Annotated in this window: 53 protein-coding genes and 2 pseudogenes (2 of these 55 cut by a window edge); 34 read left to right on the top strand and 21 right to left on the bottom strand. The window is 64.8% G+C overall.

What is annotated here, in order from left to right; all coding sequences use genetic code 11:
* Positions 1-556: the 5' end (the start) of an aldehyde dehydrogenase family protein gene (locus tag J2X01_RS13350; RefSeq protein ID WP_310058048.1), read on the bottom strand. The gene continues 824 nt to the left of window position 1, outside the view; only the first 556 of its 1,380 coding nucleotides appear in the window; it begins with the start codon at positions 554-556; its stop codon lies beyond the left edge, outside the window.
* Positions 557-714: 158 nt separating this feature from the next.
* Here J2X01_RS13350 and J2X01_RS13345 point away from each other — a divergent pair, with 158 nt between their 5' ends.
* The 4 genes from J2X01_RS13345 (at position 715) to J2X01_RS13330 (ending at position 4,887) form a co-directional block, all read left to right on the top strand.
* Positions 715-1,515 (top strand): SDR family oxidoreductase, encoded by an 801-nt coding sequence (locus J2X01_RS13345; RefSeq protein WP_310058045.1) that lies wholly within the window; start codon positions 715-717, stop codon positions 1,513-1,515.
* A gap of 151 nt (positions 1,516-1,666) precedes the next feature.
* Positions 1,667-2,509 (top strand): IclR family transcriptional regulator, encoded by an 843-nt coding sequence (locus J2X01_RS13340; protein ID WP_310058043.1) that lies wholly within the window; start codon positions 1,667-1,669, stop codon positions 2,507-2,509.
* Positions 2,510-2,674: 165 nt separating this feature from the next.
* The gene (locus J2X01_RS13335; protein WP_310058041.1) at positions 2,675-3,640 is read left to right on the top strand and encodes a PDR/VanB family oxidoreductase; all 966 of its coding nucleotides are present in this window, start codon (positions 2,675-2,677) and stop codon (positions 3,638-3,640) included.
* Between the two features lie 47 nt (positions 3,641-3,687).
* Positions 3,688-4,887, top strand: coding sequence for a cytochrome P450 (locus J2X01_RS13330; RefSeq protein WP_310058038.1), 1,200 nt, complete (start codon positions 3,688-3,690; stop codon positions 4,885-4,887).
* A 1,321-nt stretch (positions 4,888-6,208) separates the two neighbouring features.
* Here the strand turns inward: J2X01_RS13330 and J2X01_RS13325 are convergent.
* The 8 genes from J2X01_RS13325 to J2X01_RS13290 all read right to left on the bottom strand — a co-directional run bounded on the left by J2X01_RS13325 (position 6,209) and on the right by J2X01_RS13290 (position 14,171).
* Positions 6,209-7,353 (bottom strand): IS3 family transposase gene (locus tag J2X01_RS13325; protein WP_310058035.1). Its coding sequence is split into 2 segments (ribosomal slippage): positions 6,209-7,080 and positions 7,080-7,353, totalling 1,146 coding nucleotides; the frame shifts between segments, so codons are not numbered across the junction.
* A 415-nt stretch (positions 7,354-7,768) separates the two neighbouring features.
* The gene (locus tag J2X01_RS13320) at positions 7,769-7,984 is read right to left on the bottom strand and encodes a hypothetical protein (protein ID WP_310058032.1); all 216 of its coding nucleotides are present in this window, start codon (positions 7,982-7,984) and stop codon (positions 7,769-7,771) included.
* A 351-nt stretch (positions 7,985-8,335) separates the two neighbouring features.
* Positions 8,336-9,154: an HpcH/HpaI aldolase family protein gene (locus J2X01_RS13315; protein WP_310058030.1), complete on the bottom strand. Its 819-nt coding sequence runs from the start codon at positions 9,152-9,154 to the stop codon at positions 8,336-8,338.
* 19 nt (positions 9,155-9,173) lie between these two features.
* Positions 9,174-10,544 (bottom strand): MmgE/PrpD family protein, encoded by a 1,371-nt coding sequence (locus J2X01_RS13310; protein WP_310058027.1) that lies wholly within the window; start codon positions 10,542-10,544, stop codon positions 9,174-9,176.
* Positions 10,545-10,584: 40 nt separating this feature from the next.
* The gene (locus tag J2X01_RS13305) at positions 10,585-11,361 is read right to left on the bottom strand and encodes an amino acid ABC transporter ATP-binding protein (protein WP_310058025.1); all 777 of its coding nucleotides are present in this window, start codon (positions 11,359-11,361) and stop codon (positions 10,585-10,587) included.
* On the bottom strand, positions 11,358-12,296 hold the full coding sequence (locus tag J2X01_RS13300) for an amino acid ABC transporter permease (protein WP_310058022.1): 939 nt from the start codon (positions 12,294-12,296) through the stop codon (positions 11,358-11,360). Before J2X01_RS13300 ends, J2X01_RS13305 begins: the two co-directional genes overlap by 4 nt.
* Before the next feature lie 28 nt (positions 12,297-12,324).
* Positions 12,325-13,215 carry an isocitrate lyase/PEP mutase family protein gene (locus J2X01_RS13295; protein ID WP_310058018.1) on the bottom strand — a complete coding sequence of 297 codons (891 nt, stop codon included), beginning with the start codon at positions 13,213-13,215 and terminating at the stop codon, positions 12,325-12,327.
* A gap of 14 nt (positions 13,216-13,229) precedes the next feature.
* Complete coding sequence (locus J2X01_RS13290; protein WP_310058015.1) at positions 13,230-14,171, bottom strand: transporter substrate-binding domain-containing protein; 942 nt, start codon at positions 14,169-14,171, stop codon at positions 13,230-13,232.
* Positions 14,172-14,336: 165 nt separating this feature from the next.
* On the opposite strand from J2X01_RS13290, the gene J2X01_RS13285 reads away from it, so the two are divergent.
* The 20 genes and pseudogenes from J2X01_RS13285 to J2X01_RS22035 form a co-directional block, all read left to right on the top strand.
* Complete coding sequence (locus J2X01_RS13285) at positions 14,337-15,008, top strand: GntR family transcriptional regulator (protein ID WP_310058013.1); 672 nt, start codon at positions 14,337-14,339, stop codon at positions 15,006-15,008.
* A 98-nt stretch (positions 15,009-15,106) separates the two neighbouring features.
* The gene (locus J2X01_RS13280; RefSeq protein ID WP_310058010.1) at positions 15,107-15,715 is read left to right on the top strand and encodes a GntR family transcriptional regulator; all 609 of its coding nucleotides are present in this window, start codon (positions 15,107-15,109) and stop codon (positions 15,713-15,715) included.
* Between the two features lie 168 nt (positions 15,716-15,883).
* Positions 15,884-16,225: a PDDEXK nuclease domain-containing protein gene (locus J2X01_RS13275; RefSeq protein ID WP_310058007.1), complete on the top strand. Its 342-nt coding sequence runs from the start codon at positions 15,884-15,886 to the stop codon at positions 16,223-16,225.
* Between the two features lie 5 nt (positions 16,226-16,230).
* Positions 16,231-16,614 (top strand): PDDEXK nuclease domain-containing protein, encoded by a 384-nt coding sequence (locus J2X01_RS13270; RefSeq protein WP_310058004.1) that lies wholly within the window; start codon positions 16,231-16,233, stop codon positions 16,612-16,614.
* Between the two features lie 196 nt (positions 16,615-16,810).
* A complete protein-coding gene (locus J2X01_RS13265) occupies positions 16,811-17,113 on the top strand; it encodes a DUF4193 domain-containing protein (protein WP_310058000.1) in 303 nt (100 codons plus the stop codon).
* Between the two features lie 12 nt (positions 17,114-17,125).
* Complete coding sequence (locus J2X01_RS13260) at positions 17,126-17,791, top strand: plasmid pRiA4b ORF-3 family protein (protein WP_310057996.1); 666 nt, start codon at positions 17,126-17,128, stop codon at positions 17,789-17,791.
* Positions 17,792-17,993: 202 nt separating this feature from the next.
* A complete protein-coding gene (locus J2X01_RS13255) occupies positions 17,994-18,278 on the top strand; it encodes an aldehyde dehydrogenase family protein (protein ID WP_310057994.1) in 285 nt (94 codons plus the stop codon).
* Positions 18,279-18,580: 302 nt separating this feature from the next.
* Positions 18,581-20,422 carry an ABC transporter permease gene (locus tag J2X01_RS13250; RefSeq protein ID WP_310057991.1) on the top strand — a complete coding sequence of 614 codons (1,842 nt, stop codon included), beginning with the start codon at positions 18,581-18,583 and terminating at the stop codon, positions 20,420-20,422.
* A complete protein-coding gene (locus tag J2X01_RS13245) occupies positions 20,419-21,573 on the top strand; it encodes an ABC transporter ATP-binding protein (RefSeq protein WP_310057989.1) in 1,155 nt (384 codons plus the stop codon). Before J2X01_RS13250 ends, J2X01_RS13245 begins: the two co-directional genes overlap by 4 nt.
* Before the next feature lie 23 nt (positions 21,574-21,596).
* On the top strand, positions 21,597-22,646 hold the full coding sequence (locus J2X01_RS13240) for an ABC transporter substrate-binding protein (RefSeq protein ID WP_310057987.1): 1,050 nt from the start codon (positions 21,597-21,599) through the stop codon (positions 22,644-22,646).
* A 68-nt stretch (positions 22,647-22,714) separates the two neighbouring features.
* Positions 22,715-24,325, top strand: coding sequence for a bifunctional 3-(3-hydroxy-phenyl)propionate/3-hydroxycinnamic acid hydroxylase (locus J2X01_RS13235; RefSeq protein ID WP_310057984.1), 1,611 nt, complete (start codon positions 22,715-22,717; stop codon positions 24,323-24,325).
* Positions 24,326-24,335: 10 nt separating this feature from the next.
* Positions 24,336-25,325 carry a DODA-type extradiol aromatic ring-opening family dioxygenase gene (locus J2X01_RS13230; protein ID WP_310057980.1) on the top strand — a complete coding sequence of 330 codons (990 nt, stop codon included), beginning with the start codon at positions 24,336-24,338 and terminating at the stop codon, positions 25,323-25,325.
* A complete protein-coding gene (locus tag J2X01_RS13225) occupies positions 25,318-26,190 on the top strand; it encodes an alpha/beta fold hydrolase (RefSeq protein WP_310057977.1) in 873 nt (290 codons plus the stop codon). The genes J2X01_RS13230 and J2X01_RS13225 overlap by 8 nt, the downstream gene beginning before the upstream one ends.
* A 68-nt stretch (positions 26,191-26,258) precedes the next feature.
* The gene (locus J2X01_RS13220) at positions 26,259-27,068 is read left to right on the top strand and encodes an IclR family transcriptional regulator domain-containing protein (protein ID WP_310057974.1); all 810 of its coding nucleotides are present in this window, start codon (positions 26,259-26,261) and stop codon (positions 27,066-27,068) included.
* Between the two features lie 217 nt (positions 27,069-27,285).
* Positions 27,286-28,071, top strand: a complete 786-nt coding sequence (hpaH, locus tag J2X01_RS13215; RefSeq protein WP_310057971.1) for a 2-oxo-hept-4-ene-1,7-dioate hydratase — start codon at positions 27,286-27,288, stop codon at positions 28,069-28,071.
* The gene (locus J2X01_RS13210) at positions 28,056-28,877 is read left to right on the top strand and encodes an HpcH/HpaI aldolase family protein (protein ID WP_310057968.1); all 822 of its coding nucleotides are present in this window, start codon (positions 28,056-28,058) and stop codon (positions 28,875-28,877) included. The genes hpaH and J2X01_RS13210 overlap by 16 nt, the downstream gene beginning before the upstream one ends.
* A 25-nt stretch (positions 28,878-28,902) precedes the next feature.
* On the top strand, positions 28,903-30,411 hold the full coding sequence (locus tag J2X01_RS13205) for an NAD-dependent succinate-semialdehyde dehydrogenase (protein WP_310057965.1): 1,509 nt from the start codon (positions 28,903-28,905) through the stop codon (positions 30,409-30,411).
* Between the two features lie 61 nt (positions 30,412-30,472).
* Positions 30,473-30,685: a hypothetical protein gene (locus tag J2X01_RS13200; RefSeq protein ID WP_310057962.1), complete on the top strand. Its 213-nt coding sequence runs from the start codon at positions 30,473-30,475 to the stop codon at positions 30,683-30,685.
* Between the two features lie 1,115 nt (positions 30,686-31,800).
* On the top strand, positions 31,801-31,947 hold the full coding sequence (locus J2X01_RS13195; protein WP_310057959.1) for a hypothetical protein: 147 nt from the start codon (positions 31,801-31,803) through the stop codon (positions 31,945-31,947).
* Between the two features lie 135 nt (positions 31,948-32,082).
* Positions 32,083-32,493, top strand: a pseudogene (locus J2X01_RS22035) (Gfo/Idh/MocA family protein); the annotation flags it as partial.
* Between the two features lie 204 nt (positions 32,494-32,697).
* Here J2X01_RS22035 and J2X01_RS13190 read toward each other — a convergent pair.
* The 3 genes and pseudogenes from J2X01_RS13190 to J2X01_RS13180 all read right to left on the bottom strand — a co-directional run.
* A pseudogene (locus J2X01_RS13190) lies at positions 32,698-32,799 on the bottom strand (5-deoxy-glucuronate isomerase); the annotation flags it as partial.
* Positions 32,774-33,352, bottom strand: coding sequence for a HutD/Ves family protein (locus J2X01_RS13185; RefSeq protein ID WP_310057956.1), 579 nt, complete (start codon positions 33,350-33,352; stop codon positions 32,774-32,776). The gene J2X01_RS13185 and the pseudogene J2X01_RS13190, both read right to left, overlap by 26 nt.
* A gap of 22 nt (positions 33,353-33,374) precedes the next feature.
* Positions 33,375-34,664, bottom strand: a complete 1,290-nt coding sequence (locus J2X01_RS13180) for an ammonium transporter (protein ID WP_310057953.1) — start codon at positions 34,662-34,664, stop codon at positions 33,375-33,377.
* A gap of 362 nt (positions 34,665-35,026) precedes the next feature.
* Between J2X01_RS13180 and glnT the strand changes: the two genes are divergently transcribed.
* The 7 genes from glnT to J2X01_RS13145 all read left to right on the top strand — a co-directional run bounded on the left by glnT (position 35,027) and on the right by J2X01_RS13145 (position 42,575).
* Positions 35,027-36,400, top strand: a complete 1,374-nt coding sequence (gene glnT, locus J2X01_RS13175; RefSeq protein WP_310057950.1) for a type III glutamate--ammonia ligase — start codon at positions 35,027-35,029, stop codon at positions 36,398-36,400.
* A gap of 45 nt (positions 36,401-36,445) precedes the next feature.
* Positions 36,446-37,354: a class II glutamine amidotransferase domain-containing protein gene (locus J2X01_RS13170; protein WP_310057947.1), complete on the top strand. Its 909-nt coding sequence runs from the start codon at positions 36,446-36,448 to the stop codon at positions 37,352-37,354.
* Positions 37,342-38,070, top strand: a complete 729-nt coding sequence (locus J2X01_RS13165) for a GltB/FmdC/FwdC-like GXGXG domain-containing protein (RefSeq protein ID WP_310057944.1) — start codon at positions 37,342-37,344, stop codon at positions 38,068-38,070. Before J2X01_RS13170 ends, J2X01_RS13165 begins: the two co-directional genes overlap by 13 nt.
* A gap of 13 nt (positions 38,071-38,083) precedes the next feature.
* Positions 38,084-39,448: an FMN-binding glutamate synthase family protein gene (locus J2X01_RS13160; RefSeq protein ID WP_310057940.1), complete on the top strand. Its 1,365-nt coding sequence runs from the start codon at positions 38,084-38,086 to the stop codon at positions 39,446-39,448.
* The gene (locus tag J2X01_RS13155) at positions 39,448-40,584 is read left to right on the top strand and encodes an FAD-dependent oxidoreductase (protein ID WP_310057937.1); all 1,137 of its coding nucleotides are present in this window, start codon (positions 39,448-39,450) and stop codon (positions 40,582-40,584) included. The genes J2X01_RS13160 and J2X01_RS13155 overlap by 1 nt, the downstream gene beginning before the upstream one ends.
* 100 nt (positions 40,585-40,684) lie before the next feature.
* A complete protein-coding gene (locus tag J2X01_RS13150; RefSeq protein WP_310058085.1) occupies positions 40,685-41,893 on the top strand; it encodes an allantoate amidohydrolase in 1,209 nt (402 codons plus the stop codon).
* 28 nt (positions 41,894-41,921) lie between these two features.
* Positions 41,922-42,575, top strand: coding sequence for a helix-turn-helix domain-containing protein (locus J2X01_RS13145; RefSeq protein ID WP_310057934.1), 654 nt, complete (start codon positions 41,922-41,924; stop codon positions 42,573-42,575).
* A 750-nt stretch (positions 42,576-43,325) separates the two neighbouring features.
* Here J2X01_RS13145 and J2X01_RS13140 read toward each other — a convergent pair.
* The 9 genes from J2X01_RS13140 to J2X01_RS13100 form a co-directional block, all read right to left on the bottom strand.
* Entirely contained in the window at positions 43,326-44,513 is a 1,188-nt protein-coding gene (locus tag J2X01_RS13140; protein WP_310057931.1) for an acetyl-CoA C-acetyltransferase, read from the bottom strand.
* A gap of 76 nt (positions 44,514-44,589) precedes the next feature.
* Positions 44,590-46,689, bottom strand: a complete 2,100-nt coding sequence (locus J2X01_RS13135; RefSeq protein ID WP_310057928.1) for a 3-hydroxyacyl-CoA dehydrogenase NAD-binding domain-containing protein — start codon at positions 46,687-46,689, stop codon at positions 44,590-44,592.
* Positions 46,690-46,750: 61 nt separating this feature from the next.
* Positions 46,751-47,773, bottom strand: coding sequence for a cytochrome b/b6 domain-containing protein (locus J2X01_RS13130; protein ID WP_374724973.1), 1,023 nt, complete (start codon positions 47,771-47,773; stop codon positions 46,751-46,753).
* 314 nt (positions 47,774-48,087) lie between these two features.
* Complete coding sequence (locus J2X01_RS13125; protein WP_310057925.1) at positions 48,088-49,068, bottom strand: electron transfer flavoprotein subunit alpha/FixB family protein; 981 nt, start codon at positions 49,066-49,068, stop codon at positions 48,088-48,090.
* A gap of 50 nt (positions 49,069-49,118) precedes the next feature.
* Positions 49,119-49,898, bottom strand: coding sequence for an electron transfer flavoprotein subunit beta/FixA family protein (locus J2X01_RS13120; protein ID WP_310057923.1), 780 nt, complete (start codon positions 49,896-49,898; stop codon positions 49,119-49,121).
* A gap of 65 nt (positions 49,899-49,963) precedes the next feature.
* On the bottom strand, positions 49,964-51,106 hold the full coding sequence (locus J2X01_RS13115; RefSeq protein WP_310057921.1) for an acyl-CoA dehydrogenase family protein: 1,143 nt from the start codon (positions 51,104-51,106) through the stop codon (positions 49,964-49,966).
* 42 nt (positions 51,107-51,148) lie between these two features.
* A complete protein-coding gene (locus tag J2X01_RS13110; RefSeq protein ID WP_310057918.1) occupies positions 51,149-52,510 on the bottom strand; it encodes an MFS transporter in 1,362 nt (453 codons plus the stop codon).
* Between the two features lie 96 nt (positions 52,511-52,606).
* Entirely contained in the window at positions 52,607-54,208 is a 1,602-nt protein-coding gene (locus J2X01_RS13105) for an AMP-binding protein (protein WP_310057916.1), read from the bottom strand.
* A gap of 347 nt (positions 54,209-54,555) precedes the next feature.
* Positions 54,556-55,176, bottom strand: a complete 621-nt coding sequence (locus tag J2X01_RS13100) for a TetR/AcrR family transcriptional regulator (RefSeq protein WP_310057914.1) — start codon at positions 55,174-55,176, stop codon at positions 54,556-54,558.
* Positions 55,177-55,399: 223 nt separating this feature from the next.
* Here J2X01_RS13100 and J2X01_RS13095 point away from each other — a divergent pair, with 223 nt between their 5' ends.
* The 3 genes in view from J2X01_RS13095 to J2X01_RS13085 are tightly spaced (each overlapping or abutting the next) and all read left to right on the top strand, a layout consistent with a single transcriptional unit that may run on beyond the window.
* Positions 55,400-56,263 carry an alpha/beta fold hydrolase gene (locus tag J2X01_RS13095; RefSeq protein ID WP_310057911.1) on the top strand — a complete coding sequence of 288 codons (864 nt, stop codon included), beginning with the start codon at positions 55,400-55,402 and terminating at the stop codon, positions 56,261-56,263.
* Entirely contained in the window at positions 56,260-57,021 is a 762-nt protein-coding gene (locus tag J2X01_RS13090) for an SDR family NAD(P)-dependent oxidoreductase (protein ID WP_310057908.1), read from the top strand. Before J2X01_RS13095 ends, J2X01_RS13090 begins: the two co-directional genes overlap by 4 nt.
* A protein-coding gene (locus tag J2X01_RS13085) for an amidase (RefSeq protein ID WP_310057905.1) crosses the window boundary here: on the top strand, positions 57,014-57,060 show its beginning. The gene runs 1,336 nt beyond the window's last position; the window shows 47 of its 1,383 coding nt (coding positions 1-47); it begins with the start codon at positions 57,014-57,016; the stop codon falls past the right edge of the window. The genes J2X01_RS13090 and J2X01_RS13085 overlap by 8 nt, the downstream gene beginning before the upstream one ends.

The following is a 57,060-nucleotide window of genomic DNA, read 5'->3' as shown; positions in this document are numbered from 1 at the left end:
AACTGGTCCGGGCTTGCAGCACGCCGGCCGGGAGCACCTCATTGAGCAGATTAACCAGCGCAATGGTGGACAGGGGAGTGGACGGCGAGGGCTTGGCGATCACGGTGCAGCCGGCCACCAGGGCGGGAGCGAGCTTCACGCAGAGCAGGGAAATGGGGAAGTTCCACGGCGTGATGGTGCCGACGATCCCCACGGGCCGGTACTGGACTTCCAGGCTGCGGTCGGCGCGCGGGGTGAGCTGCTGGGCTTCCTCCCAGTCGAGGTCCGCGTAGTATTCGAAAAGGTTGGCGGCCACGGAGAACTCACCGGCGGCGTCGGCCTTGGGCTTGCCCTGTTCCCGGGACAGCAGGGTGGACAGCGCATCCAGGTCGCGGCGGATCAGTGCGGCACCTGCGCGCAGGGCGCTGCGGCGCGCTTCCCGGTCCGCCGCCCAGCCGGCGGAGGCGGTGCGGGCGGCCGCAACCGCCAGCTCAACGTCCGCTGCAGTGTTTTCCGGAGCGTGGCCAACGAGCTCAAGGGTGGCCGGGTCATGGACCTCGTACTGGGCTGCCGTCATGGTTTGTCCTTTCGGCCGGGAGGGAATTCTTATCCCAGTGTCATGGCACCGGTCACATCCGTGGGCGGGCTTTCCATCCAACGGAAAGTACGCCGCGAGAGCACGCACCCGCTTGCCACTATGGAGTGAAGCACGTCACGCACTAACGAGGAGTCCGCATGTCCCAACAGCAACTGCCCATCGTCCTGACCGGGGTCTCCTCCGGGATCGGGGCCAGGACGGCCCGGATCCTCACCAGCCGAGGCGTCCCGCTGATCGGCATCGACCGTAACAAGCCCACAGAGTTCAGCGGCACGTTCGTCCAGGCGGACCTTTCCAGCCAAGCGGGCATCGACGCCGCCGCAGCAGCAGTCGCGGACGCAGCGCCGAACGGAATCGCGGGCCTGGCGAACATCGCGGGGGTCCCCGGCACCGCACCCTGGCGGACCGTGCTGGCCATCAACGTCTTCGGCGTCCGGGGACTCGTCCGGGCGCTGGCCCCCCTGCTGGGCGAGGGGACCGCCGTGGTAAACCTCGCCTCCAGCGTTGCGGTGAACTGGCGCGAGGTCAAGGCCAAGTGCGCCGCTTTCGCGCTAGCCGACGATCAGGCTTCCGCTCTGGACTCTGTTGCAGGCGATGACGAGGTCACCGGCGAGTCCTACCTCTTCTCCAAGCAGTGCGTCCGGGTCCTCACCGAGCACCTGGCCGCGGAGTTGCTGCCGCAGCGGATCCGCGTCAACAGTGTCAGCCCGGGACCGGTGGCCACCCCCATCCTCGAAGACTTCAAGAAAGACCACGGGCGCGACAAAGTGGAAGGCGCCGGTGCGCTGCTGGGCCGCTTCGGCGATCCGGACGACATCGCTCCCGTCATCGATTTCCTGCTGCGCCCTGAGTCGGGCTGGGTGAACGGCTCGGATATCCGCGTGGACGGCGGCCTGGGTGCGTACCGGGGCTCCGGCCTCGCCTCTGTGCCCAGCTGATCGGCTTCATCTCACGGAGGATCCATTAGGGCCCGATGCCGGCGCCGCGCCTTTTGGCGCTAGGAGGCACCGGCGTCGGGCCTTAAAATGGCAGAACGCGGCACTACGCCAAGGACGGCGCCGCGGCCTCCAGCACTCAGAAGGGTGATTCATGGCAAACGCTGCCCCGAGCGGCCGGACTGCCCGCCGCCCGGGTTCGACGGCCCGGAGCAAACCGGTTCCGGCCGACGACGGCGGTGCTGCCACCCACCAGGCTGCCAGCGTCACCTCGCGCGCCCTCGCCTTGTTGGGCACCTTCGACTCGGAACATTCCGTCCAAAGCTTAAGCTCCATGGCCCGGCGTGCCGGCCTGCCGGTGGCCACTGCGCACCGCCTTGCCGGCGAACTGGTGGCGTGGGGCGGTCTGGAAAAGCTGAACGGCGAATACCGTGTGGGCCAGCGGATCTGGCGCCTTGGCCTGCTGGCCCCCGCGCAGCAGAACATTGCGGAGGTGGCTGCCCCGTTCATGCAGGACGTTCTCTTCGTCACCCACAACGTGGTGAACCTGTTCATCCTGGACGGGGAGGAGGTCCTGCTGGTGGAGCGAATGTCCGGCACTGGTGCGGGTCTGCCCTTCCGGCGCGTGGGCGCCCGCCTGCCGCTGCACGCGAGTGCCGCGGGCAAGATCATGCTGGCTTTCGGTGCCCAGGACCTTTTTTCGGCCGCTGCCCAGCGGCTGGAACCGCATACGCCCCGGACCATCACACACCCCGGGCAGCTGGCCGCCGAGATCGAGCGGGTCCGCGCTAACGGTTACGCCACCACTGAGGAGGAAGCCGGGCCGGACAACTACGGTCTGGCTGTCCCGGTTTTCCTGCCGAACAAGCAGGTGGTGGCCGCGCTAGGCATCGTCACCCGGGGGCGTCCGGCACGGGTGGGGAGTGTGGTTCCCGTCCTCAACATCGCCTCGCGGGGAATCGCACGGCGGCTGGGTGTGGAGCATCTGCCGCAGTAGTTACTGTTCAGCCCGCACGCCGCCCAGCGAATCTTTCCGTTGGATGGAAAGCCGGCCCCGACCTGTGGCGTGGAACACCTAACCTCAAGTAAGCCCTTAAAGCGGCCGGATCTCCGGCCGAAGCCTGTGCGGCAGGCGAGCCGTCCCAAAGGAAGTGAAGACCCCATGAGTGCATCTGCAGGAGCCACCATCGACGCCGTGGTCGACCAGGTGGACATGGTAGCGGACCAGGTGGTCTCCCTGGTGCTGCGACGGGCTGACGGCCAGCTGTTCCAGCAGTGGCAGCCCGGCGCCCACATTGATGTCCACGTGGGCGACGGCCTGGTGCGCCAGTATTCCCTGTGCTCCTCACCTGACGAGCTGGACCACCTGCGGATCGGCGTACTTCACGTACCGGATTCCCGCGGCGGATCAAAGGCCGTGCACGCGCTGCTGGCAGGCACGCCGCTGACCATCTCTGAGCCCCGCAACAACTTCCCCCTGCGTGAGTCCCGTCGATACCTCTTCATCGCAGGCGGCATCGGCATCACACCGATCATTCCCATGCTTGAGGCCGCCGAGGCTGCCGGCAAGGAATGGACCCTGATCTATGGCGGCCGAAGCCGGAATACCATGGCCTTCGCCCAGCAACTGGAGGACCGGTACGGTCCGGACCGTATCCGGATCATCGCCGAGGACGAGGTTGGCCGGCTGGACCTTGACCAGACCCTCGGTATGCCCCGGGCACACATGCAGGTCTACGCGTGCGGGCCCGGCGGGCTGCTCGGCGCCATTGAAGAACGCTGCATGGGTTGGCCCCCGGGCGCCCTGCACACAGAAAGATTTGTCGCCTCCACGCTGGGTGCTGCCGCTGCGAATGCGCCGTTCGAGGTGGAGCTGGCCCGGACCGGGACCACTGTGACCGTCCCGAACGACAAGACCATCCTCGAAGCCGTGGAAGAGGTGGGCGTGCGCGTCCTGTCCTCCTGCCGTGGCGGTTTGTGCGGCACCTGCGAAACCCAGATCATCTCGGGTGAGCCCGAGCACCGCGACGCGGTGTTGTCGGAAGAAGACCGTGAAGCCGGCGAGGTCATGCTGGTCTGCGTCTCCCGCGCCGCCGCCGGTTGCCCGCGCCTCGTCCTGGACCTCTAGCCACCTCACCTATCCACCCCAGTTCTTCCTCACCAGGAGTGTTTCCCATGAGCGTTACCACCCATGAAGCCAATGTATTGGGCGAGGACCCCTTCGACACGGCGAACCTCCTGGACCCGTACCCCTTCCTGGGACGGTTGCGCGACGCCGGCGCCGTCTCCTATCTGGAAAGCACCGGCAGCTACGCGGTGGCCGGGTATCAGGAAGTGTATGAGGTCCTTACTGATTTCGAGACCTACATCTCCTCCGGCGGCCTGGGTCCCAGGGACATCCGTAAGGACTCAGGCTGGCGCCCGCCCAGCATCCTCGAATCGGATCCACCCATCCACACCGTGATGCGCCGGGCGCTGACGGGTGTCATCAATCCCAGTACAGTCCGCGCCCTTCGCGAGCCCTTTACGCCACCCGCCGTGGAATTGACGGAGCAGCTGGCGCAGCGGAAGAGTTTCGACGCCATCACGGACCTCGCCGAAAAGTACCCCCTGCGTGTCTTCCCGGACGCGGTGGGGATTCCCGACGTCGGCCGTGAACATCTGCTGCCGTACGGCAACATGGTGTTCAACGCCTTCGGCCCCGAGAACTACATCTTTAAGCAGGCTTTCGCCCAGGGCGACGAGCATGCCGCCGCGGTGATGCGGAACTGCCAGCGTGAAAACCTCGACGACGTCGGCTTCGGCGCCCAGATCTGGAAGCGCGTGGAGGACGGGCTGATCTCGGAGCAGCAGGCCACGCTGCTCGTCCGCGCGCTGCTGTCCGCCGGCGTGGACACCACCATCTTCGGCATCGGCAACACGCTCTCCGTGCTGGCGCGCTACCCGGAGGCCTGGGCCCAGCTGCGGGAGAACCCCAGGATGGCCAAATTTGCCGTGGATGAGGCGCTTCGCCTGGAATCACCGTTCCAGAAGTTCCACCGGACTGTTGCCGTGGACACCGTCCTGGGTGGTGTGCACCTGCCGGCCGGCGCCAAGGTGCTGGTGTTCCTCGGCGCCGCGAACCGTGACCCGCGCAAGTGGGGCGAGAACGCCGATGACTTCGATCTCAACCGCAATGCGTCGGGCCACGTCGCGTTCGGAATGGGCCTGCACCAGTGCGTTGGGCAGCCGATCGCCAGGCTTGAAATGGAAATCATCCTGCAGCAGCTTCTGGAGCGGGTGGCGACCATCGAGCCGGAGGGTGCCCCGGTGCCGATCCTGCACAACGTGCTCCGAGGCTTCGAGTCCCTGCCGGTGCGGATCACCGCCGGGTAGATCTCCTAGGCTTTTCGCGGTGCTGTCTTGACCTCCCTTACGCGCACAAGCCAAGGATGGCCGGTCTTGGGAACCGTCCAGGCGTGGGTCGTGGAGGGATGTGCACCTGCCGTTCTCATCTAACTTGACGCAGCACAGGCCTCTGACCTGCCGTGCGACAACTGAAGTGACACGCCTGAGTCGACCAACATCAACCCTGGCTTCCTTGGCCAGCCAAACTCGCGGAGGTCTGCGTTGCTCTGACCTGCGATGCGACAGATGTAATGAACAATCGATGAGAATGCGTCAGATGTAGTGACACTGCGTCAAGTTAGATAGAAGCGGACAGCACCCTTCAAGACGCCCACTTCACGCAAATTCCAGCACGCCGATAACGGACCTTATGTCGTGTTGTCAGTATGTCAGGACAATTTATTTCTTTGAATCAAAGTTACCAGCCCTGCACTTCCTGAGGCTAGACCCGGGGATCGAAACGCTCCCTGAAATGACAAGTCCTGAGGCAGATGGAGGCTCCGCACTTGTCCAACAGCCTGGGGGACTTTCCGTACGGGCGGCTAGCACTGGATCCGCGGCAGCCACCATAACGCCCGCCACCCGGAACATAGCTTTACAAAATAGCCGCTATCGGCCTCCAGCGGCGACTCACAGACTCCGGTAGTGACAGACTTCCGTCACTACAAGCCCCGGCGCGTGGACCGGCGGCGTGGCGCCGGCCGTAGGTTTGAAAGGGTTCCGCACGAGGCCTCCTGGGTGAAACTGGGTGAAACCAGTGAAACTGGTGAAACTCCAATCAGCCTCAACTGTGGCGCGGGGGCCCAGACCCCGTCCGACGTTAGTGGCTAACTTTTTGCAGCGTCGGTGCTTCCCAGCGGATCTCCGGGGGCCCTTGGAGGTATCCGTTCTGGAGTTGGGGGTGTCGCTACGCAGGCTTGGCGGAGGAGTCTCAAACGCGGCCCAACTCAGCGGGAGCTGGGGAGTCAGGTCGTACTGTTCCTTGAGGACGTCATCGATGGCCATTTGACCTGCCAAAAGGCGAGGAGTGCAGGGCTTATTCTCCATTCGTCCCCCTGGTATGTTCTGACGATAAGAGCACCGCGTAGAGCGGGCTGAGCATACACGCAGATCCAGGCTCTAAAGGCTGTCATAACGGCCACTATCGGCTCGCAGGAGAGTACCTACAGACTCCGGTAGTGAAAGATTCCGTTCTAGGACCAGTGTTCTCTTACCCGATCTGGACGCCCGTCCAGTCCCTAGGTCAAGGCCAAAGGACGAGCCGTGAGGGACTGCCCCGGATTTCGTTGACTCTCGGGGTTGAGTGTTGTTAGGCGGCTTTGAGGCCGGTATTGATTGTCTCAAACTCGACCGGGGTTAGCCGACCGAGGCGCCGCTGACGGCGTTTCCGGTGGTACGTTTTCTCGATCCAGGTCACGATTGCCAGGCGAAGATCGGCCCTGGTGGACCAGCGCTGGCGATCCAGCACGTTCTTCTGCAGGAGTGAGAAGAACGACTCCATGGCGGCGTTATCGGCGCACGCGCCGACCCGTCCCATCGATCCTTTCAGCCCGTTGCCCTGCAGCGTCCTGACGAACGCGTTGGAGCGGAATTGCGAACCGCGATCGCTGTGCACCACGGTTCGGGCCGGCTCCCTGAGCCCTATCGCGTTGTGGAGGGCCGAGACGGCCAGGGACGCTTTCATCCGGGAATCGATGGAGTAGCCCACGATCCGGTTGGAGTAGACGTCTTTGATGGCGCACAGGTAGAGCTTGCCCTCGTCGGTCCGGTGCTCGGTGATGTCCGTGAGCCACAGCTGATCCGGCGCCGTCGCGGTGAAGTCCCGCCGGACGTGGTCATCATGCACCGGCGGGCCGGCTTTACGGGTCAGACCGCGTTTCTTGGCGAATACGGACCAGATCCGTTGGCTGCTGCACAGCCGCGCCACCCGGTTCTCCCCAGCGCTGAACCCCTGGTCTTGGAGCTCGTCGGCGATGAACCGGTACCCGAACGCCGGATCGTCCCGGTGGACGTCCAGGGCGGCGTTGATCAGGTGCGCATCAGACCAGTCTCGCTCCGTGACCGGCGCGGCCCTCCACGCGTAGTAGGCCTGTTTGGAGAAGCCCAGCACCCGGCATGCCACCGCGACGGGGATCCCGTCCGCGGCAAGGTCAAGGACCAGCGGGAACTTCATTTTGGGGGCAGCTCCCGGGCGAAGAACGCCGCCGCCCGGCGCAGGATCTCGTTCTCCTGCTCCAGGAGCCGGATCCGTTTCCTGGCATCCCTGAGCTCCGCGGCTTCCTTCTCCGTCACACCGGGACGGGCGCCGTCCTCGATGTCGGCTTTCTTCAGCCAGTTGTGCAGGGTTGCTTCGGAAATCCCGAAGTCTTTGGCGATCTGCGAGAGCGGGGCTTCGTGCTTCCGTGCCACGGCGACCACGTCACGGCGGAACTCAGCGGGGAAAGGCTTGGGCATGTGAACATCCTTGCTGCAAGGAACGAATCCTCACAAGTCAGGAGTCAAGCAAACCCGGGGCAGTCCCGTGATGTTGCTTTAGCGACGGGAACGGTGTGCCTTGAATTCGGCAGCCACATTTAGCCTGTTGACCCACTGAAGGAAGGTTCTGACCCGAACTCTTAGGACGGCTCAACACTACGTCTCTGTCGTGATGGGACATGAGGAGACTTCTGCGGAGGGGCCCGCGGTGGGAGTCCTTGTGTGTGGATACAAGAATGAGCGCTAGTCCGCTCAGTCCCGGTCGGCGCAACATGCGCTGGCGTGCTTCGTTGTTCATGATGAGCGAAGTCGAGTAGCAGGCTCTACCCTCGCCTGAAGCGGTCGTCAACGTCGGCGCACAGGGGACATCGTTTTGACGTCCGTTCATTTGCAGTCAGCGCTCCCACCTTTCGACTGTCATGCCGGGGGGAACATCGCTGTTCAGGCGCGCTTCATAACGGCCCGGGGCCAGCCGGGTCACTGAGATGCCGATTTGTTCAGTCATCGCCGTATGCTTCAGAAGCTCCACCGCCTCATCCAGCGCGGCGTCCAGTTCCCTCCGGGTGGGAACGGCTATGACGAGACCATCAGGTGCTGTGCGCATGGTCATGAATCCTTACTCTGGGGACGCTGCTCAGTACTTTGGGCACGCGTGATGTCTTTGGTCTGGAAGGCGAGGAACGGTAGTCGTGGGCATCGTCAGTAGGTGCCGTGGTCGAGGGCCGGCCGGACCGGCGGAACTAGGGACGTCGGCTTCCGGCAGCATGGGCAGGACAGTCGAACGCTGAAGAACGACGGCGGTTTGCTTTCGACAGACCGATGGTGCATCGAGTGCGAGGGTTGGGATATTCATTCGACTGGGCGCAGCATGCGCGAGCCGGGCAATCAGGGTGAGAGGCTCTCCCGATTCTCTCAGGCCTGTGCCCGCGAGGCCTTTCCTGATCGGTCATGGTCTGTCTTCTCACTTGGCTCCGAGCGCCGTGTCCTCGACGCTGATGGCTTGGAAGCCGGCAACGATGTCGGAGCAGGCCCTCTTGAACATGAGCGCGTCGGCGTCGAAGGTCACGAGCCGGACTCCCTCGTCAACCAGGGACTGGACCGATGCGAAAGGGTCGTTATTGATCGTCGGCATCGCCAGGAGGGGGAGATCGGCGGCCCTGGCGGCGGCGGTGACGCGTTCGAACGCGGCACGGACGCGCGGGTCCGCCATTCCGCAGTAACTGGCGCCGAGGCTCTGGCCCATGTCGCCGCTGCCGAAGCCGACTGCGTCCAGCCCGGGCACGGCGCAGATTTCCTCGATCTCCTCCAGGGCGGTCGGGTTCTCGATGAGGGCCACGACGAGGATTTCGTCCTCAACCCACCGGACGTATTCGTCCCAGGTTGGCTCGGAGAACCGTGCTGCGCGGGTCACGGGGCACATCCCGCGGGTTCCCGTGGGGGCGTAGCGGGTCGCTGCGACGGCGTCGCGGACCTCCTTGGCGCTGCGGACCTGCGGGAGCATGACGCCCTGGGCGCCCGTCTCGAGCACCCGACGGATGTTGGTGGCCGTGGTTTCGGCGACGCGGACGATCGAGGTCATTCCGGTGCCGTCCGCGGTCCTGACGAATCCTTCGATTTCCGAGAAACTGTATGGGGTGTGTTCCATGTCGAACTGGATGTAGTCGAAGCCGGCCCAGCCGGCGATCTCGATGAGACGGTGGCTCTCCGTCATAAACTCGATCCCGAGGACCGGCTTGCCGTCCTTGAGGGTCTTCTTGACCGGATTCGGTGCATAGGTCATGGTCTCGCCTTTCGTCATGTCAGAGGGTTCCGAGGAGTTTTGCGAACGTGTCGTCGGTGGCCGTCAGGCCCGCACTGAGGAGCTCATCGCAGCGGTGGGCACCGATGCGGGGGACGACCAGCTCGAAGAATTTCGCTGTCAGTGCCTCGAGCTCGAATGCAGGGTTGTTCAGGGCCTCGTCGCCGTCTGCGGAGGAGTGCAGTTGTGTGCCGTCTTCGAGCTCGACGACGATGCTCGCCGCGGTTTTCGGGGGGAACTTCCGCGTGCACTCGGGATCTTCGGTGACGGCGGTCCGGTGAAAGAGCCCGGCGGTCTCCGCATCGCGGAGTGCCTCGGCGTCGAGGTGGGCGAGGGTGGGGTGTCCGTTTGCCAGGCTCGAGGCGACAGCGAAGCGGACGCTGAGCAGGGCGTCGTCGGCCGTTCCCGGGTACTCCAGGGGGAGAGCAGCCGCGGAGGCAGTGGCCCCGATGCGGACGCTCGCGATGTCAGCGGTCCGCAGACCGCCGTTCCGCAGGGCTAGGGCGGCCTCGATGGCGCCATAGGTCTGTTTGCAGAACGGGTACAGCTTCGGCTCCGTCCGCATCAGGTGCCAGTCGGCGCCGAGCCCCTCGGTGATGCCGGCCCGGTCGGTGCTGCCGCCGAAGGCCTGCAGGTAGCCGGAGGGACTTTCGAATACGTCGCCGGGCGCCGCTGAGCCTGCGGCGGCGAGCTGCGCGCAGAGCAGCCCCTCCCGGGCGATCCTGCCGACCTGTACGCGGCTCGGGTCGATCCAGTTGCCGTCGTAGGCGAAGAGACCGCCGGCGTTCATTGCGGCGAGGGACGCCGCGGAGGCGAGTTGCGCCGTCGTCAGTCCCATCATTCGCGCGGCGCCGAGCGCCGCGCCGATGCTGCCGATCACAGGCGTCGCGTGGAAGCCCCGCGCCCGGGAAGCAGGGAACATGGCCATGCCGATCCGGACCATGGCCTCGTAGGCGACGGCGGCGGCGACGATCGTGTCGCCCAGAGGGCTCTGCCGCTGCTCAGCGAGGCCGAGGATGGCCGGCAGGCAGGAGGCGCCGGGGTGGATCCCGGCGCCGAGGTGCACGTCGTCGAAATCGAGTGCCGAGGCCGCGGTGGCATGCGCGAGGACTGCGTCCTCGAGGGCGGCTTGCCGGCCGACGCCCCAGATGACCACCGGACCCGGGTGCCTGTCCTGCGCCGCCGGTTCGCCGCGGGCTGCTATGAAGTCCAAGGTCGGTCGGACGGCACGGTGGCCGATGCCGCCCACAGTGACCGAGACGTGGTCCAGGATTAGCAGCCGCAGCCGCTGCTGCACGGCGTCCGGTATCGCGTCCAGAGTCAGGGAGGCGCCCCATGTCGCGATGGCTTCTGCCACGGGTGTTGGTCTCATGATGTCTTTCGGTTGTTGGCGGAATTCTGAGTGGACATGGTCAGAGGACCTTGGACAGGAAGTCAGCGGTGCGTGCGTTCTTCGGGTTGATCAGGACGTCCTTAGGTGCGCCGTGTTCGAGGATCTGGCCTTGGTCCATGAAGGCCACTGTGTCGCACACCTCGCGGGCGAAGCCGATCTCGTGCGTGACGACCACCATGGTCATGCCCGTGGCGGCGAGCTCGCGCATCACGTTGAGCACGTCGCCGACCAGCTCGGGATCGAGGGCGCTTGTGGGCTCGTCGAAGAGCATGACCTTCGGGTCCATGGCGAGGGCCCGGGCGATGGCCACGCGCTGTTTTTGGCCGCCCGATAACTGACTCGGGTACAGGTTGCCTTTGTCGCCGAGCCCGACGCGCTCGAGGAGGGTAGCAGCGCGGGCCTTGGCCTCCTTGGGCTTGCGTTTGAGGACCCCGACGGGCGCTTCAACGATGTTCTCGACCGCGGTCATGTGGTTGAAGAGGTTGAAGGACTGGAAGACCATGCCCAGGCTGCGGCGGTCCTTGGCGATCTGGCCTTCGGAGAGCTCCTGCAGGTCGGGCCCTTGCCCGCGCAGGCGGTGGCCAATCAGCTTCCCGTCGACTTCGATGACGCCGCGGTCGATCCGCTCGAGGTGGTTGATGCAGCGCAGGAGTGTGCTCTTGCCCGAGCCGCTCGGCCCCAGCAGTGCCAGGACTTCGCCGGATCGGACGGCTAGGTCGATGCCCTTGAGCACCTCGGTGGAGCCGAAGGACTTGTGCAGTCCGAGGATCTCAATCATGTTCTCGGTCATGGTCATTTCCCCTTGATGGCGAAGAGTCGGGTAAACATGCCCGTGCTGGAGCCGCCGATGGGCTGGACTCCGCGTCCATAGCGTTTTTCCAGCCAGGCCTGCGGAATGCTGATCACGGTGGTCAGGAACAGGTACCACATGCATCCAACGATCAGCAGGGGGATCACCTGGAAGTTCTGGGCGTAGGCGTGCTGGAGGTTAGTCAGGAGGTCCAGGCCGCCGATCACGGAAACTAGTGAGGTGGCCTTGAGCATGGACAGCGTCTCGTTGCCCATCGGCGGGATGATGGTGCGCATGGCCTGCGGCAGGACAATCCGGCGCAGGGTGCGGGCGGAGGTCATGCCCAGTGCCATCGCGGCCTCGGTCTGGCCGCTGTCCACGCTCATGATGCCGGCCCGGATGATTTCGGCGGCGTACGCGCCCTGGTTGATCGTGAGGGCGAGCAGCGCCGCGATCGTGGGTGTGATGAGCGAGGACGTGTCCACCGTCCAGAACGTCACGGATGTGAAGGGGATGCCGAGGGAGAGCTTGTCGTAGAGGGCCCCGAGGTACGCCCAGAAGATCAGCTGGATCAGCAGCGGCGTTCCCCGCAGGAGCCACACATACAGGGTCGCGATGCCCTTGAGTACCGGATTGGACGAGAGCCGCATGACTGCGACCACCACGGCGATCGCCGTCCCGACGATCATCGAGGCCACGGTCAGGAAGATCGTGACGCCAACGCCCGCGATGGTCATTGGGTCGAAGAGGTACTGCTGGATGTACTCGACACCGATGTTGGGGTTTGTGGCCAGGGAGTACAAAAGGAGTCCGAGGACGGCGAGGGCGACGACGGCGCCCACGATCGTCCATGGATGCTTGCGCCGGTGAATCTTCGGTCCGTCCGTAGCCAGGTTGGTTGCCGGTGGCGCAGTCGCCACTGATTCTGTCAGGTTTGCCATGGGTGTTGTGCTCCTCGGGAGGTGCGGTCTAGAGCGATGTGAGCAGGGAGGGAGCGGACGCGTTCAGCGCCTCCGTTTCGTGCCTGCGCCAGTCGGCGAGGTGTACGGCATCCTCCAGGGCGGAGACGTCGGCCATGTCCTTTACGAACAGGTTGGTGTCCTCGCCCTTCAGGAGGGCCTTGAGGTACTGGGTGGCGGCGTGGGCGTACAGGCGGGTCAGGGCAATCGGGTACATGATCACCTGGAAGCCGAGGTCGTAGGCCTGGCCGGGCAGGAGGTACGGGTACTCCGAGTCTTCCTGGATGTTGTAGAGAAGGGGGACCTCTGGGATACCGTCGCGGATGCGCTTGGCCTCATCAATGGTCTTGATGCCCTCGACAAACACAATGTCCGCGCCCATCTCCGCGTAGATGCGGCCCCGGCGGATGGCCTCGCCGAGACCATGCTGGGCCCGCGCATCCGTACGGGCGACGATGAGGAACTCATCGCTCCGCCTGGCATCCAGGGCGCCGTGCAGTTTAGGGAGGTACTCGTCCAGGTCGACCACGCGGACCCCGCCCTGCAGTGAGCACCGCTTGGGCGAGACCTGGTCCTCGAGCATGAGGGACGCCACGCCGGCGGCCTCGAACTCGGTGACGGCCCGCCGGACGTTGTTGGAGTCACCGTAGCCGGTGTCGCCGTCGCACATCACGGGGACGTCCACGCTGGCTGAGATTTCCCGAGCGGCGGCCACCATCTCAGTGAGGGTCAAGAGCCCAATGTCCGGGCTGCCGAGCTTCGAGGCGGAGACCCCGAAGCCGGAGATGGCAACGGCTGCGGCCCCGGCGGCCGCGCTGAGGCAGGCACCGAGCGCGTCGTGAACGCCGGGCGCGACGACGGGTCCCGGCTCCGCGATGAGGGTGCGCAGTGAATTCTTCATCGGTGGGGTCCGCCTTACCAGATGTTGGAGAGGGCAAGGGCCTCGTTGGAGACGATCTTGTCGTTGAGGATGTAGCCGACGTCGTACTTGTCGAAGATCTTTTTCAGCGTCCCGTCGGCGAGAAGCGACTCCATAGCGGCTTGGAGGGGCTTGCCCAGCGGGCTGCCCTTGGGCACCGTCAGGCCCTTGTACTGGTGGTTCCAGCCCGACGGTTGTTCTTCGGGCAGCACCACGTCGATTCCGCCATTGGCGCCAAGGGCCTTGACAGCGCTGAGCGCGGCGGACTTGGAGACATACGAGGCCGAAGCGTTACCTGCCTTTACCGCCATCATCCCGTCCTCGGTCTTGGGCAACCGGACGATGTTGACCGCCGGGCGGCCCTCCGCCTCGCACTTCTGCGTGAGCACGTCGAAGGTGTCGGCCGGGGACCAGCCGGCGAGGATGGTGACGCTCTTACCGCAGAGGTCCTTACCCGACTTGATGCCCTCCGGATTCCCCTTCTTCACCATGAGGGACAGGCCGTCCTTGCCGAAGTTGATGAAGTCCACAGCCTTCTCCCGGTCCGCGGTGTCGGCCAGGGTCATCACCATCAAGTCACCCTTGCCCGCCTGCAGGGAGGGGATGGCGCTGTCAATCGTGGTGACGTTATAGGTGACCTTGGTGCCGAGCTTCGCTGCCACGGCGTCGCTGACGTCAATCAATGCGCCTTCGAGCTTGTTGCCCGGCCCGTAGACCATGTAGGGCGCGTACGGCGCAATAGTGAGGGCGGTGATGCCGGAGCGGTACTTCTCAGGAAGCTGGCTCGCTAACGCATCGTCCTTGGTGATGGTCATACCTGCGACGGAAACGCCGCTGGCATTGTCGGAGGAAGATGCGGCCGACCCTCCGCCGCAGGCCGAGAGGCCGAGCATGAGGGATATTGCGGTGACACCTAGGAGCTTACGGCTTGTGGTCATGGGTTACGCCCTTCTTGGGTGGTCTGGCTCACGTCAGGTGAAAGCACTGTATACAGTGGATACGATCACGGTCAAGGGATTGGATACACTGGATACAGAAGGGCTTCCATGGGTAGAATGACGGCCACATAACTGTCTCAGCATCAACAACGAAGGGGGCGGTCAATGCGGACTGTTCAGGCGAAAGACACGAGGCCGCTGGCGCTCCAGGTCTACGACCGGATCTGCGCGGCGATTGTCGATGGGTCGATGCCGGCCGGGAGCGCTCTGGTTCAAGAGCAGATCGCATCCCAGTTCGGAGTGTCCCGGACACCCGTGCGCGATGCCCTGACCCAAGTTGCCCTTGAGGGCCTGGCCACGCTCGTGCCTGGTCGGGGCTACATCGTCAACGAGCTTACGGAGAGCGACGTCAACAGCGTCTACGAGGTGCGCGAGAAGCTTGAGGCGCTGGCCGCGAGCCAGGCCTTCGGCCACCACACACCACTTGAGATGGTGCGGCTCCGTGGCCTTATTGACGAGTTCGAGGCGGTGGATCCCCATGACGGCGAGGAGCTCTTCCGGCTCGGGACCGGATTCCACGGCACCCTGATCGCACCGTGCCCGAATGGATACCTGCGCGGCCTTCTCGCAGACATTTGGAATCACCCGCTGCAGCGCAGGATCAGCAACGCCCACTTCGTCGGCCCGGACAATCAGAAGCTCATCGCCGACGATCACCGCCGGATCCTCGCAGCCCTCAGCGAGGGCGATGTCGACGCGATGGTCGAGGCTCTGAGGTGCTGCAACGATCCGCAGCTACGCCAGTCAGCGATGCACTCCGAATCGCGGGTTAGCTGAGCACTGCCGGCACTTCCCAGCCGTTCAGCGGATAGGGTGTAACGAGGTCGATGCAAGAGGGAGGCCGCATGGGAATGGCGGGCAACGACAATCGACCCTTGGCTGCGCAGGTGTACGACCGAATCTGCATGGATATCATCGACGGCACGATGCCCCCAGGCGCACCGCTAGTCCAGGAGCAGATCGCCGCGAAGTACGGAGTCTCCCGCACACCCGTCAGGGATGCCCTGGTCCAGATCGCGGCCGACGGCCTGGCCACGGCCGTCCCGGGCCAAGGCTACGTCGTCAATGAACTAACTGACCACGACGTGCACAACGTGTATGAGGTCCGGCAAGCACTGGAGGTGCTGGCGGCCACCCAGGCGTGCGGTCTCCACACCCCCCGGCAGCTCGTCCGGCTCAAATCCCTCATCGACGAGTACGAGACCGTGGACCACTCAGATGCCGAGGAGCTCTTCCGTCTGGGCACTGCATTCCACTCCGCGCTCGTCGAACCGAGCCCCAACGAGTACCTGCTAAAGCTTCTCGAAGGCGTCTGGGCCCACCCAGTCAACCGCCGAATCAGCAGGACGCTGGACTACACCCCGGAACAGCAAGCCACGGTCGCCAGCGACCACCGTCGAATCCTGGACGCACTGGGCAGGAACGACGCCGGCGCCATGGTCCAGATCCTCGCCGCCTGCTTCCACATCCGCGGCGAAGCGTAGCGCCGGGAGCAGCCAGGAGGTTGGGCGAAGGGGGCTCAGTCGTGCATCAACTGCAGTAAAACATAAGATTCGCTATCGGCCGCACTAACAGTCTCCCAGACTTCGGTAGTGACAGACTCCCCAGTAAGATGAATCGGATTCTTCCGGTCCTGCCCTGCTCCTTTATTAGTGCGGTTAACGGGCTACGTCGTCATCGAGCTGAAAAGCGGCAAATTCCAGCCCGAATACGCCGGCAAACTCAACTTCTACGTCGCACTCGTCGACGACGTGCTCCGGCGCCAGCACCACAACGAAACCATCGGGATTCTCATCTGCGGTACCAAGAACGACCGCAGCGTCCGGTACAGCCTCGGCCGCTCCACCTCACCCATGGCCGTCGCCGCCTACACCTACGACAAACTTCCCCCGGCCGAACAGAAAGCACTCCCCGACGAAGGACACCTTGTCGCCGCCCTCGAATGGGCCGAGCCGGACTCCGAGATAATCGAAAGTGCGACTGAGAGGGCCTAGCGAGGATGCCGCAGCTGAATTGTCCAGAGAACTTTGGACAATTCAGCTGGGGCGCGCACCGGGCCTGTCGAGTTGGTGCGGTTAACGGGCTACTACGTAGTAGAACTGAAAACAGCAAGTTTCAGCCGGAATGCGCGGGCAAACGCAACTTCTACATCGCCCTGGTCGACGATAGGCTCCGCGGCGAAGCCCACGCAGAAGCTGTGGGTATCCTGATCTGCGGCAGCAAGAACGACCACACCGTCCGCTACAGCCTCGGACGCGCGACCTCACCCATGGCCGTGGCCTCCCACACCTACGACACCCTGCCCGCAGACGTCCGCGATGAGCTGCCCGACGCCGATCGACTCACGGCGGCACTGGACTGGCCCGAGGACCCGGAGAGCTGACGGCCGCGACGGAGCAGGCCATCAAGGACTCCGGGACAGTGCGTGGGCACGAAGCCCCCTGCGCTCTCCGGCCAGGCCCGGGTCGCAATGTCGGCTTCCCGAAGTGCCCGCCGATACCCGCGATGGGGGAATGCCGGCGCCATGGTGTAGGTTGCAGTTCCGTCAGCTAAGAACGTCAGAGAAGAGAATCACCGCAGTGGCAACCGATTACGACGAAGTGCGTTCCGACGTCAAGGAATCACAGGACCGCTCCCTGGAGGCGCTGCAGTCCGCCAACGCCCCGGATGCTCGCAGCGTCGTCCGCGACCTGGACGAATCCGACGCCCTGGACGACGCCATGACCCCCGGCGGGGAATTTGTCGCCGAGGAACTCATCATTCAGATCATTCCCCAGGCCCAGGACGAGTTCACCTGCTACTCCTGTTTCCTGGTCAGGCACCGGTCCCAGCTCGCGCGGGAAAAGAACGGCCACCGGTACTGCATCGAGTGTGAGGGCTAAGGTACGGCTCCCATGACGGTGCCGTCTGGACCGGAGTCAGTCTTGGAGCTGCGGGTGCTTCTTGTAGACAGTCATCCGGAGATCTGGCGTCAGCTGGAGGTCCGGGGCTCGACATCGCTGGGTCAGGTACACGGGGTCCTGCAGGTGGCCTTTGGCTGGGAGGATGCCCACCTGCACCGGTTTAGTGACAGCGATCCCTTCGCGCCTCTGCGGCCGATTGATGGGGAGATACCTGAAACGTTGCAGTGGCTCCCGAAGCAGTGGTGCGAAGAGCCGGGGGACCGGGCGGAGGAGGACTGCTCGTTGGATCAACTTCTGGCGCGTGGATCGGGGATGGCGTTCTACGAGTACGATTTCGGAGACAGTTGGCTCCACCGTATCGAGCTGATTTCCCGTCGCCCAGCGACGAAGACTGCTCCGCGGGCCCGGCTGCTCGGCGGAGCCCGGCGCGGCCCGCTGGAAGATTCCGGAGGCATGCCCGGTTTCGAGGAGATTTTGGATTCTCTGGCCGATCCGGCCCATCCTGAACACATTGAACACTCGGCGTGGGTCGCCGAGCGCATCGGCACCAACGAGCCCTTTAATCCCGGTTTCCTGGACGTGGAGGCCATTAACCGGCAGCTCCTCTGGTCCTGCAAAGACGACCTGGCCCGAGGTTCAAAACCGGACTACAGCTGACGCAACGGCCGCTATCGGCTATCGGATTGAGAACTCACGGACTCTGATAGTGAAAGATCTGTTCCTTTGACGCGTCCTCGTGACTCCGTTATCCAGGGGGCTATTAATTTTCCGGCGAGAGGCCGAAGAGGGCCGACTACGCACGCTTTGGTTATCGGGGCCCGGACCGGTGGCCTCAACAGATGCCCCACTGCGCCCCACGGTGACCTATTCTGATGCCGAGCGCCTTGGCCGGGACATCCGCACCGTCGCCCGAATCGCCCCGTTCGGCTCGGAGGAGGACGCCAACCAACTGGGCAACGGGATCGAGGACGGTCTCGAGTCCTGCGCCTGCAGCCGCGCTGCACCAAAGCTCCTCCGCGTCGCTGAACAGAGCGAATTCTGCCTGATCGGCTTGAACGCCCCGGGTTCTTCCAAAGCCGCAGAACCCTTCGGCGTCCAGCAATCCGGCCCCTTTCTCGAAAGCGGCTCCGAAGTGATCGCCTAGTACACCACGCAGTTCATCGGCATTGACGACCCGCGGGCCAATTTGACCAATGCGGGCTTGCCTCACGCGCCTTGGCCCCTCTACGTCCCTGTACGTGCCTGCCTCAGCCCACGGACCATGAGCTTTTCGTGGCCATCAGGGATCTGAGCAGCGATAACGTCGGATCTCGCTCGTACACGCTTTGGGCGCTCTTGACATTCTGTGTTTGCTGTCACTAACCTAACACCAACCCCCGTACGAAATGCGTAATATGCGTACGGTATGCGTACACAATGTAGTGAAGACATCCTCAGGAGGATTCAATGACGGTTTTGGCAAAGAAGCCGCCGGGCAGAGACACCGGCAACCGTTCCCGGCGTGCGCCGATCACCGGCCGCCGCCGGCTGGGGGGAAAGAAATTCTTTGGGGCCATAGTTAAGGGCGCAGGCCTCTTGGTCTTTACCTGGCTGTTCGTTTGGCCGCTGGCAATGCTGATCTTTGGCGCCTTCAAGTCTTCGCCCCTAGCCAAGAACCAGCGTTGGACAACGTCAGGCTTTGAACGAGTCTTCTCCGACCCGGATACCTATGCCGCTTTGGCTGCAACGATGCTTTACTCGCTCACCATCACGGTGCTGTCGATGGCCGTGGCCGTGTTCTTCGCTACCGTGACCACCCGGATGGACGTCTCCTTCCGGAGGTGGATCACACCGGTCATGATCATCCTCGTGGCCATGCCCACCGTGCTCTACTCGCTCAGCTGGGCAATGCTCGGGGCTGGTGAGTCCGGGTTGATCAACCGGTTCTTGGACGCCATCGGCCTGGATGCTTTGGCCGCCGCATTCAATACCCGCAGCTGGTTTGGTCTGATTATTGTGACTGTATTCAAGGCCGCTGCGCTGGCATACCTCATTATTCTCGGCGCATTCCGTAACCAAAACGCAGCCCTGGAAGAGGCAGCCCGCATCAGCGGTGCGAGCCGGATGCGCGCCTATTTCGGGATCGAGCTGCCAGCGTTGCTTCCGGCCCTGATGGCAGCAAGTCTGTTCGTCTTCGTGAAGGGTCTGGAAGCCTTCGAAACCCCGGCAGTCCTCGGCCTGCCTGCGGGCATAACCGTCTACGCCACCCACATCTACGACTACCTGCGGGGCGGTTTCGAAGCCGACTACCCGGCGGCCTCCGCATCCTCGTTGGTGATCGTGGCGATCCTCGCAGTGCTGGTGCTCATTCAACTTAAACTCACTGGCGGCGGAAAGACCTACACGTCCGTAGGAGGACGTTCCAAGGACACCGGACTGCGCACGCCCGGCAAGTGGGCCGGTCTTGTCATTGCGGCCATGCTGTTCTACTTCTTCGTTGCTCTGGCTCTGCCCGTCTTCCAGGTGATCCTCAGTGCATTTCAGCCATACCTCGGTTCCCCGGAGTTGTCGATGCATAACATCGAGCAACTGCTGAACACCCCGAACGTCATGCAGGCGCTGAAGACCACCATCATCGTCTCCGTCCTGGGAGGTCTGCTTACCGTCATCCTGGCCTTCGTGGTCAGCTTCGCGTTCGTTCGGATGAAGGGCTCGCTGGGCCGCTACATACAGCTCGCGTCCTGGGTTCCGGCCGCCATGCCTGGCCTGGTGCTCGGCCTGGCCTTCCTGTGGTCGGTGTTGACCACCCCCGGCGGGCGCAGCCTGTACGGGACGGTGTGGGTCCTCATCCTCGGCCTGGCCGTGGCCACGGTCCCGCTCGCGACCCGGACGATCGAAGGCGCCCTTGCCCAGATCGGGGTGGACATGGAGGAAGCGGCGCGCATTTCAGGGGACACTTTCCTGCGGGCTGTGGGGACCGTCACCGTGCGCCTGATGACGCCAAGCTTGATCGCGGCGTGGTTCCTGGTTGCCATCACCATGTCAGGCATCCTCGACGTCCCGGTGCTGCTGGGCAGCACGAGCACGGAGATGATCTCCACCATCAGCTTCGGGTACAGCAACAGCGGTGAAACCGTTCTGGCCTCCGCCCTGTACGTCATCTTTACAGCCGCCATGATTGTGCTGGCACTGGCCGGGACCATCATCATCCTCATCGTCCGTTTCCTGGCCAATATGGCCGTCCCCAAAAACCCGCGACGCCAAGAAGACACCACCTCACGAGCACTTCCCGAAGGAGCCTCCAAATGACCGGAATCAGCATCCAGGGACTTCATAAGTCCTTTGGCGGCCGCACCGTCCTGGACCACGTCGATCTCACGGTGGAAGACGGCGAGTTCGTCTGCCTGCTGGGCCCCTCCGGCTGCGGAAAGTCCACCCTTCTGCGCTCGGTCGCGGGCCTGGAAAGCCCGGAGGGCGGTTCCATCAGCTTCGGCGATGACACGGTCTTCGACCGGGCTGCGGGCATCAACCGCACGCCGGAGCAGCGCCAGCTTGGCATGGTCTTCCAAAGCTTCGCGCTGTGGCCGCACAAAAGCGTGTTCGACAACGTCGCCTACCCGCTCAAGCGCGCCAAAGTGGGCCGGTCCGAGATCCAGGACCGGGTCCGTGAAGCACTGATGATGGTGGACCTGTGGGAACACAAGAGTTCCTACCCGGGTACCCTCTCCGGCGGCCAGCAACAGCGCGTTGCCCTCGCCCGCGCGGTAGTCGGCCGGCCCCGGCTGCTGCTGCTCGATGAACCGCTCTCCAGCCTGGACACCAACCTGCGCGCCCAGATGCGCCGCGAAATCCGCCGGATCCAGCAGCACATCGGCGCCACCGCCATCTACGTCACGCACGACAAAGAAGACGCCGGCGGACTCGCCGACCGGGTCCTGGTGCTGCAGGACGGCCGGATTGCGCAGGAAGGCGCACCCAGGGACGTCTTCGTCAGCCCGAAAACAGCATTCGTTGCCGAGTTCGTCGGCTTCGATAACTTCTTCACCGCCACAGTCACCGAGCCGGGCGAGACGCTGGCCACCATCGAGATTGGCCACGGCAACTCCCTGAGCGCCGCGACCACAAAACCTGTCACCACCGGCCAGCAGGTCACAGCCGCCATCCGCTCACGCCTGGTCCGGGTGCACCCTCATGACGGCGGCCCCGTCCCTGACAATACGTTCGCCGGCACAGTCATCTCCAAGGCACACCTCGGCGACGACGTCGAAGTTGTCATTTCAAGCGGGGGTGTGGATCTCGTGGCCCGCGTCCGGCCCGGCTACGCACGGGACATCCATGTCGGGCAACAGGCCCTCGCCCAACCCCCGGTCGGAACCGTCGTCATCGTCGAAGGCACCCGAAAAGGCGGCCAGGGCGAGGCCGCGGCTGCCACGCGCCAGCTTGCGACCTCCCCGAACTAATCGTGAACCAGTAAGGACATACCATGAATCTCAAGAAGACAGCCGCTGCCCTGGCGATCGGCTCCCTGCTTGCCCTGACGGCCTGCGGCAACGACGCCCCGGCCGCAACCGAATCGACCGCGGCGGCGACCACCCTGACCGGCCTCTACGAGGCGGCCAAGACCGAAGGCGCCCTGCAGATCTACGGCCCCACCGAAGACCTCTACAAGGCCGTCTACGCCGACTTCGCCAAAGCCTACCCCGGCATCACCATCACGACAGCGGATATCTTCGGTCAGGAACTCGACGCCCGGCTCGAAGGCGAGCAGATAGCCGGCGGTTTCGCCGCCGATCTCCTCCACATTGGCGTCTCCGACATGGGCCGCTATGCGACAAAGGAATACCTCGCATCCTACAAACCAGCCGAGGCAGAGGCCCTGGACGCCAAATTCCGGGGAACCGACGACAAGTGGTCCGTGCCCTCCCGTCACCTCTACGCGACCGCCTACAACACCAAGAACCTCACCGCCGACCAGGTCCCGACCAGCTGGGCCGACCTGATTGACCCGAAGTGGAAGGGCGAACTGGGCGTGGCCAACCCCAAGCAAAGCGGCGTCACCCCACAGGTCATCGCCGCCGCACTGGAAGCAGGGGCCATTGACGAAGCCTGGCTGAATACCTTAAAAGATGACATCGCTCCGGCGGTCTACCCGTCAGTGGCCACCGCGCTGCAGGCCGTCGTCACCGGCGAAAATGACCTTTCCCTGGTCGCGGGTTACGGCAGCTTCATGCGCCAGGTCAAACAGGGAGCCCCGGTCGGATTTGCCACCATGGACGACGGCGCCTACTACTCCGACGTCGCCTACGGGCTCCTGGACGGAAGTAAACACCCCAACGCAGCACGGCTGCTGGTGGCCTGGATGTACAGCGCCGAAGGCCAGGCATCCATCGCCAAAAACGTCTACGAGTTCGGCACCATGCCGCAGGCACCACTTCCGGAAGGTGCCGACAAACTGGGCCAGTCCGCAGAGATCACCTACCCGGGGCCGGAAAAGTACCGCTCCACGCTCGACCTGCTGAACGCCAAGTTCTAACAAACGTCCCGCAGGGCAGCACACCCCCTCTGCCCTGCGGGCATCACCATACTTTCCGAAGGAACACAGTGAAAACCCAGGTACTCATCGTCGGGGCAGGCCCCTGCGGCGACACCATCGCCAATCTCCTTGGCGTCTACGGCATCCGCACCCTCATCATTGACCAGGCTCCCGACATCATCGACTACCCCCGAGGCGTCGGCGTAGATGACGAGTCACTGCGCGTGTTCCAGGCCTGCGGCCTGGGACAGCAGGTCCATTCCGACATGATCCAGAACCAAGCCCTCATCTGGTTCGACTCCAACGGCACCAAGCTCGCGGAAATCGCCCCCTCCGGCCAACCCTATGGCTGGCCGCGCCGCAACTCCTTCCTGCAGCCGCTGCTGGAGAAAAGACTCCGCGCCGGATTGGACCGCTTCGAACACGTTGAGATGCGTCTGCGCCAGGAACTGACTCACCTGACCCAGGACGAGCAGGGCGTGACGGCCACCATCCGTGCGGCCGACGGGACGGAAACGGTCATCGAAGCCGATTACGTGGTGGGCGCAGACGGCGGCCGCAGCACCGTCCGCAAGCTCACCGGCGCAGTCCTGGAAGGAACGACCCTGCCGGCACGGTGGCTTGTGGTGGACCTGAAAGACTCGACGTACCACGCACCGTTCTCCGGAAATTACATCAGCAGCGACCGGCCCTACGTCTCCATTGATCTGCCTTACGGCTACCGGCGCTTCGAATTCCGTCTCGCGGACCAGGAAACTGATGAACAGATGGTCCGCCCCGAAGAGGTCGAGAAGCTCATCCGGACCCACTTTAACTGGACAGGTCCCATGCCCGGCGTCGATCGTGCCCGCGTCTACTCCCACCATTCCAGGGTCGCGGACCGCTTCGGCATTGGACGGGCGTTCCTCGCCGGAGATGCCGCCCACCTGCAGCCGCCGTGGTTCGGCCAAGGCATGAACTCGGGGATACGCGACGCCGCGAACATCTCCTGGAAACTGGCTGCCGTCCTTGCACATGGCGCGGATCCGGCCGTTCTGGAGAGCTACGGCCAGGAGCGCCGGGGACACGCCAAAGCACTGGTCGAACTGGCCACTACCCTCGGGAAGGTCTACGGCCCCAAAAACAAGGTCGGCGAAAAGGTCCGTAGCTACGGGCTGCGCGCCATGGGTTACGTTCCGGCGACCCGGGACTACCTGCTGCAAATGAAATTCAAGCCGATGCCCTATTACGAGGAGGGCATCGTCGTGGACGCTTCGCCGAAGGCGCCCATCGGGAAGATGTTCATCCAGCCCGATGTCGAGACGTCCACGGCTGAACGCCTGAAACTCGACCAGGCACTCGGTGACTGGTTCGCCGTCATCGGCATCAATACCGACCCCGCGGATCACCTGGACGCCGAGTCCCTGGCTTACTGGAAATCTCTGGGCGCCAAGCTCATCCGGGTCAACCGCTCCCGCGCCGGCGGACACCTGAATACCGTCGGCGAGGACACCCTGTTGCTCGATGACGTCGCAGGAGGTTTCCGCGACTGGGCCCGCGGACGCAAAGACCGGGAGATCGTAGTCATCCGCCCGGACCGCTACCTCGCCGCCGCCTGCGAACGCGGACAGGCCAACACCATGACTCGACGGGTGGCAGAAGTCCTGCCCGTAAGAACAACCATCGGCGCCGGAAACTAAGGAAGCAGCAATGGCAAACATCGTTGGCTACATCGCCATGTCCCACTCTCCCTTCTGGGACGGAAATTTCGACGTCGAGGGCCCCGGCGCAGCGTTTGCTGCCGCCGCCGGCCAAATGAAGGACAAGGTCGCAGAACTCAACCCTGACCTGATCGTCATCTTCGGGCCCGACCATTTCCGTAACTTTTTCTTCGATCTGATGCCGGCTTTCTGCATCGGCACCGGAGAAATCGAAAGCTTCGGTGACTATGGCGGATACAAAGGTCCGTTGCCCTTCAAGGACGGGGTCGGCCTGCGAATCATCGAAGCCGTGCGCGAGGCAGGATTCGATCCGGCGTTTTCACTGCGAATGGGTGTCGATCACGGCATCGCCCAGCCCTACGAAGTGCTCATCCCCGGACTGGACATCCCGGTCGTCCCGGTCATGGTGGACTGCAGCGCCCCGCCCCGCCCCTCGATGCGCCGCTCCTACGACTTCGGATCCGCCGTCGGCGACGCGATCCGTGGCCTGGATAGCGACCTGAATGTCCTCATCCTCGCCTCCGGAGGGCTGTCCCACTGGGTGCGGCCCATGTCACCCTACGACGAGGCAACAGACCAGGATACCCGTGAGTTCCTAATCGATGGCCGCGATCAGGTCATCGAATACAACAAGGCCCGCGAAGAAAACCTCGCCCAGCGGATCGCCGACCATCATGAAGGCAAAATCAACGAGGACTGGGACCGGTGGTTCCTGGACCGCCTGACCAACGGTCCCCTTGAGGACCTGCTGTCCATCGATGCCGCGAAGATGGAAGAGATCGCCGGCAACGGTGCCCACGAAGTTGCCTCCTGGATCGCCGGTCTCGGCGCCTGGCAGGGAGAAGTAGCGACAGTGGCCTATGAACCCGTCCCGCGCTGGGTCACTGGAATGGGCCTATCCGCAGGATTCAATGCAAGCGGCTCCCACGGCACGACTCCCATCGTAGGCCCGAACACTGAAGGAACCCACCATGACTGAGATCACGACCCCCCAACCGACCACCGATGCCTTCTTCGGGCTGGAGGACCGGTGGCTCGAGACCGCGCCGGGAGAACTCACTCACTACCACGAGATCGGCAGCGGTACCCCGGTACTTTTCCTGCACGGCTCCGGAACAGGGGTTTCGGCCGCCGCAAACTGGTGGCTGAACCTCGAAGACATTGGTCGGGAAAACCGTGCCATCGCGATCGACCTCATCGGATTCGGACAAACCGTCGTCCCGGAAGATGCTGTCTATGGCATTCAGGCCTGGGTGGAGCACGCCGTACGGGTCCTGGACGCACTCGGTATCGAGAAGACCTGGCTCGTTGGAAACTCACTCGGCGGGTGGGTGGCCTTCCAATTCGCCATTGACCATCCGGAACGCCTCGCCGGCATCATCTCCATGGGAACAGGAGGGGCGAAGCGGACCAAAGCCCTGACCAGCCACGCCACGCCGGAGCTCACCGTCGAAGGTATCCACCGGACGCTCACGGACTTCGTCGTGGACCACTCCCTGGTGACCGAGGAGCTCGTCCAGGCCCGCTACAGAGCCTCCAAAACCGAACTAGCCTCAAGCCGGTTCAGGGAGGTCATCACAGCGAGGGACCGCGACCGGGAACAGTTGCCGCTTGATTTCTCCGTCCTTGCCCAGCTGCAGGTCCCAGTGCTTCTCATCCACGGTCGCGAAGACGCCGTGATCCCGGCGAGCCGAAGCCTCGAGCTTGCGAACATCATCCCGCACGCAGATCTGCACCTCTTCTCCCAGTGTGGACACTGGAGCCAGGTGGAGCGGGTAGCGGATTTTAACGCGACAGTGCGTGGCTATTTGGCAATCCACGGCAAGGACGGCCAGACGCCATGACGGTCCGCGAGCAACCGCCGGTAACCCAGGCCGAAGTTGCTGAGGCCGGCATGGGGGAGAATGCCCCTATGGAAATCCTCCCGCCTGCCCTGCAACGCGACGGCGACTTCGTCCAGTCCCTCGAAAAAGGGCTGGCGGTACTGCGGTCCTTTTCCGATGAGCATCAGCAGATGACACTGTCGGACGTCGCCCGGCAGACCGGGCTGTCCAAGCCCAGCGCCCGAAGGCTCCTGCTGACCCTGCAGAAGCTAGGGTACGTCAGCAGCAACGACGGAGCCTTTCGGCTACGTCCGCGAGTGTTGGACATCGGCTACGCCTATCTTTCCTCCGTGGAACTGCCCGCCGTGGTGGAGCCCTTCCTGAACGAGCTGAACGCCCAACTCCGCGAAGCCTGCTCCGTCGGGGTTTTTGATGAGGACCGCATCTATTACATTGCGCGTGCCTCCGCGCAGAAGCGCATCATGACCTTCAACGTCCGCGTCGGGACGCGGATCGACCCGCTGCCCACCGCCCTGGGACGGGTCATTCTGGCGAGCATGCCACAGGACGAACTGGATGCATACCTCAACATGCGCGAGGAGGCGGGAGACATGGAGGGGGCCGGACTCGACAGGGAGTCCTTCAGCCGAATCCTCTCCGAGGTCCGGTCCCAGGGCTGGTGCCTCGTTGATCAGGAAGTCGAGGCCGGGGTACGCACCATCGCCGCCCCCATCCACGACGTGAGCGGGAAGGTCATCGCCGGGATCAACGTAGCAGTCCACACTGCACGGGTATCAATGGAAACTCTCCGTGACGACTTCCTGCCCCGTCTGATTGAAACCCGGAACCGAATCGACGAAGCCATCGCCTCTTACGGACCCGCAGTCAACTTCTCATAACAGCAATCGCACCGAAAACCAGGCCTAATAGCGGCACAACTTTGGCCCTTCTGACAAAGACGAGCTGACCCTCGCCTGCCTGCCTGCCGCCCACTTCAGGTGCACCCTGACCGCCGATGTATCGCGTTCTCCCTCACAAGGGAACGCCTCGCCCCGGCCCCCGGACCTCGAAAAGAACCAAATATGCCAAGAACACACAGGAACTGGAGCGCGACGCATGCTCGATCAGACGACAATTGAGGCCATCGCGGACGAACTGGTTGACGCCGGCCGCAACCGGAAACCAATCCCCCGGCTGACGGCCCGTTACCCGGGGATGACGGTGGAGGATTCCTATGCGGTCCAGCAGTTGTGGCGGCGCCGTAACGAGGAAGCGGGCCGGACCCTGGTGGGCCGGAAGATCGGTCTCACGTCGAAGGCGATGCAGGCTGCCACCGGCATCACCGAACCGGACTACGGTGCCATTTTCGATGACATGGTGCTGGAGACCGGCTGCTCGGTGGAGTGGGACAAGTACACCCACCCGCGGGTGGAGGTGGAGCTGGCGTTCGTCCTGAAGGACGCGCTCAAAGGCCCCGGCTGCACCATCTTTGATGTCCTGAAGGCCACCGACTACGTGGTTCCGGCCCTGGAGATCCTGGACTCCCGGATCGAGATGGAGGGCCGGACCATCGTGGACACCATCTCGGACAACGCCGCCATGGGGGCCATGGTGATCGGCGGCAACCCGGTCAAGCCGGACGCCGTGGACCTGCGCTGGGTTTCCGCCATCCTGTATAAGAACCAGACCGTGGAGGAAACCGGTGTTGCCGCAGGGGTCCTTGACCACCCGGCCAACGGGGTGCACTGGCTGGCCAACAAGATCGCCGCGCACGGGGACAGCATGAAGGCCGGCGATATCATCCTGGCCGGCTCCTTCACCCGGCCGATGTGGGTGTTCAAGGGCGACACCGTCCACGCAGACTACGGACCACTGGGAGTTGTGACATGCCGCTTCGAATAGAACCTCAAAACACCTTCCGGGATGCGCTGCGCAACGAAACGGGCGCTGCCGGCCGTCCGCTGGCGGGGATGTGGGTGTGCTCGGGCAGCCCGCTGGTGGCCGAGCTCTGCGCCGGGTCGGGCCTGGACTGGCTCCTGGTCGACGCCGAACACAGCCCCAACGGACTCGAATCCATCCTCGCCCAGCTCCAGGCCATCCACGGTTACCCGATCCACACCCTGGTCCGGCCGCCGGTGAACGACACGGTGCTGATCAAGCAGTACCTGGACCTGGGCGTGCAGAACCTGCTGGTCCCCATGGTGAACTCCGCGGCCGACGCCGAAGCCGCCGTCGCGGCCACCCGCTACCCGCCCCAGGGCGTCCGCGGCGTGGGCTCTGCGTTGGCCCGCGCCGCGCGCTGGAACCGCGTCCCGGACTACCTGGCCCGGGCCGGCGAGACCATCAGCGTCACCGTCCAGATCGAATCGACCGCGGCTGTTGAGGCGGTAATGGAAATCCTTGCGGTGGACGGGGTGGACGCCATCTTCCTGGGCCCTTCCGACCTCGCCGCGTCGATGGGGCTGCTGGGACAGCAGGACCACGAAGAGGTGCGCGCCGCCGTCGAACACTGCCTCGCCGCCGCGAAAGCAGCCGGCAAACCCGCCGGCGTCAACGCCTTCAACCCCGACACCGCGCGCCGCTACCTGGACGCCGGCGCCGACTTCATCCTGGTCGGCGCCGACGTCGCCCTGCTGGCCCGGGGCTCCGAGGCCCTCGCCGCCAACTACGTCCAGCGCGCCGACGGCGACACCCCCGCCAGCTACTGACCGCTATTTGCTAAGGACTCCCCTCATGACTGTGACATCTGCTGCGATCACCCCTGCCGTCCCACCCGGGCGGGAGGCCGCGCTCCTCGCCTCCGTGCCGACCGGCCTGCTGATCGGCGGCCAGTGGCGGGACGCGTCCGACGGCGGCACGTTCGACGTCCATGACCCCGCCACCGGGAAGGTGCTGGCCACCCTCGCCTCGGCCACCAGCGCGGACGCCCTGGCCGCGCTCGACGCGGCCAACACGGTCCAGGCTTCCTGGGCCCGGACCGCGCCGCGGGAACGCGCCGAAATCCTGCGCCGCGCCTTTGACCTGGTCACCGCACGCGCCGAGGACTTCGCCCTGCTGATGACCCTGGAAATGGGCAAACCGCTGGCCGAAGCCCGCGGCGAAGTCGCCTACGGCGCCGAATTCCTGCGCTGGTTCTCCGAAGAGGCGGTCCGGGACTACGGCCGCTACCTCACCACCCCCGAGGGCAAAAACAAGATCCTGGTCCAGCACAAGCCCGTGGGCCCCTGCCTGCTCATCACGCCCTGGAACTTCCCGCTCGCGATGGCCACCCGCAAGGTCGCCCCCGCCGTCGCCGCAGGCTGCACCATGGTGCTCAAACCCGCCAAACTCACCCCGCTGACCGCCCAGCTGTTCGCCCAGACCATGCTGGAGGCCGGCCTGCCCGCCGGGGTCCTGAACGTGGTCCCCTCCTCCAGCGCCGCCGGGATCTCCGGGCCCCTGCTGAAGGATTCACGGCTCCGCAAGGTCTCCTTCACCGGGTCCACCCCGGTGGGGAAGCGGCTGATCGCCGACGCCGCGCAGAACGTGCTCCGCACCTCGATGGAGCTCGGCGGGAACGCCCCGTTCATCGTGTTCGAGGACGCGGACCTGGACCAGGCCGTCGAGGGGGCCATGGCCGCCAAAATGCGCAACATGGGCGAGGCCTGCACCGCCGCGAACCGGTTCCTGGTCCAGGAATCCGTGGCGCAGGAGTTCACCCGGAAGTTCGCCGCGGCCATGGGCGCCCTCACCGTTGGCCGGGGCACCGACCCGGCCAGCCAGGTCGGGCCCCTGATCGACGCCGGCGCCCGCGACGACGTGCACGCACTGGTGAGCGCCGCCGTCGACGCCGGCGCCACCGCCGTTACCGGCGGCGCCCCCGTGGACGGGCCCGGCTACTTCTACCCGCCCACCGTGCTCGCCAACGTGCCCAACGACGCCGCCATCCTCGGCCAGGAAATCTTCGGCCCGGTCGCCCCCGTGACGACCTTCGCCACGGAAGAGGACGCCATCCGGCTCGCCAACGCCAGTGAATACGGCCTCGCGTCCTACGTCTACAGCCGCGACTTCAACCGGCTCCTGCGGGTGGCCGAACAGATCGAATTCGGAATGGTGGGCTTCAACGCCGGCGTCATCTCCAACGCCGCAGCACCCTTCGGCGGCGTCAAGCAATCCGGCCTCGGCCGTGAAGGCGGCTCCGAAGGCATCGCCGAATACACCACCACCCAATACATCGGCATCAACAACCCCTACACCCACTGACCAAGAGCCCCTGCCCAAATTGGTCAATAACGGCGCTACTCCGAGAGGACACAAGAAAATCATGCACGTCATCTCCGACTTCCGAGTCAAGGACAAAGCAGAGCTGCACGAAAAGCTCGATGCTGCAGTCACAGCAGCACAATCTGATGCATTAGCGGACGGGGCGGGCGGCGTTCTCGTCACACGTCACGACTTCAGCCATTTCTCCGTCACCCTTTCACCAGACGTTCCATTCGGACTTATCCATGAAGACGACCAGGCCAGCCGGAACTGATCCGCTAAGACTCGCATGCAAAGGGCCGGATGAACCTTGACGCGTCAAAACATTGCGAACGAAACAATGGGCCATACCGAACCTGCATGTTTGCTGGTTCTCGAAAGGACAGCTAATGCCCCCTCCTGATGTGGCCATTCGGAGCTGCGGCGATGATGAAACGTGACTCGGGGGAGAGGCACCCGCTGCAGACTTGGACCAGCCTAAGCCCCGGAGACATCGTATCCCTTGCTAGTTCGGACAAGCAGAAGTACGTAGGAACGGTAGAGACAGGGACAGAAGACGGTTTGATTATTTGGATAAGGACTGACCTCAACGAGCGGAAGATGTTCCACTTTCCCGAAGTCGAGTCCGTGCACCTAATCGACAACTTATAGGGAACGACTGGAACAGCCGAAAGTCGCTCCAGGCAATCAGCCATACATGACGTTCGCTATCGTCCCCGAGGGTCGGGGAGGGAGGCGCCTGTTAACGCCAACTGAAAATAGGGCCAGGAACGCCAACTGAAAACAGGGCCACCGACCACTCTGGAAGGTGATCAATCAATTTGGATGATTGGGCGGAGATACGCCACCTGTTTCAACGGGCAAGCACTCTAAGCGTGAGATCGGCAGGCTCGTTGGAGTTTCCCGCGGGACGGTGGACCGTGCACTGGAGTCGGACCGGGCGCCGAAGTACCAGCGGGCGGCGGGAGTATCGAGTTTGATGCGTTTGCACCTAGGATGCGGGAGCTGCTGGTGAAGATGCCGACGATGCCACCATCCGGCCCGCCGAAACCTGAACATCACCGTCTAAGCCGGCTGCCGGGCCGCGAAAGCCCAGGGCCACATCACCCGCCAGCTGAGGAAGCCTGGTGGCACGAGCCCGGTAGCGCGCCTTTTCCTGCGCAGCCTGCACCTCCCGGGCACCCCCGACTGCAGGCCTGCCGGGCGCCGGTCATACTCTTCGGGCCTGGTGGGTCCGATCAGGTCTACCAGTTGGCCGAAAAGTTCCGCGGCATCATTGGCGCACCGCGCTACCCGCGGCCTGGCCAGGTAAGCAGCGGCCCTGTGTTGACCGTGCAGGAAAATTGCATTGGACTGCACCTCCCCGCGTGCATCCTGATGTATCAGGCCATGGGGCTTCCGGCAAATAAGGAAGCCATCACTACGATTGACGCCGCCAACACCGGCGGCCCCCCGACCCACCGGCTCAAACACTTCTGCAGGGTCGCTTCGACGGCTGCACGAGTCGCGACGCCGGTGATCGCCTGGCTGGCTTAGCAGCAAAACACGACCGCAAGCCCAGGCGCGGCAAGTCCTCCCCGTCCCCCCTTCGGGGAGGGCTTGTTCCGCCCCAACCCCGGGATCCGAATTCAGGACGGTTTCCGGGACCGCCCGTATAACGGTGAATCCACGATGGGCATTTGGCTGATACTTCCTCGATGTCGGAATGCCGATCATTTACGTGCCGTGCACACGGTCTGGCGGTCGGATTCGCGTCTCGTCTGTGGATCGGGCCGTGATCAGCCCGATTTTCCCCCGATGTCTTCATCGGGCAATTGGACTGCAGAGAACAACGCCAGCGATGTCCGGAATCTCCGGGGGTATTTTCCGCGACATGACCAACACGACTTCGATATGGCTCGCGCCTTCCTTGGTGACTTTGTCGAGGTCTCAGCCACGGGGCAGCGCTGGAATGATTCGATCAGCGACTTTGCTGGCGCCGCTGTCACGCTAACGGCAGCTAGCGGCGCCGTTGCGACCAGCATCAACTCCGGGCACTGCGCCTCGGGCGACGACCAGCGCTTGGAGGCCTTTGGCGAGCTCGGGTCCTTGGAAGTCCCCCGTATCAGCGAGCCACGTCCGTGCGGTACAACAGTGCCTTCGTGTCGCATGAAACTTCCCCATACTTATCGCTCTTCCAGGACCGATATGCACGTTGGTACGAGGTCGAGCTCGACCATTTTATTTTCCTCGCTTGAAAGGGATGTCGGGCCGAGCCCGACGATCCAAGACGGAAGAAGTGCCGTTGTACAGGTCGTAGCAGGGGGCAGCCATTGCCGAGCCGTGCCGGCTGTAAGGCACGACGACGTCGCCGGTTCGCACTTCAGCGGAGACCTGGATGGGACGCTGGGAACACAGAGATCGCAGCCACCAGCGCGTCCTTGAACTGAACCTCTGCCCTTCCTGGGCCGCACATTACAAAATCGAGGGGTTCAAGCCGCTGTCCATCTGTCCATGCGGCTCCGTCAAGAAGAGTTACGGCGACGGTATTCGCGGGGGGAGTCAGAGATCCATCGATGCGCTCCACGGCGACTTTCCCTGTGCAGGAGGCCCGCCGGGTGATGAGGTTGATGACCGACGTTGGTCCAATAGTCAGCTTGACTGACACGTCCGCTTCCCCTGGGAACGTTTCGGGCCTGCCGTAAGCGGCGGTACGGTCTTCACCGTCGATGTTCATCTGGAGGGATCCAAGTGAGACGATCACGAAGTGCCTGTCGGCGCCGAAAAAGGTGGAGAAGGAGCTGTCCTGGTCGATGTCGGCCACGCTGATCCTCCACCGGAAGTCGGCCGTTCCTGTCGGCGCCCGGAAGACGGCTGCCTCGCGGGTGGTGCCTGCCCCGTTCTTCCAGGGGATACGGGGCAGGCGACCCGTGCGGACGATCGCTGTCGACGGAATTCTCATGGAAGAATCCGCCGGGCCTAGGTTATCCACGGTGCGGGGAGCCGAGTTCGACGGGTTGTTCGTCGCTTAGGTACGCGGCCTCCGAGTGTGCGGCGATGTCGATGCCACGGAGTTCATCGGCCTCGTGGACGCGCAGGCCCATGGTGACGTTGAGGATCTTGGCGATGACCCAGGTGACGACGAAGGAATAGGCAAGCACGGCCAGGGTGGCGGCCGTCTGGATCCCGAGGAGTTCAAAGCCGCCTCCGTAGAACAGGCCGTTGACCTTGTTGGGGGCGGCCTCTGTGGCAAAGAATCCGATCAGGAGGGTTCCCAGGATGCCGCCGACCAGGTGGACGCCCACGACGTCGAGTGAATCGTCGAAGCCGAGCCGGAACTTCAGTTCGATGGCCAGGGAGCAGACGGCGCCGGCGATTACGCCGATGGCGAGGGCGCCGAGGGGGCTGACCGCACCGCAGGCCGGAGTGATGGCAACGAGGGCCGAGATCAGGCCGGAGGCGGCGCCCATGCTGCTGGCGCTGCCAAGCCTGATGCGTTCCACGAGGGCCCATGCCAGGAGGCCGGCGCAGGCGGCGACGGCGGTGTTCAGGAACACCACGGACGCGGACTGCCCGGCAGTGAGGGCCGATCCGGCATTGAATCCGAACCAGCCGGCCCACAGCAGTCCCGCGCCGACTAGTACCAGCGGCCGGCTGTGGGGTTTGGTGTGTTGGCTCTTGGGCCAGCCGGCGCTGCGTCCGAGGACCAGTGCGAGGGCGAGGGCTGCGATGCCGGCGTTCATGTGAACGGCCGTTCCGCCGGCGAAGTCGACGGCCTTGAGGCTGTTGACGATCCAGCCGCCGGTCACGGACCCGTCCGCCGAGCTGAATGCGAAGACCCAGTGGGCGACAGGAAAGTAGACCAGGGTGGCCCAGAGTGCGGCGAAGGTCATCCAGGCCCCGAATTTCATGCGTCCGGCGGCGGCTCCGGCGATGATTGCCGTCGTGATGCCGGCGAAGAACAGCTGGAAGGCGGCGAACAGGGGTGCAGGTATCGGCGCGTCCGGGTCCTCGGCCAGCAATTGCTCCATCCCGAAGTACTCGGTGACGTCACCAAGGAGTCCGGCACCGCCGATGGAATTGCCGAAGACCATGGAATAGCCGAACACGGCCCAGAGGACGGCGACGATGCTCATTCCGCCAAAGCACATCATCATCATGTTCAGGATTCTGCGGGAACCGACCATGCCGCCGTAGAACAGGGCAAGGCCGGGGATCATTATGCACAGCAGAGCACTCGCGGCGAGGATCCAGGCGACGTCTCCAGAATTCATGGGACTCCAATCAAAGGGTGGCTGTCTGCCGACCATTGCGGCCGGGTACTACGTTCCCGTGTTTTCACCGCGCATCCAGAGGTGCTGGACAAGGGGAATCCGCTGGTGGGGAAGGGCTTGACCCTGGTTACCGGTCTGGGGATTGGCCGGAAGGACGGCTTTCCGCATAACCATGGGATGAAACCATGATTCACGACAGTGAACGACGACGGGTTTCGCGCGGGTTAATTTTCTGTTGCATTCACCGCCTCGTCGCGACATGCGGATTTAACACGTGAGGAGCGCGCCTGTAACATCCATTTGGCTACTGTGGTTCAACAGCGTTTCCCCTAAGGTAACACCAACTGAACAGGACAGTTCCGATGACAAGTGTCGCAACCCCTGAAGTACCAACCGCGCAGTCGGTGCCGGCAGAAGCCGGACAGATTTCCCTCGCGGACATCGCGACGGCCCATGACGTTCGTTTCCTGCTGGCGACTTTCGTGGACATGACCGGCAAGCCCTGCGCGAAGCTGGTTCCGGTCGAAGCCGCGGACGAGCTCGAGGCCGGCGCCATGGGGTTTGCCGGCTACGCGGCGGGCCTTATCGGGCAAAAGCCGCAGGACTCGGACTTGATCGCTGTGCCTGATCTTGCGTCCTTCACGCCGGTTCCCTTCATCAAGGAGGGTTTGGCCATCGTTCACTGCGACCCGCACGTGGACGGCAGGCCTTGGCCCTACGCCCCGCGCGTGATCCTGAAGAACACTCTTGCCCGCCTCGGCAGCCAAGGTATGCAGGCCAAAATCGGGGCCGAAGTTGAGTACTTCCTGGTCAACAAGAACGATGACGGCACGTTGAGCACGGCCGACGCTCACGATGATTCGCCCCGCCCCTGCTACGACGCCCGCGGCGTCACCCGGATGTACGAGCACCTCACCGCTATCTCTGAGGCGATGAACGGGCTGGGCTGGGGCAATTACGCCAATGACCATGAGGATGCGGCCGGGCAGTTCGAACAGAACTTCAACTACGCCGACGCGCTGACCACAGCGGACCGTGTGGTCACCCTGCGCTACATCCTGAACATCCTGGCCGAACAGCGCGGCATGACCGCCACGTTTATGCCCAAACCGTTCACTGACAGGACAGGTACCGGGCTGCATTTCCACCTGTCCCTATGGTCCGGCGCCCAGGCGCTGTTCCCGGGGGATGACGGCGGCCGCGGCCTCGGGCTCTCCGAACTCGCGTACTCCTTCATCGCCGGGATCCTCGACCATGCCCCAGCGCTCCAGGCGTTCCTGGCCCCGACCGTGAATTCCTACAAGCGCTCCGGCGCCACCACGAGCTCCTCGGGGGCTACCTGGTCACCCCGCAAGGCGTCCTTCGGCGGAAATGACCGCACCCACATGATCCGGGTTCCGGACAACAAGCGGATCGAACTTCGTTCCGGCGACGGCGCCGCCAACCCGTACCTTGCCATCGCCACCGCGATCTCAGCCGGCCTGGACGGCCTGGAAAATGCTGCAGACCCCGGGCTGCCTTCCGGCCCGGGCGAGTCGAAGCCTGACGCCCATCTGTTGCCGGCCACCCTGCTCCACGCTGTGGAAGCGCTGCGGAAGGACCCTGTGATGCTGTCCAGCCTCAGCGGCGACGCGGAGATCGGCAAGTACTACGCCGACGCGAAGGAAGAGGAATTTCTGAGCTGGCACAACCAGGTCAGCGACTGGGAAGTCCGCACCTACCTCACCTCGATCTGACCACGCCCCAACCTAGAAGCACGACTACCAGTAAAGGACCCCACCATGTGCGGAATCGCCGCGCTGCAGCTGCGCAACCCCCTGCTGCACCCCCAAATGGGCAGCATGCTGTCATCGATGATGTGCCAGATCGTGGACCGCGGACCGGATTCCGCCGGTCTGGCCGTCTATAACACCCCGGGATTGGTCTCGGAAGGCACGTCCACCCTGAGCCTCCTCGGCAAGGAGCACGGCAAGGCCTTGGCGGACATCCAGTCCTCCCTGGACGCCTTGCTTCCCCCGGACGCCGCCGCTTCTGCGCGGATCGTCGGCGACACCACCCTGGTGAGCGGCGCCGTCGCCACCGATCTGCTGGTGAAGGCTGTCAGCGAGACGCTTCCCGGCTCCACCATCATTGGCCGCGGCGAACACGTGGCCGTGATGAAGAGCGTCGGCCATCCCATGGAAATCGCCGCCGAGCATGGGCTCGAGGCGATGGCCGGCAGCCAGGGCCTGTCGCACACCCGGATGGCCACCGAATCCGCCGTGACCGCCGGTGGTTCACACCCCTTCTCGGTTGCCGACGACCTGTGCCTGGTGCACAACGGCTCCTTTTCCAATCACGCCACCGTCCGGCGCGACCTCAAGCGCGAAGGAGTTGTCTTCGATTCGGACAACGACACGGAAGTGGGCGCCCGCTATGTGGCCTCGCGCCTGCAGCAGGGCGACACTCTGGAAGAGGCCCTGGTGAACCTGGGCAAAGTCCTCGACGGTTTCTACACCCTCGTGGTCACCACCGCCGACAGCATGGCCGTGGTCCGCGACCCTATCGCCTGCAAGCCGGCCATTATCGCCGAAACAGACGACTATGTGGCCATGGCCTCCGAATACCGTGCCCTGGCTGCCCTGCCCGGCATTGAGAACGCCCGCATCTTTGAACCGGAACCCGGAAAGGTCTACACATGGTCACTCTGACAGCCCCCGATACCAACAGCCACGCAACAGCAGCACAGGAAACCTTCTTGGTGGACCTGGCCGACAGCCCGGTCCGCGCGCTCAACCAGGAGTTGCACGACGCAGCCGGCGGGCAGTCCTGGACAGTGACCAACCCCGGCGGCAAGCACAGCCTCGCCGTCGGAATCAACGCCGACGTCAACGTCACCGTCAATGGCCATGCCGGTTACTACGCGGCAGGAATGCACCAAAAAGGTGAGGTCATCATCAACGGCAATGCCGGCGTCGGCCTGGCGGAGAACATCATGTCCGGGAAGGTGCACGTCAAGGGCGACGCCTCCCAGTCGGCGGCGGCCACCGGTCACGGCGGACTCGTGGTCATCGACGGCAATGCCGGGGCCCGCTGCGGCATCTCGATGAAGGGCGTGGACATCGTGGTCGGCGGGAACATCGGCCACATGTCAGCCTTCATGGCCCAGGCCGGCCGGCTGGTGGTCTGTGGCGACGCCGGGGAAGCGCTCGGCGATTCGATCTACGAGGCCCGGATCTACGTCAAGGGAACCGTTGCGTCCCTGGGCGCGGACTGCATCGAGAAACCGATGGCCACCGAACACCTCAGCGAGCTCGCCGGCCTGCTCGCCGCGGCCGGCCGCGCCGACAACCCGGCGGACTTCAAACGCTACGGATCGGCCCGGAACCTCTACCACTTCAGCGTCCACAACTCGACGTCGTACTAGCAAGGACACTCCCATGACCATCACCTCACTGCCCCAGGAAACCCCGGCTGCTCTTCCCGCGCAGCACACTGAAGAGCTGGGCCTGCGCGAATCGGCAACCTTCGACCGCGCCACCATCGCGGACATCCAGCGCGCCGCCGCCACCGGCGTCTACGACATCCGCGGCTGGGGCGCCAAGCGCAAGGTCCCGCACTTCGATGACCTGCTGTTCCTCGGCGCGTCCATGTCCCGCTACCCGCTCGAGGGCTACCGCGAAAAGTGCGACACCGACGTCATCCTCGGCGGCCGCCACGCGAGCCGGCCTCTGCACCTGCAGACCCCCGTGACGATCGCCGGCATGAGCTTCGGCGCGCTCTCCGCCAACGCGAAGGAAGCCCTGGGCCGAGGAGCCAGCGAAGTGGGCACGTCCACCACCACCGGCGACGGCGGCATGACCCCCGAGGAGCGCGGCCAGTCCAAGCACCTCGTCTACCAGTACCTCCCGTCCCGGTACGGCATGAACCCGGATGACCTGCGCAAAGCGGACGCAATCGAAATCGTGCTCGGCCAGGGCGCCAAGCCCGGCGGCGGCGGCATGCTGCTCGGACAGAAAATCACCGAGCGCGTCGCCGGAATGCGCACCCTGCCCGTGGGCATCGACCAGCGCTCAGCCAGCCGCCACCCGGACTGGACCGGCCCGGACGACCTCGAAATCAAGATCGGCGAACTGCGTGAAATCACCGACTGGAAGACCCCCATCTACGTCAAGATCGGCGCCTCACGCCCCTATTACGACACCGCCCTGGCCGTGAAAGCCGGAGCCGACGTCGTTGTCGTTGACGGCATGCAGGGCGGCACCGCCGCCACGCAGCAGGTCTTCATCGAAAACGTCGGTATCCCCACCGTGGCCGCCATCCCGCAGGCCGTCCAGGCGCTGCAGGAACTCGGTGTCCACCGGAAGGTCCAGCTCATCGTCTCCGGCGGCATCCGCACCGGCGCCGACGTCGCCAAGGCCATGGCACTGGGTGCAGACGCCGTCGCGATCGGCACGGCCGCGCTCATCGCCCTGGGTGACAACGATCCGCGCTACGCCGCCGAATACGCCGCCCTCGGCTCCGCCGCAGGCTTCTACGACGACTTCCAGGACGGCCGCGACCCCGCCGGCATCACCACCCAGGACCCCGAACTCTCCTCCCGCCTCGACCCGGTCGCGGGCGGACGCCGCCTTGCCAACTACCTCCGCGTCCTGACCATGGAAGCCCAGACCATCGCCCGCGCCTGCGGCAAGTCCCACCTGCACAACCTCGAACCCGAAGACCTCGTGGCCCTCACCATCGAAGCATCCGCCATGGCCCGGGTCCCGCTGGCCGGCACGAACTGGATCCCGGGAGCCAAGTGATGACCGAATCCTCTGAGTATGTTGTAGTCGGCGCCGGCCTGGCCGGCGCCGCCACCGCCTGGCAGCTGGCCTCACGCGGCCACGACGTCACCCTGCTCGAACGCACCGTCCCGGCCAGCCACGACGGCAGTTCGCACGGCTCAGCCCGGATCTTCCGCTACGCCTACCCGGACGAGTTCTACACCAAAGCGGTGATCGAGTCCAAGGCCCTGTGGGATGAACTCGACCGGGCCAGCGGCCTGGAGCTGATCAGCCCCTTCGGGGCCGTGGACTACGGAACCGCGCGGCAGCCTGAGCAGCTGGCCCGGGTCCTCGCGGCCGCCGGGGTGGAGCACGAACTCCTCAGCGCAACAGACGCCAGATCCCGTTGGCCGCAGTTCTCCTTTGACACCTCCGTCCTCTGGCACCCCGGCGCGGGGGTCATCGACGCTGAAAGCGCCGTCCACGCGATGGTCGCCCAGGCGGTGCAGCACGACGCCCGGCTCCGCACCGGCTGGGACGTGACCGGCGTGACACAGACAGGCGGCGGCTACCGGCTGACTTCCGCGACCGGGCAGGAAATCACCGCCGCCAACGTGGTCATCAGCGCCGGCGGCTGGCTCCCGCGGTTGCTGCGACAGCTTCCCCTGCCTGCAGGGTTCCTCGCCGGCTTGCCGGAGATCACGGTCCGGCAGGAACAGGCCTACCACTTCCGCTACCGCGAGCAGCAACCGTGGCCGACCTTCATCCACAAGAGTGCGGACATCCAGACCTATGGCCTGCCCGGCGGGCGGGACGCCGGTTTCGCCGGCCAGAAGGTGGCCGAGTTCAACGGCGGAAACTCTATCCCGTCCGCTGCCCGCCAGACCGGAATAGTGGACCCCGCCAACCGTGGACGCGTCGTGGACTACGTGCGGAAATACCTGCCCGGGCTCGAGCCCGATCCGTACGCGGAAACCACATGCCTGTTCACGAACACCCCGAATGAGGATTTCCTCCTTGACCGGGCAGAGGGAATCACCATTCTCTCCCCGTGTTCGGGACACGGCGCCAAGTTCGCGCCGCTGATCGGGCAATGGGCGGCCGACCTCGCCACCGGCACCGGTAGCGTGCCCTCACGGTTCCGCCAGGCCGGCACCCGGGTCAGCGGCCGCTGACCCGCTCCGCCACCCCGCCAACAACTTTCGAGCTACAGAAACGGACCATCCCGTGACTCCTTCGACGACACCCACGGCCACCGCCACCGTATCCGGCCTCATGCGGGACATCTCCGGCATTGGCCAGGACAAGACACGCGGCGGCTACTCGCGGCCGGTATTCTCCACAGCGGAAACGGATCTCCGGCACTGGTTCACCGAACAGGCGGCCCGGCGCGGGCTGGACGTCGGCACCGACCGGAACGGGATAGTTTGGGCGTGGTGGGACACCGCCACCGGTGCCCGGCAGAACGCCGTCGTAACCGGCAGCCATCTGGACTCCGTTCCGGGTGGCGGTGAATTCGACGGTCCCCTCGGCGTAGCGTCGGCACTGATCGCCGTCGACATCCTCAGGAGACGGGGCCTGCGCCCGCGCAGGCCATTGGCCATCGCGGTGTTCCCGGAAGAGGAAGGCTCCCGCTTCGGCGTCGCGTGCCTCGGCTCACGGCTGCTCACGGGCGCCATCGCCGCCGACAAAGCACGCAACCTGAGGGACCTCGACGGGAACACTTACGCGGACGTGGCAGCTGCCAACGGACAGGACCCGCGGCACATGGGAACCGACCGCAGAACCCTGCAGCAGCTGGGCGTGTTTGTCGAACTCCACGTCGAACAGGGAAGGGGCCTGGTGGACCTCCACCAGCCGGTTGCCATCGGATCCTCCATCCTCGGACACGGGCGCTGGAAACTCACCGTCAACGGTCAAGGCAACCATGCCGGAACCACCCTGATGAAGGACCGGAAAGATCCGATGATCGCTGCCGCCAAGATCATGGTCGGCATTCGCGACACGGCCAAGAACTACCGCGACGCACGTGCAACCGTCGGCCGGCTCCAGCCTGTGCCCGGAGGCACCAACGTGATCGCCTCCCGGGTCGATATGTGGATCGACCTCCGTCACCCGCGGGACGAGATCACCGCGGCGCTGGCGGAGTCCATCCACCTCAACGCCCAGGTGGTCGCCGCCGAAGAAGGGTGCACCGTCAGCTTCGGTGTTGAATCGCTGAGCCAGACCGTGCACTTCGACACCGGACTGCGCAACCAACTGCAGACGCTGCTGCCGGACGCACCGGTGCTGGACACCGGTGCCGGCCACGACGCCGGCATTCTCACCGGGCACATCCCCACCGCCATGCTGTTCGTGCGGAACCCCACAGGCATCTCGCACTCCCCGGACGAGCTCGTCGAGGACGACGACGCCGAGAAAGGCGCCGCGGCTTTGGCCGACGCCCTGGCAGGCCTCCTCGGCGCAGCGCAGGTGATCGGCTAGGGCAGTGGCCCCCGCCTATGATGGCTCCATGACCAACAACGCCAACCGACTCACCATCCGAGCCCCAGAAAGCGGGGATGGGGAAACCGGGGCCGGGCAGGCGACGGGCACGGACGAGGGCCCGGGCAAGCTCGAACGCATCATCGCCGGGCAACTCCGCCGGTACCGGACGGCGAACGGACTGTCCTCGGCGGAGCTGGCTGCCCGGACCGGGTTGTCCAAGGCGATGATCTCAAAAATTGAAACAGCCAGCACATCGTGCTCTCTGACTACTTTGCAGCGGCTGGCCGACGGCCTGAAAATCCCCGTCACGGCGCTGTTCCGCGGCGCGGACACGGACCGCGACGCCACTTTCACCAAGAACGGCCAGGGCAGCCTGACAATACGCAGCGGAACCCAGCACGGCCACGAATATCGGGTGCTCGGCACGCTGAAAGGACGCACCGATGCGCTCGAACCGACACTGGTCACGCTGACGAACGCCTCCGACGTTTTCCCCCTCTTCCAGCACCCGGGCACCGAATTCATCTACATGCTCACCGGCAGGATGGTCTACGGCCACGGCGCATACGAATACGCCATGGAGGCCGGCGACTCACTCCTTCTTGACGGCGAGGGACCCCACGGCCCACTTGAGCTGCTGGAACTGCCCATCCGCTTCCTGGCGATATCAGCAAGATAAGCGGACCGGCGCCACGTTCTGGCTTCCCTGCCCGCATACGTCGTCATGACATCAAGCAAGGACGGTGGCCCGGCGGGTCCAGAACGTGGGGGCATTGCTGTGCAGCACCCCGGAGTCGGCGACTCTTCAGAGGCTGCATCCCGGATGCGGGTCACGCACCAAGGTGTTCGGAACAACGCCAACGCAAGTACGCGGCTGGAAGAAATACGTAGCAGCGAGCCGCTCATTGACGATGAGTTAACAACACTGGGCGTCTCACGGAAATGTCTCGCAACCCGCGGCTTGCGAGACTGCGGGGGCCTGGACTACCCGTCGATGGTCACGATGGATCCGCGCTTCTTGAGGGTGTTCCGACGCTTCGTCAGAGGACAGAACGGGGCTAACGCAGGCGTCAACGCGCCGGAAGGTTCCGGCCCATTCGTCGCGCGTTCTGCCGAAATACGGATCCAATCCGTGCACGCAAACGGGCCACCCCTCGCGGGCGTACTGATCGGAAAGCCCGGCGTCCGCCAAACCCGGCCCCTCCAGAAGCTGCGTAGAAGGCCGGTTCGAGCCCCGTGCGGTATGCCCGGGATGAGGGTAGGAGCCGGGCGTTCAATGCGCACCACGTCCGCCCCAGATCGGCAAGCACCATCGAGGCATGCGGCACCGGTCCCATGCCGTCGAGTTCCACAACGCGTAAGTCGTTCAAGGGTCCAGGCATGGATCTTCTCCAAGGTGAGCGCCGTTGTCGGGTCGTCGAGCCAGTCGTCAGCGTGAGAGGAGCAGAGCCTCACCCTGGCCGCCGCCGCCGCACAGTGCCACGGCTGCCTTGCCGGTGCCGCGGCGGATGAGTTCGTGCACGGCGGAGACGACGACCCGGGCGCCGGAGGCGCCGATGGGATGGCCTAGGGCGATCGCTCCGCCGTTGACGTTGACTTTGTCCATGCCGAGGCCGAGCTGTTCGGCTGAGTGCAGGGCAACGGAGGCGAACGCTTCGTTGATCTCCACGAAGTCCAGCTCCGCTACAGTCCAGCCGGCTGCCTTGAGTGCTTTGCTGATGGCTCGGGCCGGTTTGTCCGGCAGCGACGTATCCGGGCCGGCGGTCTGTCCCGGGGCACCGAGGACCGCAAGGACCTCGAGGCCGTGGGCCTCCGCGTAGCCGCGGGTGGTCAGGACGACGGCGGCAGCCCCGTCGTTCAGCGGGGAGGCGTTGCCGGCGGTCACCGTTCCGGTGGGGGAGAAGGCTGGCCGCAGTTTGCCCAGCGACTCCTCGGTGCTGTTGGCGCGCACGCCCTCGTCGCTTGTGGCGAGTTCGGCCTCCCCGCGTCGCTGCGGCACCTTGACGGGGACGATCTCGGCGTCAAAAAGGCCGGCAGCCTGGGCTACCGCCGCACGCCGGTGCGAATCGGCGGCGGTCTTGTCCTGACCGTCGCGGAGGATGCCCAAGGCATCATTGGCATGGTCAGTGGCCAGCCCCATGGCCTCCTGGTCGAAGGCATCAGTCAGGCCGTCGTGGGCGGCGGAATCGATCAGCGCAGCGTCACCGTAGAGGTGCCCGGCGCGGGAACCTGGCAGCAGGTGAGGGGCGTTGCTCATGGATTCCTGTCCACCGGCGACCACCACCGCGGCTTCGCCCAGCCGCAGCAGCCGGCTCGCCTCGATGATGGCGCTGAGTCCGGACAGGCACACCTTGTTAACGGTGGCCGCGTGGGCGCTCAGCGGGATGCCTCCGGCGACGGCAGCCTGCCGGGCCGGATTCTGACCGGCGCCTGCCTGGAGCACGTGGCCCATGATGACCGCTTCGACGACGTCCGGCTGGATCCTCGCCTTGTCCAGCGCTCCGGCGATCGCGGCGCCGCCGAGCTCGACGGCGGACAGCGGGGCGAGCTGGCCCATCAGCTTGCCCTGGGGGGTGCGGGCGGCACCGATGATGACGACATCTGCACTGGAATTCATTTTTCTCCTTTGACGAGTGACGGGCGGAAAGTTTGGGTCTCGGTAGCTGTGGGCGGCCGTGGCCCATGGGTGCGCTCTATCGGGAGGCGGGAAGGGGTATGCGCAGCTCCGGATGGAAGGCGGTGCCTGTTTCCCTGTCGAGCAAGGGGGTCAGGCCGCCGGTGTGGAAGGGGTAGTTGGCGCCGAGGATCATGCACAGGTCGATTTGTTCCGGCCCGGCCACCACGCCCTCTTCGAGCATTGCCGTGACTTCTTCGGCCAGCGCGGCCAGGATCCGGGCACGGACGATGCCGGCATCTGTTGCTTTGAGTGCCGCGAGCAGGGAGGCCGCGGCCGGTGAGATGTGGCCGCCGTCGTCCAGATAACCGGGCAGTCCGGCGGCCACGAGCCTCTTCAGGCTGGTACTGACGCTGAACCGCTGCGGATAGGTCTGGTGCATCTTCTCGCAGATGTGCAGCTGAACGGCCGGGCCGATGAACTGCAGCAGCTGCAGGGGTGTCATCGGCAGGCCCAGCGGGTCCAGCGCGTGGTCTACCCTGTCCGGGTCGGCGCCGTCGTCAAGCAAGGAGAGGACCTCGCTGAAGAGCCGGGTCAGGACGCGGTTGACCACGAAGCCTGCCGTGTCCGTGGCGAGTACGGCCGTCTTGCGCAACCGGCGGGCCAGCTCGAACGCCGTCGCGAGGGTGGCCTGGTCCGTCTGCGGGGTGGTGATGATTTCCACCAGCGGGAGCACGGCCACGGGGTTGAAGAAGTGGAAGCCGATCAGCCGGCCGGGACGGGCGAGGTCCGCGCCCATGGCCTCGATGGACAGCGAGGAAGTATTGGTCAGCAGTATGGCGTCCGGTCGGAGCAGGGGTTCCAGTTCGGCGAACACGTCCCTCTTGACGTCCAGCTCCTCGAAGACCGCCTCGATGACCACGTCGCAGTCGGCGAAGGCTGACTTGTCCGTGCCGCCCGTGACCAGGGCGCCGATGGCGGCAGCGCTGGCAGCATCAAGGTGCCCGCGGCCCACGAGCCTATCGAGCTGACCGGCTGTCCAGCTCAAGGCGGCATCGACGCGATCCTGTGACAGGTCCGTGATCCGCACCGGGACGCGCAGCTGCTGCGCGAAGACGAGCGCGAGCTGGCTCGCCATCAGCCCCGCCCCGACGACGCCGATGGTGCGCACCGGCAGAGGGTCGACGGCGGGACGGCCTGCGGGCTTCTTCGCCAGGGACTGTGTCACGTGGAAGGCGTAGATGCTGGCTCGGGCCTCATCCGAGAGCAACAGCTCACCGAAAGCCTGGATCTCCGCCGTCTGGCCAGCCTGTCCGGCGGGGGTTGTGGCAGCTCCTGCGATGAGTTCCAGTGCGCGGTAGGGTGCTGGCGCAGCACCGTGCAGGCGGCTATCGAGCTGGGTCCGGATGTCCTCCAGGGATGCGTTCCCCACGGCGGAGGGGACGCCGGACTTGGGGCCGCCGGCGGCGCGGGACGGCCGCGGGGACGGGACGGCGGCCGGAACCGGGGCCGGGGCCGTACCGGAGAGGATGCTGGCCGCGAAATCCAGCGAGGCTGTCAGGAAACCGTCCTCCGGGAGCACGGCATCCACCAGGCCAAGCTCGGCCGCAGCCCGCGCCGAGAGGTTCCTGCCCGCGAGTGAATCCGAAATCATGAGACGGGCCGTCAGCGCCGGGCCAACCAGCGCCACGGTGCGCGGGATGCCGCCCCAGCCCGGGATCAGGCCCAGGCGCACCTCGGGAAAGCCCAGGGCCCGGACCGAGTCCGCAGCGACGCGATAGCCCGCGTGCAGGGCCAGTTCCAGTCCTCCGCCCAGGGCAACACCGTTGATGAAAGCAAAGGTGGGCACTGGAAGCGCCTCCAGCAGGCCGAAGGCCTCAACTCCCTGCCGTGCGACGTCCTCGGTCTGTTGGGGCGTGGCCGCCTCCGTCATTCTCTTCAGGTCCGCGCCGGCGCAGAACACCGGGCCCTTGCCGGTCACGGCCACTGCGTCCACGCCGGACAGGTCCAGGGCGCGCACCGCGGCCGCGAAATTAGCCAGCGACGCCGGGCCCATCATCACCGGGCGGTGGCCAGCACCCTCCAGCGTCAGAACGGCAAAGCGGTAAGCGCCATGGCCGAGGTAGTCAGTACGGATCTCCGTCACGGACTCCGCGGAGGCAGAGGCATTTCCTGTCATGTTGTTCCTTCTGGCTCTCGAATTCGGGTGGTACCGCACGGCTGTGGATGGGAGGCCGGGGCTACCTGGAGACCTTGCCCATCCGGCCGGCGATGGGTGTGGTGAAGAGTGGTTTGGTCAGGAACCAGGCGACCGCGATGACCACCAGGGAGGCCAGGAAAATGATCAGCCCCCACCAATCCACCTCGTCCCGGGAGGTGAACATGTGGTTCAGATTGCGCAGGGCACCGGTGAAGAAGACCAGGAACACGTGGACCGCGGTGAACGCGACGAAGTAGACCATCACCGGGACGTGGACGGCCCGGGCCCACTCCACCGGGTACGCCTTGCCGAGCGCGGCGGCCTTCTCCGGCCACCAGGTGGAGATCCGGATGCCGGAGATGATGGCCAGTGGAGCGGCGATGAACACAGTGATGAAGTAGGCAATGACCTGCAGGGCGTTGTAGTGGACCCACCCATTCTCTGTGGGCCAGTCCAGGGAGGCGTACTGGATGCCGGTGGAGAGCATGTTCGGGAAGATGTCCCAACCCGTCGGCACAACGCGCATCCATTGCCCTGTGGCAAGAAGCAGGATGATGAAGACCAGGCCGTTGAGCATCCAGAGCACGTCCAGGCTCTGGTGCAGCCATTGGGTCAGGGATACTTTCTTCGGGGTGTTGCCCATCGGGGAAAAGAACGAGCCCTTCTTTGCGGTCCAATAGCCGGGCGGCTTGCGTTCGGTGCGGACCTGCAGCCCCGTCCGGACGATGAGCACCATGAAGAACATGTTGAAAAAGTGTTGCCAGCCCACCCATGCCGGCAATCCGACCGGGGCACTCTCCGGCTGGGACGAGTGTCCGTCGTATGTCGCGATGAACGCCTGCACGGGTTCCAGCGTCCGCAGCCAGCGGGCACAGAGCACTGCCGCGAGGGCCAACACGAGTACGCCGATCGTGACCGCGACCGGTTTGACCCACTGCGGGCGTCCGTCCGGCTTGGAAGCTCCACCGGACGGGGCGGGCCGGCCGAAGTGTGTCGGAGGGGTCGCCGGGGTAGCGCCCGGGGCGGGCACTGCCCCGGGCGGCGGCGGGACCGGCGCTCCCATGCGGGAGTGCGCGGGCGCGGCCGTGTCCACCTTGGCAGGGCCGGTGTCCGGGGACGCTGCCGGTGTCGTGGCCGCTCCCATCCGGACCTTGCCCGATGCGGACGGGGCGGTTTCGTGTCTGGTCGTGGACGGTGCCGCACCCAAGCGCTGCTTCTGCGCGGGAGCGGCAGGTGGTGCATCAGCGGATGCAGCAGGTTGAACGCCCATGCGCTGACGGCGGGGGGTGCCGGGGTCAGCCAGGCTGTTCTCGTTGGTCATCGTGCCTCTCGCCTCAGTGATGGTCGATCGATCAGGTACAGCAGATCCGGCCCGGCTCAGCTGCGGCGGGCGTTGATCGCGTCGATAAGCTGCGGTACCACGTCAAAAACGTCGCCGACCACGCCGAAGTCAGCGACGTCGAAGATCGGCGCGTCCTCGTCCTTGTTGATCGCCACAATCGTTTTGGCGGTCTGCATACCGGCACGGTGCTGGATGGCGCCGGAGATCCCCAGCGCCACGTACAGCTGCGGGGCCACGGAGACGCCAGTCTGGCCCACCTGGAGTGACTGGGACACATAGCCGGAGTCCACGGCCGCGCGTGAGGCGCCAACCGCGGCGCCCAGTGTGTCGGCGAGCTCTCCCACCAGGGCAAAGTTCTCCTTCGAGCCCAGTCCACGGCCGCCGGAGACCACCGTCTGGGCGCTCCGGAGCGCCGGCCGGCCGGTCTGGGCCGGGGCCTCGGTTGCATGGTCGATCCGCGCCCCCGGAGCAGCGCCGGTGGACACCGCAGCGGCCTTGACCTGCGGGTCGGCCACGGCCTGCGCCCGTGCATCCACCGAGCCCTGGCGCAGGGTGATGATCATCAGGCCGCCCTCCACGGTGGACTCCGTGGTGAAGTCAGCGCCGAAGACCGAGTGTTGAACGATGACCTCCTGACCCTCTTCGTCGTAGCGCACTGCCACCGCATCGGCTGCCACGGATCCGCCGGCGACGATGGCCAGCCGGCCGGCGACGGTCTTGGAGTCATTGGTGTTCGACACCAGCACCACCTGGGCGGAGTACGCCTGCACAGCGTCGGCGAGGGCTCCGACCTGCGCGGTGCCCAGCTCAACGGCTGCCGTGTCCGATTCGGCAAGGTAGACATGGGCTGCGCCCAGCGAGCCGAGCTGTGCGGCCAGGTTCGCGCCCTGCCCGGGGGCTGTCACCGCAACGGCAACAGGCGTGCCGATGCTGGCGGCTGCACCGAGCAGGCCGGCGGACGTCGACTTCGGCGCACCGTCCCCGGTGGTTTCAATCAGTACCGCGATGTTTCCCATGATGTGTCCTTCAAGTGGTCCAGGTCCTCAAGTGAGGTGAATGAAAGTGGTCAGATCAGCCGCTGGGCGGCCAGGAACTCGGCCAGCTGGCTGGCAGCCGTGCCGTCGTCGACGACCTTCGGGCCGGCCACCTTCGCGGGGCGCGCCCTGGCAGAGACCATCGCGGAGCGTACCGAGGCCGCCTCCGGGCCCGCCTGAATGCCCAGCTCCGCGAGAGACCAGGTTTCCAGCGGCTTCTTTTTTGCCTGCATGATGCCCTTGAAATTCGGGAAGCGTGGCTCGGCGGACTTCTCAGTGAGCGAGGCCGCCGCCGGCAGTCCGGAGCTGAGCTTGAGAGAGCCGCCGTCCACCTGCGCCGTGCCGGAAACGCCGTCGGCGGTGATGGTCATTTCGTCCAGCCCTGGCAGCACCGGCCAGCCAAGGATCTCCGCGACCATCGCCGGGATCATGCCGCCGCGGCCGTCGGTAGCCTCGTTTCCGGCCACCACCAGATCCGGGGCGATGCGCTGCACAGCAGCGGCCAGGACCCGCGAGGTCTGGACCATGTCAGATCCCGCCAGTGCCGAATCGCTGACCAGCACAGCCGAATCGGCGCCCATCGACAGCAGTTTGCGCAGCGTTTTGGTGGTGTCCTCCGGGCCCATGGACAGCATGACCACTTCGGCGTCGGGGTTGGTGTCCTTGAACTGCAGGACAGCTCCCAGGGCGCGCTCGTTGATCTCATCCGGGACCGGCTCGGAGGCTTCCCGGTCCAGCAGGCCGGTTTCCAAGTTCATCTTTCGGTCCGACCAGGTGTCCGGCACCTGCTTTGCCAACACAACGATTTTCATGACGGGCTTTCCTAACTCACGATTTTGGTTCAGCAGCACGGGCGGGACGAGCCGCTCCGCCGCACCTATAGTCCGTACGAGCGGCCGATGATTTCCCGCTGGATCTCATTGGTGCCGCCGTAGATGGTGGCGCCCAGGGCGGCGCTGAGATGCTGGGTCATCGGGAACTCGGATGAATAGCCATAGCCGCCCATCATCTGCATGCCCTCCAGGGCGGCGGTCTTGGCCACCTCGGATGCCTTGAGCTTGGCCATGGACGACAGCCGGGAGATGTTGGCGCCCGGCTGGGGTGAGTCCGCCTGCGCGGCAACGCTGTACACGAGCAGCCGCGCGCATTCGATCTCCGTCGCGAGGTCCGCAATCCGGTGCTTCATGGCTTGGAATGACCCCACGGGGCTGCCGAACTGCGTGCGTTCGGTGACGAATTTGAGGCAGTCGTCGAAGGCCCGTTCGGCTGTGCCGAGCATCTGGGCTGCCAGAATGAGCCGTTCCGTGTCCAGCCCTGCCATGAGCTGGTACCAGCCCTGGTCCACTTCCCCGATGACAGCGTCGGCCGGGATCTCGCAGTTCGTGAAGAACACGTCGTTGACCTCGGCGCCGTTCATGGTGTCGATGCCCCGGATCTCCATGCCATCGATGCCGGTCGGCACGTGGAACATGGTGAGGCCGTGATGCCGTTTCTCGCCGCGGGAGGTCCTGGCCACCAGCAGGATGCTGTCGGCTTGATGCGCGTTGGTGATCCACGTTTTCTGGCCGTTGATGACCCAGCCGTCGCCTTTGCGGTCGGCGCGGCAGGACACCGCCGCTACGTCTGAACCAGCCCCGGGCTCGGACATCGCGATGGCCAGGGCGCCGCCCTCCGCCAGCCGTCCGAGGACGGCGGTCTTTAGTTCCTCGCTGGCGAAGCGGTTGTAGATGCCGCCGGTGATCAGGCTCGTGCCGAGCCACGGCAGGGGTGCCATGCCCCGTGCCAGCTCCTCCAGGAGCACGCAGAGGTCCACGTGGTTTCCGCCGGATCCGCCGTATTCCTCGGGCATGTTGATCGCGGCCCAGCCGAGCTCGGCCACCTTGCGGTTCAGCTCAAGGCTGTGCCCCTCACGGCCGTTGTTGGTCAGCAGGTCCCGTTGTTCCTTGGATCCCACCTCTTTTTGGCAAAAGTCGCGGACCGATTCTGCGAGGGAGAGCTGCTCTTCTGTAAGGGTTGACACGGTGGCTCCTGGAATGGTGTTAGAGGCTGTCGGGGAGGAAATTCAGCCGATGTTCTGGACGGTGACCTGCGACTGGGCGGGCACGACGGCGGACGGTTGCGGTTCGTCGTCGACATCCTTTTTGTATTTGCGTGCGGCCAGACCACACAGAAGCGAGACGACGGAGGCGAGGATGATCATGCCGGCCAGCGGCCACCAGTGGGCGGTTCCCTTTGTGGGGACCAGGACGGCAGCCAGCAGGGGCGTGGAGGCAGCCCAGGCAACCCCGGCAAAGGCACTGCAGAGGGCCACGCCGCTGTACCGGACCTCCGTCGGGAACAGATCGAAGGTCATGCTGGAGACCACCGCGTAGACGCTGGCGTGGCCCAGTACGAGGGCAAAGGTGAACGCCAGAGTCATCAAAACAGCGTTGCCGGTGTCGAACAGGAAGAACAACGGAACCGCGAAAAGCAGGGTGAAGGCCACGCCCACCATGAAGATCTTCCAGGGGTTGATCTTGTCTGCAAGGATGCCGACCACAACGATTGCCACCAGGTCCACGGAGGCGGCGATCAGCAGGATCATCAGGGTGTCGCTGCGCTCCAGGCCGTGGCGCTGCGTGGCCATGGAGAGCATGTAGGTGGTGATCAGGTAGAACAGCACGATGACACTGGCCTGCAGTCCGATGCCGACGAGCACCCGGGCCGGCATCCGCTTGATGACCGTCGCGATCGGGTTGGTCTTCACTGCGCTGGCTTCCTTGAGCTCCTGGAATTCCTGCGATTCCTGAACCCCCACCCGGATGATCATCCCAATGATGACCAGGACGAAGCCGGCCAGGAACGGAATCCGCCAGCCCCAGGCCAGAAGCTGGTCGCTGGGGAGCTTAGCCACGAAGTACATCACCACGGTGGCCAGGACGAGCGCAAGCGGGCTCGCGATCTGGGGAGCCGCGCCATAAAAGCGTGCCCTGGCTTTCGGCGCGTTTTCTACGCTCATCAGAACCGCGCCGCTCCATTCGCCGCCAACGGCGACACCCTGGATGAACCGCAGGAACGTTAGGAGGATGGGCGCCCAAATGCCGATCTCCGCCCACGTGGGCAGGACGCCGATGAGGCCGGTTGCCAGGCCCATCATGGTGAGCGTGGCGATGAGGGTGGTCCGGCGTCCGAGCCGGTCCCCGAGGTGGCCAAAGATAAATGCACCGACGGGCCGGGCCAGGAACGCGACGCCCAGGGTGGCAAAGGAGGCCAGCAGGCCTGTGTTGGGACCGAAGTCCGGGAAGAAGATGGTGGAGAAGACCAGGCTCGCGGCCGTGGCGTAGATGAAGAAGTCGAACCATTCGACGGTCGTACCAACAAGGCTGGCGAGGAAGGCACGTTTTTGCTGCTTGTTGCCGAAACCGGGTTGCTGCGTTGATGCCATGGTGATTGCCTTTCAACGGCGAAGATGGATGCGGCGAAGATGCCGGTCACACAGGGGGCGAACGGTACAGTGGACCGCTCACAAAGGGACCCACGGTCACGAAAGACCGAAGAGATCCTGACGGAGCACGTTTTTGCGGATCTTCCCCGCAGGGGTCGCCGGCATGGATTCGACAATGCGGATCGATTCTGGCCACAGCCGCCGGGGAACGTTGCGCTCCTCCAGCCAGACCAGGAGCTCTTCGAAGCTCGGCGGGGTGCCAGCCGGTTGGATAACGGCACAAATGCGCTCACCCATCCGGTCGTCGGGTTGCCCCAAGACCGCGATACGGGCGATGCTGTCGTGGCTGGCCAAGGCGCATTCGATTTCGACGGGAGAGATGTTGACGCCACCGCGAATGATGATGTCTTTCAGGCGGCCGGTGATCCTCAGGTAACCGTCGTCGTCGACGATGCCGACGTCACCGGTGCGGAAGTACCCTTCCGGGGTAAAAGACTTCTCATACATCTCTGTCTGGTTGATATACCCCAGGAACAACGACGGGGTCTTCATGACGATCTCACCTTCGGAGCCACGGGACGCGATCACATCCTGTTTGAGGACCGCCAGTTCCGTGCCAGCCATCGTACGACCACAGGTGTTCGCCACCCGATCCACGGAGTCCTCGAGCAGGCTCGAAGTGGCTCCGCCTTCGCTCATCGCCCAGATAGAGCAGATGTGCGTATCCGGCATCTGCAGCTGGGCCTTCTCGATCAATGACGGCGGAATGGGGGCGCCTCCGCAGAGGAACGCCCGCATGCCCCGCAGCTTGGGAGTTTCGGCGTGCCATTCCGCCTCCACAAGGTCGGTGAGGAACGGCGTGGCCGCAACGGTGATCGCACAGTTATTGTCGCTGACCAACTCCAGCGCCCGCTGCGGTTCCCAACGCTCCTGGAGGACCAGGGGTGCTCCGACCATGATGGACATGCGCGCCCCGTGCCAGAAACCGGTGCTGTGGCCCAAAGGCGAGGGCATGAAGATCGACTGCTCACCAGTGACGCCGTACCGGTCGATGACGGCCTGGTTGTAGGCGCGCAGACTCGATTCGGAGTGGGCGATTGCCTTGGAGCGACCTGTCGTGCTCGAAGAAAACAGGATGTGCGCCATGGCGGCCGGATAGTCAGGCAGTACCGGCTCGGGTCCCTCGATGGTTTGCCAGTGGCGTCCACTTTGGTCGCCGACGGCGAACATGACCTCGAGCCGCCGGCCCACCGTTTCGGCGAGCTGGCCGATCTCGTCGCGGAACGACCGCCCGCGGTGGGACGAGGGCAGGAACACCGCCCGGGCGCCAACGAGGTTGCTGACGTAAGCGATCGAGCCGGGGTCCGAAGTGACGGGCAACGTGCCCGGAACCAACCCCGTGCGCAGTGCCGCCAGATAGACGGCGAGCCACTCGGTCCAGTTCGGCATGCAGATAATCACGACGTCCCCGGAGACAAGTCCCCTCGCCTGCATTTCGTCTGCCATGTCAGCGGACAACGCCTCCAGCTCCCAGCGGGTCATGCGGTTGCCGCGGTCGTCCAGCACGGCGGTGGCCTGGGGATCCCGGGAGAGCAGCGTCAGGAAGTCTTCCCAGATCCCGGTCCTTGCCCCGTCCGTTCCCGGCCCTCCTGACGCAGGAGCTTTCGTAGCACGTCCAACCAGTTCGGAAGTGGGCATAACGACTCCTTCTCAAAAGACAGATCGTTGGCTGTGCGGCGGGTCATTGCCATCGCGGCATCAGCTCTGTCCCTCAACTATGATCCAGATCTCATTGGCAGTCAAGAGAGTGATGTCGCTTTTTTGTTACTGGTGCGTTGCTGACTCCTATCGGGCCGTGGATACGTGGAAACCTGCCAGCGCCCAGAAGGCTTCACCCCTTCGCAACGTGGAATGGGCGAACCGATTCGGGGCCGTGGCGGCCAGCCCCTCCGGACAGGGGCCGGCATGCAGAGTCGACCGAGCACCGGCCTGCTCCCGCTGTGCCGTCCGCACCTCGTGCTCCATGACCCCTCGGTCACGGGCGATCAGCAGGCCCGGGGCGGAAAGAAGGTGGTGTACCAGTTGTGGGTGATGCACCGGGCCGCGTCGTCGAGGGAGACCGCGCCGCCGTGCAGGTTATCCTGGGCAAACCAGATATAGGCCGATTGCTCCGCCATGCACGCCATGGCCTCGACATGGAGCTTGACATCCACGCCCTCGATCTCCGTGATGCCATGGGCCCGGGACAGGGCGCCGGTGAAGCGTTCGACATGGCGGTTGCGCATGTGCCACCAGATGTCCTGGAACCGCTTCTCCACGTGCGCGGCCTGGATGAAGGCCCGCATGACGTCACGGTTCTCGCTGTAGATCTCCAGGTACCCGCGGTTCGATGCAAGCAGCGACTGGTAGGGGTCCTCGCGGAAATTGTGCTCCCGCGAAGCGCTGGCGTCGAAGAGTTGCTCGTGGAGGTCCTCGATCACCTGGGCGAAGAGGTCTTCCTTGTCCTTGAAGTACCGGTACAGGCCGCCCATCGAGATGTCGGCCTCGTTCGCAACGTCGCCCATCCGGGCATTGACATAGCCGTCCCGGGCGAAAACCGCCCTCCCGGCGCTCACGAGGTGTTCTCGGGTGCGCCGCCCCTTGGGCGTCGTGGGTAGAGCTGCCACTGGCCTTCCTTTGCTCCTCCGGCGGATCTCATCCGGCGAAGGCTTTCGCGAGTATATTAAGCACTCTACCTGCCGACCTTTAAAAAAGCGACATCACTCTCTTGACTTTTCCCGGTCCGGCTGTCCATGATGAAGATGTGGCCGAAATTACAGCCATGAAGAGACAAACCCCTCACCATCTGACGCAGCGGCGCGTACCGCGAGACAACCTTCAGGAGCGCACATGAAGATAGCTGCCATCAACGACATCAAGGTGGCGTACTCGGAAGCGGGTGACTCCGAGAGCGGCGTAGGTCCCGTGGTCCTGATCCACGGGCTTGCCGAGGGAAGGGACAGTTGGAGCGGCACGCAGACCGACCTGTCCGGCCTGCACACGTTCGCGTACGACCTTCGCGGTCATGGCGCCACCTCTGCCGGCGAGGCCGCCGGCACGTTGGAGCAGCTCGGGCAGGACCTGGTCGGCTTCCTCGAACAGGTCACCGGCCCGGCCGTCGTCGTGGGTTTCTCCCTCGGCGGAACGATCGCGCTGTGGGCCGCCGCCGAACGGCCCGACCTGGTGCGCCGGACAGTGGTCCTGGGCACCTCTTCCGTCGTGGGTCGAAGCGCTGCCCAGTTCTATCTGAACCGCATCGAGATGGCTGCCGACCCGACCACGCGGGAGTTCCGGGACGCCATCCGAAGCGATACCGCAGCCGCGCTGTTTGCGGCCACGGACGAGCTCGACGACGTCACGGAAGCGCGACTCGCAGCCATCGGCGACGGGTCCGGCTACGTCAATGCCTCACGCGCCATGGCGGCCCTCAGCGAGTCACCGCTGACGCCGAGGCTCACCGGTATCACCACCCACGTAGATGTTGTCGGGGCGGACCACGATGCGTTCTGCCCGGCCAAGGCGGCCCGGATCATCGTCGATGGACTGTCCGACGTCACGTATCGGGAGGTCCCGAACGCCGGTCACCTGATGAACGTCGACAACCCCTCGGCCGTGACGCAGGTATTGCTTGAGACGATCGCCGGAAGTAACCGGCCGGTGCCAGGAAACGGCACCACCAGCCAGCACACCAACACTTTAGAGGAGAAGAAATGAGTGAACCCAGGAAAGTAGCAATCGTTACCGCAGCGGCTGGAGCCGGCATCGGGGCGGCCATCACGGAGCGCCTGGCTGCGGACGGCTACGACGTTGTGGTCACCGACGCGCACGAACGCCGCTGCAAGGAGTCAGCCGAGCGCCTTGCAGAAAAGCACGGCCGGGATTTCCTTGCCGTTCCTCTGGATGTCACGGACGAGGCGGCCGTGCAGTTGGCCATACAGACAGTCATGGACGAACGCGGGCGCATCGACGTCCTGGTAAACAACGCCGGCTGGTCGAAGATCGAGCCGGTCGCAGAGATGTCCCTTGAAACCTGGCAGAAGTGCCTCGACGTCGACCTCACCGGCACATTCCTCTGCACACGCTACGCGCTGCCGCACATGATCAAGGCGGGCAGCGGAGCGATCGTTAACATCAGCTCCATTGCCGCCTATGAGACCTCCACTGAACACGGGGCAGCCTACTCCGCTGCGAAGGCAGGCGTCCTGGCCCTCACCCGCGTCACCGCCGCCGAGAACGGCAAGCACGGCATCCGGGCCAATGCGGTCACGCCCGGCCTGATCTACAACGACTTCCTGCGGAAGATCTATCCAGAAGAGTTCTTCACGGGCTACGCCGAGAACCGTTCCAAGGTGGGCCGCATCGGCCAGCCCGAGGACGTCGCCGGTCTCGTGGCATTTCTTGCCTCCGACCAGTCCGGCTACATCACGGGTGAGGTCTACGGCGTGAGCGGAGGGGTGCATCCCCATGGATGAGGTCATCAACCTCACCGTGGCGGAGCTGGGCGCCGCATA

The organism is Arthrobacter ginsengisoli (assembly GCF_031456935.1).
Lineage (GTDB): Bacteria > Actinomycetota > Actinomycetes > Actinomycetales > Micrococcaceae > Arthrobacter > Arthrobacter ginsengisoli.
This window is presented reverse-complemented; position numbering and strand designations above follow the sequence as displayed.

Bases quoted from the DNA above. Each gene is read 5' to 3' on its own strand.
- J2X01_RS13305 (WP_310058025.1), bottom strand. From the start codon at position 11,361: ATGACCATGACCGAGAACATGATTGAGATCCTCGGACTGCACAAGTCC.
- J2X01_RS13180 (WP_310057953.1), bottom strand. From the start codon at position 34,664: ATGAATTCTGGAGACGTCGCCTGGATCCTCGCCGCGAGTGCTCTGCTG.
- J2X01_RS13105 (WP_310057916.1), bottom strand. From the start codon at position 54,208: ATGCCCACTTCCGAACTGGTTGGACGTGCTACGAAAGCTCCTGCGTCA.
- J2X01_RS13345 (WP_310058045.1), top strand. From the start codon at position 715: ATGTCCCAACAGCAACTGCCCATCGTCCTGACCGGGGTCTCCTCCGGG.
- J2X01_RS13145 (WP_310057934.1), top strand. From the start codon at position 41,922: ATGACCAACAACGCCAACCGACTCACCATCCGAGCCCCAGAAAGCGGG.
- J2X01_RS13210 (WP_310057968.1), top strand. From the start codon at position 28,056: ATGCCGCTTCGAATAGAACCTCAAAACACCTTCCGGGATGCGCTGCGC.
- glnT (WP_310057950.1), top strand. From the start codon at position 35,027: ATGACAAGTGTCGCAACCCCTGAAGTACCAACCGCGCAGTCGGTGCCG.
- J2X01_RS13220 (WP_310057974.1), top strand. From the start codon at position 26,259: ATGGAAATCCTCCCGCCTGCCCTGCAACGCGACGGCGACTTCGTCCAG.
- J2X01_RS13260 (WP_310057996.1), top strand. From the start codon at position 17,126: ATGACGGTGCCGTCTGGACCGGAGTCAGTCTTGGAGCTGCGGGTGCTT.
- J2X01_RS13135 (WP_310057928.1), bottom strand. From the start codon at position 46,689: ATGACAGGAAATGCCTCTGCCTCCGCGGAGTCCGTGACGGAGATCCGT.
- J2X01_RS13205 (WP_310057965.1), top strand. From the start codon at position 28,903: ATGACTGTGACATCTGCTGCGATCACCCCTGCCGTCCCACCCGGGCGG.
- J2X01_RS13330 (WP_310058038.1), top strand. From the start codon at position 3,688: ATGAGCGTTACCACCCATGAAGCCAATGTATTGGGCGAGGACCCCTTC.
- J2X01_RS13240 (WP_310057987.1), top strand. From the start codon at position 21,597: ATGAATCTCAAGAAGACAGCCGCTGCCCTGGCGATCGGCTCCCTGCTT.
- J2X01_RS13315 (WP_310058030.1), bottom strand. From the start codon at position 9,154: ATGACCTATGCACCGAATCCGGTCAAGAAGACCCTCAAGGACGGCAAG.
- J2X01_RS13335 (WP_310058041.1), top strand. From the start codon at position 2,675: ATGAGTGCATCTGCAGGAGCCACCATCGACGCCGTGGTCGACCAGGTG.
- J2X01_RS13295 (WP_310058018.1), bottom strand. From the start codon at position 13,215: ATGAAGAATTCACTGCGCACCCTCATCGCGGAGCCGGGACCCGTCGTC.
- J2X01_RS13225 (WP_310057977.1), top strand. From the start codon at position 25,318: ATGACTGAGATCACGACCCCCCAACCGACCACCGATGCCTTCTTCGGG.
- J2X01_RS13095 (WP_310057911.1), top strand. From the start codon at position 55,400: ATGAAGATAGCTGCCATCAACGACATCAAGGTGGCGTACTCGGAAGCG.
- J2X01_RS13185 (WP_310057956.1), bottom strand. From the start codon at position 33,352: ATGAGAATTCCGTCGACAGCGATCGTCCGCACGGGTCGCCTGCCCCGT.
- J2X01_RS13245 (WP_310057989.1), top strand. From the start codon at position 20,419: ATGACCGGAATCAGCATCCAGGGACTTCATAAGTCCTTTGGCGGCCGC.
- J2X01_RS13290 (WP_310058015.1), bottom strand. From the start codon at position 14,171: ATGACCACAAGCCGTAAGCTCCTAGGTGTCACCGCAATATCCCTCATG.
- J2X01_RS13155 (WP_310057937.1), top strand. From the start codon at position 39,448: ATGACCGAATCCTCTGAGTATGTTGTAGTCGGCGCCGGCCTGGCCGGC.
- J2X01_RS13165 (WP_310057944.1), top strand. From the start codon at position 37,342: ATGGTCACTCTGACAGCCCCCGATACCAACAGCCACGCAACAGCAGCA.
- J2X01_RS13270 (WP_310058004.1), top strand. From the start codon at position 16,231: ATGCCGCAGCTGAATTGTCCAGAGAACTTTGGACAATTCAGCTGGGGC.
- J2X01_RS13250 (WP_310057991.1), top strand. From the start codon at position 18,581: ATGACGGTTTTGGCAAAGAAGCCGCCGGGCAGAGACACCGGCAACCGT.
- J2X01_RS13340 (WP_310058043.1), top strand. From the start codon at position 1,667: ATGGCAAACGCTGCCCCGAGCGGCCGGACTGCCCGCCGCCCGGGTTCG.
- J2X01_RS13195 (WP_310057959.1), top strand. From the start codon at position 31,801: ATGGGGCTTCCGGCAAATAAGGAAGCCATCACTACGATTGACGCCGCC.
- J2X01_RS13300 (WP_310058022.1), bottom strand. From the start codon at position 12,296: ATGGCAAACCTGACAGAATCAGTGGCGACTGCGCCACCGGCAACCAAC.
- hpaH (WP_310057971.1), top strand. From the start codon at position 27,286: ATGCTCGATCAGACGACAATTGAGGCCATCGCGGACGAACTGGTTGAC.
- J2X01_RS13110 (WP_310057918.1), bottom strand. From the start codon at position 52,510: ATGGCATCAACGCAGCAACCCGGTTTCGGCAACAAGCAGCAAAAACGT.
- J2X01_RS13140 (WP_310057931.1), bottom strand. From the start codon at position 44,513: ATGAATTCCAGTGCAGATGTCGTCATCATCGGTGCCGCCCGCACCCCC.
- J2X01_RS13160 (WP_310057940.1), top strand. From the start codon at position 38,084: ATGACCATCACCTCACTGCCCCAGGAAACCCCGGCTGCTCTTCCCGCG.
- J2X01_RS13130 (WP_374724973.1), bottom strand. From the start codon at position 47,773: ATGGGAGCGCCGGTCCCGCCGCCGCCCGGGGCAGTGCCCGCCCCGGGC.
- J2X01_RS13320 (WP_310058032.1), bottom strand. From the start codon at position 7,984: ATGACCATGCGCACAGCACCTGATGGTCTCGTCATAGCCGTTCCCACC.
- J2X01_RS13230 (WP_310057980.1), top strand. From the start codon at position 24,336: ATGGCAAACATCGTTGGCTACATCGCCATGTCCCACTCTCCCTTCTGG.
- J2X01_RS13125 (WP_310057925.1), bottom strand. From the start codon at position 49,068: ATGGGAAACATCGCGGTACTGATTGAAACCACCGGGGACGGTGCGCCG.
- J2X01_RS13310 (WP_310058027.1), bottom strand. From the start codon at position 10,544: ATGAGACCAACACCCGTGGCAGAAGCCATCGCGACATGGGGCGCCTCC.
- J2X01_RS13170 (WP_310057947.1), top strand. From the start codon at position 36,446: ATGTGCGGAATCGCCGCGCTGCAGCTGCGCAACCCCCTGCTGCACCCC.
- J2X01_RS13090 (WP_310057908.1), top strand. From the start codon at position 56,260: ATGAGTGAACCCAGGAAAGTAGCAATCGTTACCGCAGCGGCTGGAGCC.
- J2X01_RS13285 (WP_310058013.1), top strand. From the start codon at position 14,337: ATGCGGACTGTTCAGGCGAAAGACACGAGGCCGCTGGCGCTCCAGGTC.
- J2X01_RS13200 (WP_310057962.1), top strand. From the start codon at position 30,473: ATGCACGTCATCTCCGACTTCCGAGTCAAGGACAAAGCAGAGCTGCAC.
- J2X01_RS13150 (WP_310058085.1), top strand. From the start codon at position 40,685: ATGCGGGACATCTCCGGCATTGGCCAGGACAAGACACGCGGCGGCTAC.
- J2X01_RS13120 (WP_310057923.1), bottom strand. From the start codon at position 49,898: ATGAAAATCGTTGTGTTGGCAAAGCAGGTGCCGGACACCTGGTCGGAC.